The 55457-nt window shown below is 61.7% G+C and carries 52 protein-coding genes, 1 tRNA gene and 6 pseudogenes (1 of these 59 running past the window's edge); 32 read left to right on the forward strand and 27 right to left on the reverse strand.

Annotated elements, in window-relative coordinates; translation table 11 throughout:
• A protein-coding gene (gene parS, locus AC0L28_RS03540) for a type II RES/Xre toxin-antitoxin system antitoxin (RefSeq protein ID WP_473475834.1) crosses the window boundary here: on the forward strand, nt 1–437 show its 3' portion. Its footprint begins 34 nt before the window's first position; 437 of the gene's 471 nt are visible here — the last part of the coding sequence; the start codon falls outside the window, past its left edge; its stop codon occupies nt 435–437.
• A complete protein-coding gene (locus AC0L28_RS03545) occupies nt 434–943 on the forward strand; it encodes an RES family NAD+ phosphorylase (RefSeq protein ID WP_473475565.1) in 510 nt (169 codons plus the stop codon). The genes parS and AC0L28_RS03545 overlap by 4 nt, the downstream gene beginning before the upstream one ends.
• A 77-nt stretch (nt 944–1020) precedes the next feature.
• Here the strand turns inward: AC0L28_RS03545 and AC0L28_RS03550 are convergent.
• Nucleotides 1021–1577: pseudogene (locus AC0L28_RS03550) on the reverse strand (sugar O-acetyltransferase).
• 133 nt (nt 1578–1710) lie between these two features.
• Between AC0L28_RS03550 and AC0L28_RS03555 the strand changes: the two are divergent.
• From AC0L28_RS03555 to AC0L28_RS03575, 5 genes are all read left to right on the forward strand, one after another.
• Nucleotides 1711–2172 carry a DUF4126 domain-containing protein gene (locus AC0L28_RS03555; protein WP_473475567.1) on the forward strand — a complete coding sequence of 154 codons (462 nt, stop codon included), beginning with the start codon at nt 1711–1713 and terminating at the stop codon, nt 2170–2172.
• A complete protein-coding gene (locus AC0L28_RS03560; protein WP_473475569.1) occupies nt 2169–3545 on the forward strand; it encodes an FAD-containing oxidoreductase in 1377 nt (458 codons plus the stop codon). The genes AC0L28_RS03555 and AC0L28_RS03560 overlap by 4 nt, the downstream gene beginning before the upstream one ends.
• Before the next feature lie 122 nt (nt 3546–3667).
• Complete coding sequence (locus tag AC0L28_RS03565) at nt 3668–4723, forward strand: succinylglutamate desuccinylase/aspartoacylase family protein (protein WP_473475571.1); 1056 nt, start codon at nt 3668–3670, stop codon at nt 4721–4723.
• Between the two features lie 282 nt (nt 4724–5005).
• A complete protein-coding gene (locus AC0L28_RS03570) occupies nt 5006–7195 on the forward strand; it encodes an anthranilate synthase (RefSeq protein WP_287280470.1) in 2190 nt (729 codons plus the stop codon).
• A gap of 28 nt (nt 7196–7223) precedes the next feature.
• Nucleotides 7224–8153 carry a cation diffusion facilitator family transporter gene (locus AC0L28_RS03575; RefSeq protein WP_473475573.1) on the forward strand — a complete coding sequence of 310 codons (930 nt, stop codon included), beginning with the start codon at nt 7224–7226 and terminating at the stop codon, nt 8151–8153.
• 293 nt (nt 8154–8446) lie between these two features.
• Here AC0L28_RS03575 and AC0L28_RS03580 read toward each other — a convergent pair whose 3' ends face one another.
• On the reverse strand, nt 8447–9541 hold the full coding sequence (locus AC0L28_RS03580) for a hypothetical protein (RefSeq protein WP_473475575.1): 1095 nt from the start codon (nt 9539–9541) through the stop codon (nt 8447–8449).
• 111 nt (nt 9542–9652) lie between these two features.
• Between AC0L28_RS03580 and AC0L28_RS03585 the strand changes: the two genes are divergently transcribed.
• The 3 genes from AC0L28_RS03585 (at nt 9653) to AC0L28_RS03595 (ending at nt 11323) form a co-directional block, all read left to right on the forward strand.
• Nucleotides 9653–10090: a DsrE family protein gene (locus tag AC0L28_RS03585; protein WP_023797884.1), complete on the forward strand. Its 438-nt coding sequence runs from the start codon at nt 9653–9655 to the stop codon at nt 10088–10090.
• Between the two features lie 68 nt (nt 10091–10158).
• Complete coding sequence (locus AC0L28_RS03590) at nt 10159–10974, forward strand: SDR family NAD(P)-dependent oxidoreductase (protein WP_036269456.1); 816 nt, start codon at nt 10159–10161, stop codon at nt 10972–10974.
• Nucleotides 10975–11020: 46 nt separating this feature from the next.
• Entirely contained in the window at nt 11021–11323 is a 303-nt protein-coding gene (locus AC0L28_RS03595) for a putative quinol monooxygenase (protein WP_023797886.1), read from the forward strand.
• Nucleotides 11324–11363: 40 nt separating this feature from the next.
• On the opposite strand, the pseudogene AC0L28_RS03600 reads toward AC0L28_RS03595, so the two are convergent.
• The 3 genes and pseudogenes from AC0L28_RS03600 to AC0L28_RS03610 form a co-directional block, all read right to left on the reverse strand.
• Nucleotides 11364–11728, reverse strand: a pseudogene (locus AC0L28_RS03600) (endonuclease domain-containing protein).
• 135 nt (nt 11729–11863) lie between these two features.
• Complete coding sequence (locus tag AC0L28_RS03605; protein WP_473475836.1) at nt 11864–12991, reverse strand: IS4 family transposase; 1128 nt, start codon at nt 12989–12991, stop codon at nt 11864–11866.
• A gap of 308 nt (nt 12992–13299) precedes the next feature.
• Nucleotides 13300–13614: a YMGG-like glycine zipper-containing protein gene (locus tag AC0L28_RS03610; RefSeq protein WP_027154393.1), complete on the reverse strand. Its 315-nt coding sequence runs from the start codon at nt 13612–13614 to the stop codon at nt 13300–13302.
• 326 nt (nt 13615–13940) lie between these two features.
• Here AC0L28_RS03610 and AC0L28_RS03615 point away from each other — a divergent pair, with 326 nt between their 5' ends.
• Nucleotides 13941–14504, forward strand: coding sequence for a hypothetical protein (locus AC0L28_RS03615; RefSeq protein WP_287280480.1), 564 nt, complete (start codon nt 13941–13943; stop codon nt 14502–14504).
• A gap of 118 nt (nt 14505–14622) precedes the next feature.
• Nucleotides 14623–14862 (forward strand): hypothetical protein, encoded by a 240-nt coding sequence (locus AC0L28_RS03620; RefSeq protein WP_023797889.1) that lies wholly within the window; start codon nt 14623–14625, stop codon nt 14860–14862.
• Between the two features lie 179 nt (nt 14863–15041).
• On the opposite strand, the gene AC0L28_RS03625 is transcribed toward AC0L28_RS03620, so the two are convergent.
• Entirely contained in the window at nt 15042–15743 is a 702-nt protein-coding gene (locus tag AC0L28_RS03625) for a hypothetical protein (protein WP_287280483.1), read from the reverse strand.
• Here AC0L28_RS03625 and AC0L28_RS03630 point away from each other — a divergent pair.
• From AC0L28_RS03630 to AC0L28_RS03645, 4 genes and pseudogenes are all read left to right on the forward strand, one after another.
• Entirely contained in the window at nt 15742–17091 is a 1350-nt protein-coding gene (locus tag AC0L28_RS03630; RefSeq protein ID WP_473475580.1) for a hypothetical protein, read from the forward strand. The genes AC0L28_RS03625 and AC0L28_RS03630 overlap by 2 nt on opposite strands.
• Before the next feature lie 307 nt (nt 17092–17398).
• On the forward strand, nt 17399–17761 hold the full coding sequence (locus AC0L28_RS03635; RefSeq protein WP_023797892.1) for a VanZ family protein: 363 nt from the start codon (nt 17399–17401) through the stop codon (nt 17759–17761).
• 94 nt (nt 17762–17855) lie between these two features.
• A pseudogene (locus tag AC0L28_RS03640) lies at nt 17856–18118 on the forward strand (AbrB family transcriptional regulator); the annotation flags it as partial.
• Nucleotides 18119–18344: 226 nt separating this feature from the next.
• Nucleotides 18345–18500: a hypothetical protein gene (locus AC0L28_RS03645; protein WP_023797893.1), complete on the forward strand. Its 156-nt coding sequence runs from the start codon at nt 18345–18347 to the stop codon at nt 18498–18500.
• 187 nt (nt 18501–18687) lie between these two features.
• Here the strand turns inward: AC0L28_RS03645 and AC0L28_RS03650 are convergent, their stop codons facing one another.
• The 6 genes from AC0L28_RS03650 to AC0L28_RS03675 all read right to left on the reverse strand — a co-directional run bounded on the left by AC0L28_RS03650 (nt 18688) and on the right by AC0L28_RS03675 (nt 24460).
• Nucleotides 18688–18933, reverse strand: coding sequence for a hypothetical protein (locus AC0L28_RS03650; RefSeq protein ID WP_473475581.1), 246 nt, complete (start codon nt 18931–18933; stop codon nt 18688–18690).
• Between the two features lie 812 nt (nt 18934–19745).
• Entirely contained in the window at nt 19746–20594 is an 849-nt protein-coding gene (locus tag AC0L28_RS03655) for a phosphorylase family protein (RefSeq protein ID WP_473475583.1), read from the reverse strand.
• Between the two features lie 97 nt (nt 20595–20691).
• Nucleotides 20692–21483 carry an ABC transporter permease gene (locus AC0L28_RS03660; RefSeq protein WP_128248014.1) on the reverse strand — a complete coding sequence of 264 codons (792 nt, stop codon included), beginning with the start codon at nt 21481–21483 and terminating at the stop codon, nt 20692–20694.
• A complete protein-coding gene (locus AC0L28_RS03665) occupies nt 21476–22363 on the reverse strand; it encodes an ABC transporter permease (protein ID WP_473475585.1) in 888 nt (295 codons plus the stop codon). The genes AC0L28_RS03660 and AC0L28_RS03665 overlap by 8 nt, the downstream gene beginning before the upstream one ends.
• Complete coding sequence (locus tag AC0L28_RS03670) at nt 22360–23394, reverse strand: ABC transporter ATP-binding protein (protein ID WP_473475587.1); 1035 nt, start codon at nt 23392–23394, stop codon at nt 22360–22362. Before AC0L28_RS03670 ends, AC0L28_RS03665 begins: the two co-directional genes overlap by 4 nt.
• 25 nt (nt 23395–23419) lie before the next feature.
• Nucleotides 23420–24460 (reverse strand): ABC transporter substrate-binding protein, encoded by a 1041-nt coding sequence (locus AC0L28_RS03675; RefSeq protein ID WP_473475589.1) that lies wholly within the window; start codon nt 24458–24460, stop codon nt 23420–23422.
• A gap of 145 nt (nt 24461–24605) precedes the next feature.
• On the opposite strand from AC0L28_RS03675, the gene AC0L28_RS03680 reads away from it, so the two are divergent.
• Nucleotides 24606–25655 carry a LacI family DNA-binding transcriptional regulator gene (locus AC0L28_RS03680; RefSeq protein ID WP_473475591.1) on the forward strand — a complete coding sequence of 350 codons (1050 nt, stop codon included), beginning with the start codon at nt 24606–24608 and terminating at the stop codon, nt 25653–25655.
• Nucleotides 25656–25743: 88 nt separating this feature from the next.
• Here AC0L28_RS03680 and AC0L28_RS03685 read toward each other — a convergent pair whose 3' ends face one another.
• Both AC0L28_RS03685 and AC0L28_RS03690 read right to left on the reverse strand, forming a co-directional pair.
• Complete coding sequence (locus tag AC0L28_RS03685; RefSeq protein WP_473475593.1) at nt 25744–26529, reverse strand: DUF1499 domain-containing protein; 786 nt, start codon at nt 26527–26529, stop codon at nt 25744–25746.
• A 75-nt stretch (nt 26530–26604) separates the two neighbouring features.
• Nucleotides 26605–28233 (reverse strand): fatty-acid--CoA ligase, encoded by a 1629-nt coding sequence (locus AC0L28_RS03690; RefSeq protein WP_287171540.1) that lies wholly within the window; start codon nt 28231–28233, stop codon nt 26605–26607.
• A gap of 196 nt (nt 28234–28429) precedes the next feature.
• Here AC0L28_RS03690 and AC0L28_RS03695 point away from each other — a divergent pair, with 196 nt between their 5' ends.
• A complete protein-coding gene (locus AC0L28_RS03695; protein ID WP_023797902.1) occupies nt 28430–28786 on the forward strand; it encodes a hypothetical protein in 357 nt (118 codons plus the stop codon).
• A 164-nt stretch (nt 28787–28950) separates the two neighbouring features.
• Nucleotides 28951–29340, forward strand: coding sequence for a DUF427 domain-containing protein (locus AC0L28_RS03700; RefSeq protein WP_287171539.1), 390 nt, complete (start codon nt 28951–28953; stop codon nt 29338–29340).
• Nucleotides 29341–29437: 97 nt separating this feature from the next.
• Here AC0L28_RS03700 and ppdK read toward each other — a convergent pair whose 3' ends face one another.
• A complete protein-coding gene (gene ppdK, locus AC0L28_RS03705; protein ID WP_473475596.1) occupies nt 29438–32116 on the reverse strand; it encodes a pyruvate, phosphate dikinase in 2679 nt (892 codons plus the stop codon).
• 237 nt (nt 32117–32353) lie between these two features.
• Between ppdK and AC0L28_RS03710 the strand changes: the two are divergent.
• Nucleotides 32354–32453 (forward strand): annotated as a pseudogene (locus tag AC0L28_RS03710) (VOC family protein); the annotation flags it as partial.
• A 167-nt stretch (nt 32454–32620) separates the two neighbouring features.
• A tRNA-Gln gene (locus tag AC0L28_RS03715) sits at nt 32621–32695 on the forward strand.
• A gap of 62 nt (nt 32696–32757) precedes the next feature.
• On the opposite strand, the pseudogene AC0L28_RS03720 reads toward AC0L28_RS03715, so the two are convergent.
• A pseudogene (locus tag AC0L28_RS03720) lies at nt 32758–32907 on the reverse strand (SLC13 family permease); the annotation flags it as partial.
• Nucleotides 32908–32929: 22 nt separating this feature from the next.
• Here AC0L28_RS03720 and AC0L28_RS03725 point away from each other — a divergent pair.
• Together AC0L28_RS03725 and AC0L28_RS03730 are read left to right on the forward strand one after the other, a co-directional pair.
• A pseudogene (locus AC0L28_RS03725) lies at nt 32930–33169 on the forward strand (transposase); the annotation flags it as partial.
• Between the two features lie 269 nt (nt 33170–33438).
• Complete coding sequence (locus AC0L28_RS03730) at nt 33439–33756, forward strand: hypothetical protein (protein ID WP_473475598.1); 318 nt, start codon at nt 33439–33441, stop codon at nt 33754–33756.
• Nucleotides 33757–33826: 70 nt separating this feature from the next.
• Here the strand turns inward: AC0L28_RS03730 and AC0L28_RS03735 are convergent, their stop codons facing one another.
• The 6 genes from AC0L28_RS03735 to AC0L28_RS03760 form a co-directional block, all read right to left on the reverse strand.
• Nucleotides 33827–34390 carry a DUF995 domain-containing protein gene (locus AC0L28_RS03735; RefSeq protein ID WP_128169369.1) on the reverse strand — a complete coding sequence of 188 codons (564 nt, stop codon included), beginning with the start codon at nt 34388–34390 and terminating at the stop codon, nt 33827–33829.
• A 132-nt stretch (nt 34391–34522) separates the two neighbouring features.
• On the reverse strand, nt 34523–35467 hold the full coding sequence (locus AC0L28_RS03740; protein ID WP_128169368.1) for a glycoside hydrolase family 26 protein: 945 nt from the start codon (nt 35465–35467) through the stop codon (nt 34523–34525).
• A 15-nt stretch (nt 35468–35482) separates the two neighbouring features.
• Nucleotides 35483–35989 (reverse strand): DUF995 domain-containing protein, encoded by a 507-nt coding sequence (locus tag AC0L28_RS03745; protein ID WP_128186964.1) that lies wholly within the window; start codon nt 35987–35989, stop codon nt 35483–35485.
• A 201-nt stretch (nt 35990–36190) separates the two neighbouring features.
• Nucleotides 36191–38029, reverse strand: a complete 1839-nt coding sequence (locus AC0L28_RS03750; RefSeq protein WP_473475602.1) for a glycosyltransferase family 2 protein — start codon at nt 38027–38029, stop codon at nt 36191–36193.
• Nucleotides 38026–39012, reverse strand: a complete 987-nt coding sequence (gene galE, locus AC0L28_RS03755) for a UDP-glucose 4-epimerase GalE (protein WP_023797915.1) — start codon at nt 39010–39012, stop codon at nt 38026–38028. Before galE ends, AC0L28_RS03750 begins: the two co-directional genes overlap by 4 nt.
• Nucleotides 39012–40025 carry a UDP-glucuronic acid decarboxylase family protein gene (locus tag AC0L28_RS03760; RefSeq protein ID WP_473475604.1) on the reverse strand — a complete coding sequence of 338 codons (1014 nt, stop codon included), beginning with the start codon at nt 40023–40025 and terminating at the stop codon, nt 39012–39014. The genes galE and AC0L28_RS03760 overlap by 1 nt, the downstream gene beginning before the upstream one ends.
• Before the next feature lie 575 nt (nt 40026–40600).
• On the opposite strand from AC0L28_RS03760, the gene AC0L28_RS03765 reads away from it, so the two are divergent.
• Nucleotides 40601–41743, forward strand: coding sequence for a helix-turn-helix domain-containing protein (locus AC0L28_RS03765; protein ID WP_473475606.1), 1143 nt, complete (start codon nt 40601–40603; stop codon nt 41741–41743).
• 19 nt (nt 41744–41762) lie between these two features.
• Here AC0L28_RS03765 and AC0L28_RS03770 read toward each other — a convergent pair whose 3' ends face one another.
• Nucleotides 41763–43535, reverse strand: a complete 1773-nt coding sequence (locus tag AC0L28_RS03770) for an SLC13 family permease (protein WP_287280558.1) — start codon at nt 43533–43535, stop codon at nt 41763–41765.
• Between the two features lie 279 nt (nt 43536–43814).
• On the opposite strand from AC0L28_RS03770, the gene AC0L28_RS03775 reads away from it, so the two are divergent.
• Nucleotides 43815–44384, forward strand: a complete 570-nt coding sequence (locus tag AC0L28_RS03775; protein ID WP_473475609.1) for a peroxidase-related enzyme — start codon at nt 43815–43817, stop codon at nt 44382–44384.
• Nucleotides 44385–44386: 2 nt separating this feature from the next.
• A complete protein-coding gene (locus AC0L28_RS03780; protein ID WP_473475612.1) occupies nt 44387–44776 on the forward strand; it encodes a rhodanese-like domain-containing protein in 390 nt (129 codons plus the stop codon).
• A gap of 44 nt (nt 44777–44820) precedes the next feature.
• Here the strand turns inward: AC0L28_RS03780 and AC0L28_RS03785 are convergent, their stop codons facing one another.
• Together AC0L28_RS03785 and AC0L28_RS03790 are read right to left on the reverse strand one after the other, a co-directional pair.
• Nucleotides 44821–45057, reverse strand: a complete 237-nt coding sequence (locus AC0L28_RS03785; protein ID WP_023797920.1) for a hypothetical protein — start codon at nt 45055–45057, stop codon at nt 44821–44823.
• 111 nt (nt 45058–45168) lie between these two features.
• Entirely contained in the window at nt 45169–46290 is a 1122-nt protein-coding gene (locus AC0L28_RS03790; RefSeq protein WP_473475616.1) for a complex I NDUFA9 subunit family protein, read from the reverse strand.
• A 422-nt stretch (nt 46291–46712) separates the two neighbouring features.
• Between AC0L28_RS03790 and leuA the strand changes: the two genes are divergently transcribed.
• The 4 genes from leuA (at nt 46713) to AC0L28_RS03810 (ending at nt 52041) form a co-directional block, all read left to right on the forward strand.
• Nucleotides 46713–48449 carry a 2-isopropylmalate synthase gene (gene leuA / locus AC0L28_RS03795; protein WP_287171532.1) on the forward strand — a complete coding sequence of 579 codons (1737 nt, stop codon included), beginning with the start codon at nt 46713–46715 and terminating at the stop codon, nt 48447–48449.
• Between the two features lie 182 nt (nt 48450–48631).
• Complete coding sequence (locus AC0L28_RS03800) at nt 48632–50404, forward strand: tetratricopeptide repeat protein (RefSeq protein WP_287171531.1); 1773 nt, start codon at nt 48632–48634, stop codon at nt 50402–50404.
• Between the two features lie 88 nt (nt 50405–50492).
• Nucleotides 50493–51296, forward strand: coding sequence for an alpha/beta fold hydrolase (locus tag AC0L28_RS03805; protein ID WP_287311149.1), 804 nt, complete (start codon nt 50493–50495; stop codon nt 51294–51296).
• A 124-nt stretch (nt 51297–51420) separates the two neighbouring features.
• On the forward strand, nt 51421–52041 hold the full coding sequence (locus AC0L28_RS03810) for a hypothetical protein (protein WP_023797926.1): 621 nt from the start codon (nt 51421–51423) through the stop codon (nt 52039–52041).
• Here AC0L28_RS03810 and AC0L28_RS03815 read toward each other — a convergent pair.
• On the reverse strand, nt 52031–52945 hold the full coding sequence (locus AC0L28_RS03815) for a metallophosphoesterase family protein (protein WP_023797927.1): 915 nt from the start codon (nt 52943–52945) through the stop codon (nt 52031–52033). The genes AC0L28_RS03810 and AC0L28_RS03815 overlap by 11 nt on opposite strands.
• Before the next feature lie 53 nt (nt 52946–52998).
• Between AC0L28_RS03815 and AC0L28_RS03820 the strand changes: the two genes are divergently transcribed.
• Complete coding sequence (locus AC0L28_RS03820; protein WP_031254497.1) at nt 52999–53499, forward strand: NUDIX domain-containing protein; 501 nt, start codon at nt 52999–53001, stop codon at nt 53497–53499.
• 1 nt (nt 53500) lies between these two features.
• Here the strand turns inward: AC0L28_RS03820 and AC0L28_RS03825 are convergent, their stop codons facing one another.
• Complete coding sequence (locus AC0L28_RS03825; RefSeq protein WP_473475624.1) at nt 53501–54490, reverse strand: glutathione S-transferase family protein; 990 nt, start codon at nt 54488–54490, stop codon at nt 53501–53503.
• A gap of 311 nt (nt 54491–54801) precedes the next feature.
• On the opposite strand from AC0L28_RS03825, the gene AC0L28_RS03830 reads away from it, so the two are divergent.
• Nucleotides 54802–55338, forward strand: coding sequence for a GNAT family N-acetyltransferase (locus AC0L28_RS03830; RefSeq protein WP_128174312.1), 537 nt, complete (start codon nt 54802–54804; stop codon nt 55336–55338).
• Nucleotides 55339–55457 lie beyond the last annotated feature (119 nt).

Consider the following 55457-nt stretch of genomic DNA (forward strand, 5'->3'; position numbering starts at 1 on the left):
TGCAGAAGGTGGCCAGATTGCTCGGTGGCGCCCGCATCCTGTCGCGGCATCTCCGGAGCGCATTGGACGCCCATGAGTTGCTTGTTCACGGCCTGCCAGGTTCGGCGCTGGACCATCTCCTTGGGCAACTCGTCTTCATCCAGAAGACTGATTCGCTCGAAAAGGCCGTCGGCATGAGCTTGCGCACCTACCAGCGTCGGAAGGATGCTCCTTCCAAGCTACTGAGCCAGGACCAGAGCGGACGAACCTGGAAATTCGCCGAGATCCTGTCGAAAGCGACCGACGTGTTCGGTTCACAGGCGGAAGCCGAGCAATGGCTGGAGCGCCCGGCGATCGGGCTCGACCAGCGCCGTCCCATCGATCTTCTGGCAACCCCGGCCGGTGTCGAGCTTGTGCAAGACTATCTCGAGCGCCTTGAATACGGCGTTTATGCATGACGCCGCTGCCGGCGGTGCTTGGCGGCTCCGACCTGGTTGGCTGGCGTCTCGATCAGGCTGCGTTCGCGCCGACATGGGACAGTGGCAAGGGCGCATACAGGGTCGGCGGACGATGGAACAGCAGGGGCGTGCGCGCGGTCTACTGCTCAATCGATCCTTCGACGGCAATTCTCGAGGTCGCAGTCCACAAAGGTTTTAGGGCGCTCGACGCGATCGCGCATGTGATGACGGCGGCGATAGTCAGCGACGTCACGGATGTGCATATCGTCGACCCTGCCGCCGTTCCGAACCCTAATTGGCTGCGTCCGGGCATTCCGAGCTCTGGGCAGCAGGCATTCGGCGACGATCTTCTCAAACGGCACCGGTTCGTGGTGATTCCGAGCGCAGTATCCCAGAATAGCTGGAATCTGATCTTCGAGGCGAGCGTCGCGAAGGGCGCCTATGCCCTGAGGACCCAGGAAGCCTTTGCGCTCGATACGCGATTGCATCCGCCTCCTGCCAAGTGATCGTGCTTATCTCTCCCCAACAATCGCTCATGCCCGTCGAGCCACCGCTTCGCTGATCCAGCTGGAGCAAAGGATGCTCAGCCACGCCTGACCGGCCGCGCCGGGTTGCCGACAACCGTGGTGTTTGCCGGCACATCGCTCGTCACGACAGCACCCGCTCCAACAATGGCGCCGGCGCCGATGCTGATCCCGCCGAGGATGATGGCACTGCCGCCGATCCAGGCATTGTCGCCGATCTCGACAGGCTTCGCGATCTCCAGCCCGGCCTGTCGACCGGCAGCCTCCTTGTGGTGCTCGGCGCAGTAGATCTGCACGTTGGGACCGAGCAGCGTTGCCTTGCCGATGCGGACTGGCGCGGTATCGAGAATGGTGCAGCCGGCATTGAGAAAGACGCCATCGCCGAGAAAGAGATTGAAGCCGTAGGCGCAGTGAACGGCGCTTCGATCCGGGCACCCTCGCCCAAAACGCCGAGCAGCGACTTCAAGGCAGGTCCGATGTTCCCACGGCGCCGGGGCGGCAGCGAATTATGCTCGAACAGCGCATCGCGCGCCATGACCCGCAGAGCCTCCAACTCCGGATCGAGGCAAGTGTACCACTCGCCCGCCGCCATTTTTGTGCGTTCGCTTCGAGCCATGGCGGCCCTCCCGTCTAACCCTGCTGTTTCAATATGGTGAATGCCAGAGATCGCAGGCCTCTGGTCAAATGCCGATCCTATGCTAGCCTGCCCCGGCTGGGCTGTCCCAGGCCGTGTGATCGAGGGGTCAATCATGCTGTACATCCTTGCACTTCTCATCGGCGTCGTTGCCGGCCTTCGCGCCATGACCGCGCCCGCCGCCGTCGCCTGGGGCGCCTGGCTCGGCTGGCTGCCGGTCGCCGGAACCTGGGCCAGCTTCATGGGCCACTGGATCACCGTCGGCATCTTCACCATCCTGGCCATCGTCGAACTGGTCACCGACCAGCTGCCGTCGACGCCGAGCCGCAAGGTGCCGCAGCAGTTCGGCGCGCGCATCGCTGTCGGCGCCTTCACCGGCGCGGTGATCGGCGCGACCGGCGGCGCGACCGTCGGCGGCCTGATCGCCGGCGCCATCGGCGCGGTGATCGGCACGCTGGGCGGTGCCGAGCTGCGCAAACGCCTGGCCCGGGCTTTCGGCAAGGACCAGCCCGCCGCCTTCATCGAGGACGCGGTGGCGATCCTCAGTGGTCTGCTGATCGTGGCGGCGGTGGCATGACGGCAAAGTCATTCGACGCCATCATCATCGGCGCCGGACAGGCCGGCCCGCCGCTCGCCGGCCGGCTGACGGCGGCCGGCATGAGTGTGGCGCTGATCGAGCGAAAGCTGGTCGGCGGCACCTGCGTCAACACCGGCTGCATGCCGACCAAGGCCATGGTGGCCAGCGCCTATGCCGCGCATCTCGCCCGCCGCGCCGCCGACTACGGCGTGACGCTCTCCGGTCCGGTCGGCGTCGACTATCACGCGATCAAGGCACGCAAGGACAAGGTGTCGAACGACGCCCGCGGCAACCTCGAAAGCTGGATTGCCGGCATGGACGGATGCACGCTTTTTCGCGGCCATGCGCGCTTCGAGACCGCCAACACGGTGCGCGTCGGCGACGAGCTGCTGAGCGCCGGCAAAATATTCATCAACACCGGCGGCCGCGCCTCGGTGCCTGATCTGCCAGGCGTCGACGAGATTCCGTTCCTGACCAACTCGTCGATGATGGATCTCGACGTGCTGCCGCGCCACCTCGTCGTCGTCGGCGGCAGCTACGTCTCGCTCGAATTCGCGCAGATGTTCCGCCGTTTCGGTTCACAGGTCACGGTGATCGAAAAGAGCCCGCGGCTGATCGGCCGCGAGGACGAGGATGTCTCGGCCGCCATCCTGTCCATCCTCGAAAACGAAGGCATCACGGTTCATCTCGGCGCCGGCGACATCGGCTTCGCTAGGCAGGGCAGCGACATTGCCGTGACTTTCACCGCCGGCAAGGCGCCGGCTGTCGGCTCGCATGTGCTGCTGGCAGTAGGCCGGACCCCCAACACCGACGATCTCGGCCTCGACAAGGCCGGCGTCGAGGTCGACAAACGCGGCTTCATTGTCGTCGACGACCAGGTGCGCACCAGCGTGCCCGGCATCTGGGCGATGGGCGACTGCAACGGCAAGGGCGCCTTCACCCACACCTCCTACAATGACTACGAGATCGTCGCCGCCAATCTGCTCGACAACGATCCGCGCAGGGTGAGCGATCGCATCGAGGCCTATGCGCTCTATACCGACCCGCCGCTCGGCCGCTGCGGCATGACCGAGACAGCGGTTAGAAAGTCCGGCCGCCGCGCGCTGGTCGGCCAGCGGCCGATGACCCGCGTCGGCCGTGCCGTCGAGAAAGGCGAGACGCAAGGTTTCATGAAGATCCTGGCCGATGCCGACACCAACGAAATCCTCGGCTGCTCGGTGCTCGGCCCCGGCGGCGACGAGGCGATACACTGCGTGCTCGATCTGATGTACGCCAAGGCGCCGATCAGCACGCTGGCGCGCGCCATGCACATCCACCCCAACGTCTCGGAACTTCTGCCCACCATCGCCCAGGAGTTGAAGCCGCTGGCATAGGCCGGGCAGGACCAGTATGTCCACCGCGCCCGGCCGGGTAGGCCCTTGCGCCCATAGCGTGAAAAGCTGGACCAATCGACAGCGTATCGACAAAAGGGCATGTGTTTTCCTGGAGGAACATCATGCAGAAATCGATCGAGCGTATCGCCGGCGACAGCCAGGGCGTTTCCTACGAATTCCCAGTCTTCCGCTTCGAGGGAACGGATAAGGCGGCATCCTCGGCCTATCTGCAGGCGGCACTGCATGCCGGCGAACTGCCGGGCGTCGTCGCCATCGACGTCCTGATGCCGATGCTTGAAAAGGCCGAAGCCGAAGGCCGCATCAAGGGCGATATCACCATCGTGCCGCAAGCCAATCCGATCGGCCGCGCCCAGTATCATTTCGGCGAGCACCAGGGCCGTTTTCACCTGGGCACGCGCACCAACTTCAACCGCGGCTTTCCGCTGCTGGCCGCGCCTGACGTTGAATTGTTGCCCGACACCACGCTTGGCACGGCCGATCAGCGGCTGAAGACGCGGCTGCTGCAGCTGACCATCGGCCACGACATCGTGCTGGACCTGCACTGCGACGACGAGGGCCTCGCCTACCTCTATGTCCACACCAGCCTGTGGCCGGCCATGGCGGATTGTGCGGCGGCCATGGGCGTCGATGCGGTAATCCTGTGGGATGAAGATACCGACGGCACCTTCGAAGGCGCCTCGATCACGCCGTATCTGAACCTCCCCGCCGAGATGGCGCGGTTCGACCGGCGCGTCGCCACCACGGTCGAGTATCGCGGCATACTCGATGTCGACGGCGCTCTGGCCGGCGCCGATGCCGAAGGGCTGTATCGGCTGCTGGTGGCGCGCGGCGTGATCCTGGATCAGGCCCTGTCCACGCCCGGCAGCTTCACCGGTATCGTCGCGCCGCTCGAAAACATCGACATGATGCCGGCGCCTCGGGCCGGCGCGGTCCTCTATAACGTGAAGCCCGGCGACCGTGTGGCAAAAGGCGCGCCGCTCGCCACCATCGTTCATGCGCCGGGTGAAGCCGACGGCCGCACGCAGGTGTTCGCGCCGCAGGCGGGCATCATCCTGACACGGCGTTCCCGGCGCATCATCCGCGCCGGCGAAGATCTGCTGAAGCTGGTCGGCGACAGGAAGAGCGCCGATGCACGGTCGGGAACGCTGGAGGATTGAGGGCTCATGCCCTTCTCCATGCCCTCTCATTGAATCCAGTTGCGCGGCCGTGCAATCGCCGCTATTGGAATCGCCATGAACATGCGCTCAATCAAGACCGTTTGGTGGTGGGCTCGCTGACAGCGGCCTGTTCGAACGCGTGCGCGTGAAAAATGGAAGGTGGCCGCAACGGAATGTCCGGGCGGCCATTTGTTTTTTAAAAGCCATGCCCCGGGTCCGTTGCCCCCAAGACGCTGAAATATCCAAGACGCTGAAATAGCCAAGACGCTGATGGAGACGGCAATGACGACGAAAATTCTGGAGAACGGGGCGGAGCGCTTCGTCACGGCGGGTGGCGTGACGATTACCCGCGAGCGCCATGACCGGCCTTACCAAGGCGCGATCGACGCCTATGTCGACGGGCTGAATTCACGCCGCGGCGCCGTGTTTTCCTCGAATTACGAATATCCCGGCCGCTATACGCGTTGGGACACCGCCATCATCGACCCGCCGCTGGTGATCTCGGCGCGCGGCCGCGCCATGCGCATCGAGGCGCTGAACAGCCGTGGCGAGATGCTTCTGCCGGTGGTCGGCAAGGCGCTCGGCGGCCTTGACGAGGTGACGATCGCCGAGACGTCGAAGCGACTGATCCGCCTCGACGTCGCCAAGCCCGGCCGTGTCTTCACTGAAGAAGAACGCAGCCGCGTTCCCTCCGTCTTCACCGTGCTGCGCGCCATCACCGCTCTGTTCAAGACAGAGGAAGACGCCAATCTCGGCCTCTACGGCGCCTTCGGCTACGATCTCGCCTTCCAGTTCGATCCGGTCGACTACAAGCTCGAGCGCCAGCAAAGCCAGCGCGACCTCGTGCTGTTCCTGCCCGACGAGATTTTGGTCGTCGACCACTATTCGACCAAGGCCTGGACCGACCGCTACGACTATTCCAGCGACGGGTTTTCGACGCAGGGATTGCCGCGCGACGAAATCGTCGAGCCGTTCAAGACCGCCGACCGCATCCCGCCGCGCGGCGACCATGAGCCCGGCGAATATGCCAATCTGGTGCGCAAGGCGATGCAATCGTTCAAGCGCGGCGACCTGTTCGAGGTGGTGCCCGGCCAGATGTTCTACGAGCGCTGCGAGACACCGCCGTCCGACATCTCCCGCAAGCTGAAGGCCATCAACCCCTCGCCCTATTCCTTCTTCATCAATCTCGGCGAAGGCGAATATTTGGTCGGCGCCTCGCCCGAGATGTTCGTGCGCGTCAACGGCCGCCGTGTCGAGACCTGCCCGATCTCCGGCACGATCAAGCGCGGCGGCGACGCCATTTCCGATAGCGAGCAGATCCTGAAGCTGCTCAATTCGAAGAAGGACGAATCCGAGCTGACCATGTGCTCGGACGTCGACCGCAACGACAAGTCGAGGGTCTGCGACCCGGGCTCGGTGCGCGTCATCGGCCGCCGCCAGATCGAGATGTATTCGCGGCTGATCCACACCGTCGACCATATCGAGGGGCGGCTGCGCGAAGGCATGGACGCCTTCGACGCGTTCTTGTCGCATGCCTGGGCGGTCACCGTCACCGGCGCGCCGAAATTATGGGCGATGCGCTTCATCGAGCAGAACGAGAAGAGCCCGCGCGCCTGGTATGGCGGGGCGATCGGCATGGTCAATTTCAACGGTGACATGAACACCGGCATGACGCTTCGCACCATCCGCATCAAGGACGGCATCGCCGAGGTGCGCGCCGGCGCCACGCTGCTCTTCGACAGCATTCCCGAGGAAGAAGAAGCTGAAACCGAACTGAAGGCATCCGCCATGATCTCCGCCATCCGCGACGCCAAGACCGGCAATGCCGCCGACACCGAACGCGCCACCGCGCGCGTCGGCGACGGCGTCAACATCCTGCTGGTCGACCACGAGGACTCCTTCGTCCACACGCTGGCCAATTATTTCCGCCAGACCGGCGCCAATGTCTCGACCGTGCGCACGCCTGTGCCGGACGAGGTCTTCGACCGGCTGAAACCCAACCTGGTCGTGCTGTCGCCCGGTCCCGGCACGCCGAAGGATTTTGACTGCGCCGCCACCATCAAGCGGGCCCGCGCGCGCGACCTGCCGATCTTCGGCGTCTGCCTCGGCTTGCAGGCGCTGGCCGAGGCCTATGGCGGAGAGCTGCGGCAGCTGCACGTGCCGATGCATGGCAAACCGTCGCGTATCCGCGTGTCGAAGCCGGGCATCATCTTTTCCGGCCTGCCCAAGGAGGTGACGGTCGGCCGCTATCACTCGATTTTCGCCGATCCGGTCCGCCTGCCCGACGGCTTCGTCGTCACCGCCGAGACGGAAGAAGGCGTCATCATGGCCTTCGAGCACAGCAAGGAGCCGATCGCCGCGGTGCAGTTCCACCCGGAATCGATCATGACGCTCGGCCACAATGCCGGCATGCGCATCATCGAGAACATCGTTGCGCATCTGCCGCGCAAGGCCAAGGAAAAGGCGGCTTAGCTCCGGTTTCGGCGGCCGGAAGCAATCGATGACCGCTATTGATTCGAAAAACGCCGCCAAGCGCAAGGTCGCCAGCCTCGCGTTCTGGTCGATCATCATCGCCTTCGTCGTGCTCGGCCTGAAGCTGGCAGCCTGGTACGTCACCGGCTCCGTGGCGCTGTATTCGGACGCGCTGGAATCGATCGTCAACGTCATTGCCTCTGCCGCCGCCTATTGGGCGATCCAGGTCAGCCACAAGCCGGCCGACCAGGATCATCCGTTCGGCCACCACAAGGCCGAGTATTTCTCGGCTGTCCTGGAAGGCGTGCTGATCGTGCTGGCAGCCCTTCTGATCCTCAACGAAGTGTGGTGGTCCTTGCGGCATCCCGTCCCGCTCGAACAGCCCTGGACCGGCCTCGCCATCAACGGCCTCGCGACGGTGATCAACGCCTTCTGGGCCATGACGCTGATCCGTGCCGGCCGTGCCGAGAAGTCACCGGCACTGGTCGCCGACGGCAGGCACATCATGACCGACGTGGCGACCTCGGTCGGCGTTTTCATGGGTGTGGTCGGCGCCGTGCTGACCGGCTGGCAAGTCATCGATCCCGCTCTTGCCGTCATCGTTGCGCTGAACATCCTGTGGCAGGGCTGGCACGTCATCGGCTCGTCGATGAACGGTCTGATGGACCGCGCCGTCGACACGCAGGAGCACATGCGCATCCGCGACATCATCTCGGCCAATTGCAAAGGCGCGCTGGAAGTCCACGATCTGAAGACGCGGATTGCCGGCCGCGCCACCTTCATCGAGTTCCACCTGGTCGTCGACGCCGACATGTCGGTGGGCGCCAGCCACGTCATCTGCGACCGCATCGAGGATGCGCTGAAGGCAGAAATTCCCTCGGTGCGCGTCACCATCCATGTCGAGCCCGACGACGAGGCAAAACTGCCCAAGGGCACGACGGCCGTGCCGTTCGCGTGAGGCCTGAGAGACGCCGGCTTCCCTGCCATGACATCAAAAACGTCGAGCCGGTGCAGAACCTCTATGCCGGCGGGACAGCGCCCCCCTCTGTCCTGCCGGACATCTCCCCCACTTGGGGGGAGATCGGCCGTCTTCCCGGCTTTCGCCAATCTCTGATGGTGCAAGAGTGAGCGGGACGCTGAAGCCCCCAATCTCCCCCCTTGTGGGGGAGATGCCAAGTGGGGGCAAAGAGGGCAGGACAGAGGGGGGGCGCGAAGTATCGCTGCCGCCGCCATTCTGATCCGAGGATCCGATCAAGGCGCGCAGGCAGCCTGCGGCATCGGCTCCAGCCGATAGACCTTGTCGTCGGATGCGGTCTCGCCTTCTGCCGCCTTCGAGCAGAGGTCGACGATCGGCAGGCTGCTGTTGGGGTTGGCCAGCATCATCGTGCCGTTGGCGCCGCGGCGCAGAAAAATCTCCCTGGCCGCGATGTCGCAGGAAAAGTCGCTCGTCCTTGCGCTCGCCACACAGCGCCGCTGGTCCGCTTCGCCGTCACAACTGTAGCTCTGCGTGACCCTGGCGGCTTTGTGGCGCGTGGTAACGGAAACTTCTATGTCGGCGCCATCAGGCCAGTTTTCAGTATCGCCATTCTTGGCGAAGGCGGCCAGTTCGATCGGGCCCCGGAAAACCCGGATGGCGTGGGTAAGCTGATCGGGATGCGAGCCGAGATGCGCGGCATCGTAGTCGCGCCCGTAGCAGAACGGCTGGTCCGGTTTCAGCCGCTCGCGCAGCGGTGCTCCCAGCGCCGGATCGACCGGATCGATGCGCGCGAATTCGGCCTTGCAGGTCTGCGCCGGCATGCGGTCGAGCCGGAAGCCGTCGTCTTCCGTGCCGAGTGCCTGCCTGGCGAATTCCTTTTCGCCAAGTTCATCCTCGGCGCCGGCATCGAGATAAAGGCTGCGATGCACGCCGGAGACGATCAGCCGGCCTTTTTCGTCGACGTTCAGCAAGGCCATGGTGCGGTCGCATTCCATGCCGCAATGGATCTCGCCCGATTGCGGATCATCCTTGCCGCACCAGCCGCCGACCCATTCAGGCTTGTTGGCGCCGCGCACCGTCGTCGCCAAAAAACCGTTGTAGCCGGATGGACCACTGCTCGGCTCCTCGTTCGGAGGGCTGACTGGATCCCCGCCAAAATAGAAGAAAATCCGTCCCACCTTCTGGTTCGGGTGCACCTTGAGATGCGCGGCATCGTAGATACGCCCGAAACAGGCATCCTTGCCGTCCGGGCTGAGTTCGGTGAGCTCAGGCGTATCGTCGGCAAGGGCCGTGCCGGCGACAGCGGCCAGCAAGGCGACAGCAAGTCCGGCGCCCACAATGGTCTTCCCCACAATGGTCTTCGATATCATGTGCCCCTCCTCGCCCGACCCCTCTTCGCTCGACCACGACGTAACGTCAATTTATGCTAGGATCGAGGCCGAAGCCACGCAATTTGCGCGGACATGCTGGAGAACGACATGATGCGACGCCGCGATATTTTCCGTGTCGGCCTTGCCGGGGCCGCTGGCCTCTTCGGGCTGCGCCAGGTCAAGGCGGCGGCCGTGGCAGAGGAAAGGCAGAAGGTCGCCTATCACCTCAGCGACCTCGACAAGGTCGGCTTCGTTCTGGGCAATATCAAGAACCATTATGAGGGCACCGGCGGCAACGTCGACATCGTGCTGGTCGTGCACGGACCGGCACTCGCCGCCTTCAAGTCGAAGAGCGCGTCGGCTGCCATTTCCAGCCGTTTTTCCGGTCTGGTTCGCGACGGGCTGGCCCCGCATGCTTGCGCCAACACCATGCAGGGCATGGACGTTGCGCTCACCGATCTGCTCGACGGCTTCCATGCCGCCGAGACCGGCGGCGTCGTCAAGCTCGCCGAATTGCAGCGCCAGGGCTACGCCTATTTGCGGCCCTGAACCTCTACGGACTTGAACATGAGGGCGGCGAGGCCCTACGAAGAACAGGAGAACCCAGAGGAATAGCCGTGCCAGCCACCACAACCACCCCTGTCACTTCCGCCCTTGTCACCCCCACTTTGGTCATCCCCGACCTCGCCGGCAAGGCGGTGCTGGTCACCGGCGCTTCGACCGGCATCGGGGCGGCACTTGCACTGGCCTACGCCGCGCAGAAATGCCGCGTCGCGCTGCATTATAATTCAAGTCGGGCGGCTGCCGAAAACCTGGCCAAAACCATCCGCAACGGCGGTGGCGAGGTATTCCCGGTCCAGGGCGATTTCTCGATCGCTGCCGATGTCGAGCGCGTCGTCGAGGACAGCGCGCAACACTTCGGCCGGCTCGATGGCCTGGTCAACAATGCCGGCGGCATGCTCGGCCGCGTGCCTTATGCCGAACTGACCGAGGCGCATTACGACGCGGTGATGGACCTCAACGCCCGCTCCGTGCTGACCGCATCACGCAAGGCGATGCCATGGCTGAAGCGCCAGGGCGGCTTCATCGTCAACACCTCGTCGATCGCCGCACGCAATGGCGCCGGCGGCGGCGCCGGCCTTTATGGTTCGGCCAAGGCCTTCGTCTCCAATGTGACCCGCGGCATGGCCAAGGAACTGATCGGATTCAACATCCGCGTCAACGCGGTGGCGCCGGGCACCATCGCGACCCCTTTCCATGAGCGCTATTCGACCGAGGAGCATATGCAGGCCATGGTTGCCACCATTCCGCAGGGCCGCGCCGGCACGCCCGAGGATTGCGTCGGCGCCTATCTGTTCCTCTCGTCCGCCCTGTTGAGCGGTTACATCACCGGCCAGATGATCGAGGTGAACGGTGGCCAGTTGATGCCGTGAGCGGCGGCCTGCATACTTGTCGCAGCAAGCAACGGAGAAACCGGCAATGTATGGTCTGATCGGCAAGATGCGGGCGACGCGCGGCCAGCGCGACGCAATGATGGACGTCCTGCTTGCCAGCACCGGCGCCTTGCCTGGCTGCCTGAGCTACATCATCGCCACCGATCCGGCCGATGCCGACGCGATCTGGGTGACCGAGGTATGGACCGACCAGGCCAGCCACAAGGCTTCGCTGCAATTGCCGGAAGTCCAGGCGGCGATTGCCAGGGCGCGGCCGATCATCGCCGGGTTTGAGTTCCAGGTCGAAACGCATCCTGTTGGTGGGTTTGGGTTGGCCAAGGCGGGATAGGCCGGCGTGACAGCGGCCTGGGCGCTGTCCCGCCGGCGTATCAAGTCGTACCGGCGAGCCCTGCCTCGATCACAATATGCTGGCAGACATTGTCGATGTCGCGAATGACGTCGTCATTCAAGAAGCGCAGGAGGGTCCAGCCGTCCTGTTCAAGACGCTTTGTTCTTGCCTCATCGCCTGTATTGGCGTCGGCATGCTGCGAACCATTGACTTCGAGGACGAGCTTCTTGTCCGGGCAAGCGAAGTCGACAATGTAACCGGCGATCGGAAATTGTCGGCGGAAGCCAAGCCCCATCAGGCGATGCGCGCGAAGCTCGTTCCAAAGCTCAGTTCGGCGTCGGTCATGGCTTTGCGCATCGACTTGGCATTTGCGCGATTTCGCGGAGGCAATGGCGTGTGAGGCATTGGTCAATGCTCGGTCGCAATTGAGGTTGGCGCTCTACGGCGCCCCCCCTCTGTCCTGCCGGACATCTCCCCCACTTGGGCAGGGCTGTCCGCGGAAAGTTATTCATATATGAAGACCATCTGATTGGGAGAGGCTCAGTCTCTCGGTCGGCTTGGATTGACCGGTGGCGGCTTGGTGATGGTGTGCATTTTCCGCCGCCCGAACAAGTACTGAGCGACCAGTTCTGTGAACCTCAAGATAGAAATAGGGACGCGGCGGGTGCGCGCGACAATGCGCAGCAGCGTAAATGCGATCATTGCGGCAAAGAGTTGCAGGCGGATTGCATTGCCGTTGTTGCCGAGGAACTTGCGGATCTTGAGGTGCTGCTTGATCCATCGGAACAGAAGCTCGATTTGCCAGCGGCCTTTGTAGAGCCGTCCAATCTCGACGGCGGAGCGCTCCAGATCGTTGGTCAAAAGCGTGATGGTGTCGCCCGCTTGGCGCTGAACGCGCAGGCGACGCAGGCGCATCGGCAGCTTGCAAGGACCTTTGCTGACCAGGCTTACCTCACTGTCTTCCACAACCAGGAAGCCGTCGCCCTGCGGCTCGGCTATAGGGCGATCGCGCACCAGCGCCAGCCCCATGTTGGATTTGGGCCGCGTCGCGAAGATCGATCCGGCTTCGGCGATCGCTGTCCACCAGCCATAATGGCAGTAGCCCTTGTCGAACACGTAGGTCGCTCCAGCTTCGATCGTGATCTGGCGACCGACTTGAGCGTCGTTGACGTTGGCGTCGGTGATGTCGAGGATGCGCGGACAGTCGGTCTTCGGGTCATAGACGACATGCACCTTCATGCCGCGGATGCGCCCGTTCGACTTGGCCCAATCGCACAGTTTGCCGAGCGGAATGGGGGTCGAGTCGATCAGCCGCAGCATGGCTTCGCCCTCGCGCCGCGTTTGCCTGTCGAGCAGGTTCGCCACCAGACCGAACGCCTCGGCAAAGACGGCGACCGGGCGCCGTCTGTTGGCATCCGACAAGGTCGAACGCATCAAGGAACCGCTGCCCAGGTGACAATGATGCTGGCTGTTAGCGTTCCAGCCGGCTTCCAGGCCACGCAAGCCGCTGCTGCCGCAGAACTGGGCATAGATCAGCGCCACCAGATGGTCCCAGCTTCTGAACGATTTGTCGTAAGCATCCCCGTCGTGGCGATCCACAATTGCTTGGAATTGACGCCGATCGATGGGTTCAAGAAGCTGCCCGAAGATGCTAGGTGCAAAGCGCATGCCCCGTTCCTTTTCTGGGTCTCGACAACCAGAGAGAAGACGGACAAATCCCGTTTTACGGGGCATGCACATGTGGCATTTCGATTCACTCAAAACTTTCCCCGGACAGCCCTGCCACTTGGGGGGAGATTGGCCGTCGCCGCTGACTTCGCCAATTGCCAACGCGAGAAAGGGGCAGGCGTTGGTGTTCCCTGGAACACCCCTCATCCGGCCGCGGAGCCTGTCTTCGGGCTTGCCGGAGGCAAGACCCGTGGGCGGCCACCTTCTCCCACAAGGGGAGAAGGGAAGACCAGCGCCGGGGCTACGTCTCAATAATCGCCGCGGTAGTAGCGGTCGTCGCAACGGGCGGTGTAGATGCGGCCGTAGCGGTCCTGATAGCGGCAAAGCTGTTCGCCGCGCCGCTGTGGCGTCGTTGCGCTGCCGACGACCGCCCCCAGCAGGGCGCCGCTGGCTGCGCCGATAACCGTGCTCTTGGTGTCGCGGCCCAGGGCCTGACCGACGAGAGCGCCGCCAGCGCCGCCGACCAGGGCCCCCGTGGTGGCTCTTTGCTGCCCTTCGGTCTGTGCACATCCTGCCAGCGCGGCAGTCACAAGCAGGGCGGCAATGGCTTTGTACATGGTCATCGTCTGATACTCCGTTGAAGCCTATGAACTAATACACTGGCTGGTTTTGCCAAGTGTTCGCCAAGTGCGGTTGCATTGCGGCGGAACCGCGGCAACCGCTTGTCACGAAATGCGACATGGTTTCTTTCGTCTTGACGGTGCGTGCCTCCGACTCTGAAAGATCGTACTCGAACAAGACGATAGGGCCAGGTCCTGTCGAAAAGAATCAGGCTGCGGCCGCAACGATTCCGCCGGGTCCAGCCGATCCCTCAACAATCCAATAACACGCCCGGCTGAACTGGCCAGTGCTCGTTTCCATTTGCAAACAACAAGAGGGAATCTTTCTCATGACAGATCTGGCAGACGCCGGGTCCGTGGTGGCGTCGCCACCGGCGGGCAACCTTGCAGGGCCACCGGCCGCCGGGGACAACGGGTCCGCCCCGCCGGCCGGCAAGAGCTGGTTTGACGGTCTTTCCGAAGGCAACCGCAAGCTCGCTGAAACCAAGGGCTGGACCAAGCCTGAAAGCCTCGACCGGGTTCTCACATCCTATGCCGAGCTGGAACGGCAGCAGGGCGAAAGCCTGCGCATTCCGCCAGCGGACGCAGCTGCGGAAGACTGGGACAGGTTCCATGCCCGGCTGCCTGAGGCGATGCGCCCGCTGACATCGCCCGACAAGGTCGAGTACAGGCGCCCCGACGGGCTCCCCGAAAACTTCGCCTATTCGGACGAACTCGCCAACGCGTCCAAGGCGTGGGCGGTCGAGGCCGGCGCCACGCCGAAGGTGGCGCAGGCCTATCACGACCGCTTCGTCGGCTACATGGCCGAACAGGCCAAGGCGCAGCAGATCGCCGCTGCCCGTGGGGCGTCAGAGTCCCGCCCTTCTGGACGCCAGGTCGGCCGATGTGGCTAATCCCAATTCACGCGCCGTGCTGCCCCAGAATTGTTGTTGTTGCACATTGATCAATCGCCGCCACCAAACGGTTACACAAGCGGGCGATGCTGCCATGTCTTTGCAAGGGAGGGTAAGCATGAATATGACCTACAAGGCAGTTCAGGATGTGCTTCGAAAAGCCGGCATTGTTATAAGCAAAAAGGGCGAACTTCACCGCATCAACTTCTTCAGCGGCCTGGAAAACACCGCCTACTACACGACGAGCCTCGAGAATGCGCTTGAGCGCGGTTTGGCAATGGCGAGAGCTGCCGAAAGGTTGCCAGCAAGCGCCTTTGCCAAGTCGCGCGGGCGGCCGACGAGCGCACACTTCGGCTGACGCCGCAGGATGTCATCGCCGCGTTGCGCGGCGATGTTGTGCAACTGCATATCATCAGGTGGCGCACGCCACAGGTCCTGGCGCTGCATTCCCTCGCGGTCAGAGGATGCCGGCGCTTCACGCGAGACGACCCCCTCTGTCCTGCCGGACATCTCCCCCTCAAGGGGGGAGATTGGATGTCACCGTCGCTTTCGCCAACCACCAAACGTTGCAGGAATAGCCGCCACGCCTGAACTGCCAATCTCCCCCCTTGAGGGGGAGATGTCCGGCAGGACAGAGGGGGATGGGCCACGGAACGCGACCTTTCCCCACCTGCAATCCCCGCCCGCAAACTGGAACTGGAAAAGGCCAAGGGTCGTGCGATGTTCGGCCGTGGCGACCTGGCGGCGGCGCGCATTGCGCTCTCCGAGGCCAACGCCGTCGTTGCGCTGCTGGAAAAAACCCGTGAGGCGGCGAACGAGCGCCGTGCCGCCGCGCAAAGCGACTGCGTCGACATCGCAGCACTTGCCGACGAGATCAGGGCAAACGCCGCTTCCCTCGACGAGCGCTGGCGTATGGCCCACTGGCTGGTCGAGCAGCTGCGCCAGCATTTGTTCGACGCCGATGCCTTGCGCGGTGCCGTCGCCACCGTCAACAGCCAGCTCGACGCCGCCGGCGTCGCCAACCTGAAAATCAACCCGACCGCCGTCCGGCGCGCCGCCGTGACCGGGCGGCGAGCGACAGCTCCGGCTCGTCTCAGCGCGGCAGCGATCCAGGCCGACAGACTGCTTTTGTCGCTGCTCAGCCCCGGCGGCGCGCTCGACCCGCGACGCCGCTTGGCGCGCCGGTCGGAGGCATCGCGGGTCGATATTCGCTGCGTGGCCGAGGCCGCGGCTGACCATGTGCACACTTGCCCTTATCGGCACGGCTCTCTCGGTCGGCGGCGCGCTGATCGAAGGCCAGCAGTCGCGGCAGATGGCCGACTACCAGGCCAGAGCCTACGAGCAGCAGGCGCGGGCCGACGCGCAAGCCGCGGCCTTCGAGCAGGGCCAGGAACGCCACAAGCAGGATCTGTCGCTGTCGCAGGCGCGCGCCCGGGCCGGCGCCTCGGGCGTCGCCCTGTCAGGCTCACTGAGCGAGGTGCTCGCCGCCAATGCAAGGCAGGGTCAGCTCGACATCAAGGCGATCCAGTACGGCTCGCAGCTGCGCCAGAACAATTTGACCACGCAGGCCGCCATCTCGCGCTTTTCCGGCAGGCAGGCGGCGGCTGCCTCGATCTTCAGGGCCGGCGGCAATCTCGTGTCCGGCCTTTTTCGGGCTGTACGACCCGAGCAGAGCGGTGACGTGCGGCAACCGCGCCTTTCCGCCGGCGCCGGTCGGAGGGCTTTACTGATGGCGACCATCCCCCTCCAGCTCGCCCAGCGCCGGCTCGACAGCGGCAGCGTGGTTTCCTATCCCGACAGCTCGCCGGTCGGCGCCGCGATGCAGGGCTTTGGCGACGAGCTCGCGGCCGTCGCCGAGCGTTTCCGGCAGCAGAAGCAGCAGCAGGACGCGTTCGACGCCGAGGTCATCGGCCGCGAGCTGAACGGACAGATCGCCCAGGCCGAGAAAGAAGCGATCCAGAATGCGCCGGCCGACGGCCGCGGCCTGCACGACGCCATGTATGGCCAGGCACGCAACGGTGTCGTCAAGCCCGGCCTGTTCGACAAGATCTTCGACAGCACCGTGCCAAAAATGCCGGAAAGTGAACGCGCCAGCTTCATCAGGCAAAAAGAGGCGATGAGATTGGCCGGGTCGGCGCGCATGGCCGCACAGCAATATGCGCGCCGCCAGGACTATGAGCAGGCCGAATGGTCCAAGGCGCAGGCTGCGGAGCTCAATGCTATCGCGCAGAGCGACCCGGACGACACCGCGACGTTCGAGGCGATCAGGCAGAGCGGGTTCGACTTCATCGCCAAGATGGGCAACCCGGTGGCCCGGCAGCTGGCCGAAACCGGCTGGCGCAGCAGCACGGCAAAGGCGCTCGCCCAGGCGATGCTCGCCAAGGACCCGAGGCGCGCTGCCGAAATGCTAGGCGCTGCGTCGGCCGCGCAGGCCGGTGACAGTGAAACCACAGGCGCAGAAGGCACTGATCTGTCGGCGAAAAACCCGAATTGGCTGGCTTCGGGCGACGACCGCCTTGCTGATCTGACGCCCGACGACAGGGTTGCGCTCGCCCGGCTGGCCGGCGTTTCGGTGACGCAAAACTGATGTCCGCACCGGCGACCTGGCCAGGTTCTTCTCGTTACCTGGCCTGTTGCGTTGCCGTCAGCCCACCGGCATCTTTAATGGCTTCTTCATGTTAGTGGGCTTTTTTATGGGAAAACCCAAAGCCCCTCGCAGGCATGGGGTCGTTTTCAGCGATAAGAGCGACGGCGGCCTTTCTTACAACACAGACTTGTGGTTCTGGATTTGAAATTCCCATGCGCTGATGCGATCATTGGCAAATCCACCTCGCCCATGCAGGCTTCTCAGATGAAGGACTGACCCTACCTTGTTGCGCCTAGATTCTTTTCCGATGCTGGCAAGGATCGTTTTTCCGATCACGTTGGCCGGCGTTCTCCTGCTCACGCTTCTGCCGGCGCGGTTCTTGCCGGAACTCGGCACGGCCGTCACGCTTTACGACGACAAGCTGCAGCACGCCATCGCCTTCGCGGTGCTGGCGGCCCTGGGAAGCCTCGGCTGGCCGGAACACAGGACAAGGCTGATTGTCCTCCTCGCCTTTACCGGCGCGGCGATCGAGGTGCTTCAGGGCGCGCAACTCATCGGGCGCGACCTGGATGGGTTCGACTGGGTTGCCGACTGCGCCGGCATGGCGTTGGGGCTGACAATCGCCGGGACAAGCAGGCGCGTTGGCAAGCGCGTCGGCGGATTGCCGTAGGTCGTCATCCCAAGGCGAAGCAAGGAGCGAAGCGAAGCGGCGCAGACCTTGGGATAATGTCCGGCAGGACAGAGGGGGGCGCGAAGGATCGCTGGCGACGCGTGCGCTGCCGCAGATCGTCGGCTCGATCATCATCCTCATCGCCTTCTGCGGCGGCCTCGGCATCACGATCAGCCATGTGCTCGATCCGCTGACCGCCTATCTGGCGACCAGCCCCGGCGGCATGGACTCGCCATCGTCGCCGCCGCCGCACAGCATGTCGCCTTCGTTATGGTGCTGCAATCGGCCCGCTTCCTCGTCGTGCTGCTGGTCGGACCGCGCGTGGCGCGGCTGGTAGCGCGGAGTCCGAGGGAATAGAGCTGCGGCTGCAGAAAGACCTGCGGCGCTGTCACATAAATGGGCCGCAACGCGGCCGCTGGAGGTCCAGCCCGGTCGCTCAGGAATGCGTCGGGTAGCATAGGAAACGCCCCCGGCCCACGTGCAGGGCTTCGAATCGAGGTTCACGGCGTAGGTCGCCGCGACGGTATCGGGCTGGGTCGGCGGGCAGGACGCGACGGTTACCGGCAAGCTCACGCCGGTCGACATGAACGGCAATGTCACGTTGACGCATTCGGCGGCACCGGCTGCAGGTGCCGGGTTTTTCAATCTCAGGGCGGGGGCGAACCTCGCGATGACCGCAATGATTCCTGTGACGTTCACCATGATCGACGGCAATTATTATCAGGACGCGGTAACGTAAGCCATGCGCGTCTTGCTGCCGTAAGCGATCAGCCTCGACGCTCTCTGCGCTGGCTTCTCGGCCAGATGCCATAGTGCATATGCTGCAGCGAAAGACGCCACCAGGCCAACGATGATCGCCAGCAACGGTGTGCCGGGGAGCAATCGATCGGACAGCTTCACGAATCTGACCCCGACCGGGATGTGGATCAGGTAGAGCGAATAGCGGCCGGGATCTTCGAAACGGCGATAACCGTTGCGCCAAGCAAGCAGGTGACAGCAACCGGCGCGCCCAAGGTCCACCAGATCACCGCGCATAGGCTGACAGTCTCGATGCAAAACTCATTAAGGTCCACCCGTTTCGTCACGAACATGAAAGTCAGGATGCCGGCTCCGAACACACTGAGATGCACCGGCAGGAATTGGGTGTAGCCGGAGCCGATAATCGAGATCACAGCTATTTTCAGTTTCTATCAAAATGGTGATCGACAGTTTCGTAGAGAACTCCAACCCTGTTTTTCACAGCAAAAACATTCCCACCCTCGATTGGCCGACCAAAAAAAGAGCAATGCGACGATTTCTCGCCAGGTGCCATTCGCACTTGGGCTAATGCAGCCTCCCCGGCTCTCTGCGCACAGTTCATAACTGCGACGGCCGGTTTCTTAAGCGTTCTCGTTCTTCCAGAGCCTCCAGGCGCTTGACCTTGACGATTGCTCCCGCTTTCACCGCTCTTATGAATCCGCCGACGGGGATTGCCTTCAGTCCAGTGGAATCATCTTCAAATCGGAAGTGCGCGCGTTGCCGAAGGTATTAGACGCCAGTCTTCTTATGCTGCCAAGGTCCGGGCATTCTTAAGCTCATGTGTACCACCTCTGTGCACCAGACAGGGCGGCAAAAAGACCGAGAAAACCAGATATTGTTCCCAATCAACGGGATAGTCTGGTGCTGCGAGAGAGGTTTGAAACTCTCGTTTTCCGATAGAATTTCGGTTTTGCGGGAAACCCGGCGGGTTTCGCCGAATTAATTGCTTGTTGCAATTCCCTGCTATGAAAAACCGGCATCGGAAACTCTAACTAACTGAATTTTATAGTCAAACTGACCTTTTTCGCCCCTTCGTCGTACTCAAAAACACGTAGATTCGCTGTAAATTCCGTGTAAACGGCGGAGACTCGTTCACTTAGCCCTTCGACCGCGACCCGGCGATCGACGGCATTTTCAGCCTGCCTGGCTAAGATCCCGCCGGAACCCGCACTCCGCTCCTGAAAGCTCAGAACCGGCTGGAACGCTCTTCCGGTTGAGGCGACTTCAGACCCTGGCAAGAGCATTGCGGATTGGCCGGAAGTCGCGCGGCGGTCTCCAGCGCGACAAGCGAGGCTGTCATGGACAGATTGGGCAGCACGTCCTCCTGCAGCAATTTCTGGCGGGTGCGGTCCATATAGTCGTTAAAGCCCGCCGTGACGAACGCACAGGGCACGAAGCAGGCGCCGATCTCGCGCGCCAGGGTGGCCTCGGGGGCGATGGAATGATTGAGCACGTCCGCCCCCATGCCGCGATAGGCCAAGGCTTCGGCCGGGGTTGTCAGCCGCGGCCCATAACAATGGGCAGCCACCAGCTGCTGTTCAATGCCATGGACGCGGGATGGCCAATAGCGACGGGCCGTCTCGACCAGAACCGCCGCACATCTTGGACATACGATCTGCTTGCCCGAACAGTCAAAACTCTGGCGGTCCGGAAGCAGTGAAAACGGGGTCTGCGTCAGTTCGATGATATCGGCGGGCACCACCATGTCGCCGGGCTGGATCGCCTTGTTGACGGCGCCAACGGTCGAGCAGGCGAGGACTTGCCGCACCCCCGCTTGCATCAACACCCAGAACGCGCGGCGATGGCAGGAATGGTCGATATGGTCGCGGGGATTGCCGTGCGAATACATGCACAACGCCCGCTTTGCTCTGCCTTCGGCCGTAATCGAGGCATCGAACTCGAGCAGCTTCCAGTTGTCGGTACGACCGAAAGGCGTTTCAAAACTCATGTCGCGCCGCAGCGTGCGCACGCCCTCGACTCCGACATCTTCCGGGAAGGCAAGCCCCCAGTTTGCCGACCCGGTGATGATGGCCAAGCCTACCTGAGGGATGTCAGTCGATCGGTCCGCCGGAGCACCGGCCGCGTGATGATTTTGGGGCATGCTTCCAACTCGGTGAGGATTTTTGGCTCGGTCAGGATTTTTGGCGAAGGGCGACGATCACGACGACGACCACAACAATAGCGGTCCACAATGTCGAGATCGCCGCAATGGTCGGATCGATCTGATCGCGCAGCGAGATGAACATGAGCTTCGGCATCGTGCTGTTGCGACCACTTGCGACGAAGATCGAAATCACCGACTCGTCGAGCGACGTCAGGAACGCCATCAGTGTCGCCGACAACAGGCTGAGCCGAAGTTGCGGAACGATTATTCCGCCAATTGCCCTGGCCCAGTCCGCGCCGAGGCTGCGCGCCGCCTGAACCTGGTTCCAGTCGAAGCGAGCCAGCGCGGGCAGCAACACGATGCACGCCACCGGAACGGCCAGCACCACATGTCCGACCAGCACACCGAACAGCGTTCCGACCAGGCGTTGCGCCGCCAGCACAAAGAAGAGGCCGATCGCCAGCAGGATTCCCGGGGTGACCGAGGGGGTGAGCAGGACGCCCTGGATGGAAGCTGCGGTCTTCCCGCCCAGCCGATTCATCGAGATGCAGGCGAGCAGCGCAAAAGGCACCGCGATCAGCGCCGTCAATGTCCCGAGGATCAGGCTCGTTCTGAGTGCAGCCATCCACGTCGCCGAGCCGAAAAAATTCTCGTACCAGCGCAACGAGTAGGCGTGCGGCGGAAACTCGAGGAGGTTAGACGCCGAAAACGAAAGCGGCACCACCACGAGCGTCGGCAACATCAGAAATGCCATGACCAGAGCAGCAAAGCTCCAGAGGACAATGCGGGCGAGCCGGTTTTGCGGATAGGCTTCAAGCATGGGAGGCTGCCATCGAGTTCAGGGCCAGCAGGCGGCGTGCCGCCAGCAGCATCACACCGATCAGCGCCATCAGAACGAGGAGCAGAATGCCCAGGACGCTCGCCGATCCCCAATCCTGAAAGGTCGATAGCGCACGCTCGATCCGGGTAGAGAGAGGATTTACCTTGCCGCCGCCAAGCACCGCCGGCGTGATGAAGAAACCGATGGAATAGATGAGCACGATGACCGAGCCCGAGAAGATGCCGCCGGCCGAAAGCGGCATTATGACGGTGCGGATGACCTGCCCGAGCGTGGCTCCCATGCTCGCTGCCGCGCGAACGAGGTTTGGGTCGATATCGCGCATCGCGGCATAAACCGGCAGCAGGAAGATCGGCAGCATGTAGTGAACCATGCCGATCAGCGTTCCGGTGAAGTTATAGACCAGCGGCAAAGGCTCCGCCGTCAGGCCAGAACCAGTCAAAGCCGCGTTGATCAGGCCATCACGCCGCAACAGCACGAGCCAGCCATAGGTGCGCACCAGGATGGCGGTCCACAGCGGCAGCATGACGAAGGCCATCAGCACGTTGGCCACCCTTGGCCTGGCGCTGGCCAAGGCGAGCGCCAGCGGGGTGCCCAGAAGAATGCAGATCGCCAGCGTGCCGAGGGACAGTTCGAGGGTGGTGACGAGCGCCGACCATGTCAGTCCGCTCGAAAGCACTTTCGCGTAGTTGCCGACAGTGTACTCACCGCCTGTGGTCAAAAAAGATTGCCGGATGATCCAAAGGATGGGCAGTATCGCCGCCAATCCAACGATGATCAGCGCCGGCAGCGAAAGCGAAAGGAAAAACCGCCGCTCGCGGCGCGCATCCGCCAAGAGCGCTGGATCCGCGGTGACGGTCACGCCAGCGCTCCCGGTATCGCGTGAATCTTCGCTGCTGGTGCATAGGCGGTCATCCGCTGACCGGCGGCAAGCTCGGCGCAACCGCCGGCCAGCGCTGCCGGAATGCAGACAAGGACCTCCTGGCCACCGTCGAGCGCCAGCGTCAAAAGCCAGTTCTCGCCGCGGAACGCCTTGGCGCGCAGTATGCCTTCGAGAGCCACTGCGTCTGCCCCGGCGAGCTTCGCGTCAAGATGGAAGCTTTCGGCGCGTATCATCAGGGTTTCGCGTGACGCTTCGGCACCGTCGATCCTGCGCACCGAGCCCGGCGTCACAATGTTTGCCTCGCCCATGAACTCGGCGACGAAGCGGGTCGACGGACGATCATAGATCCGCTGCGGGGTATCGATCTGCTGGATGCGGCCGGAGTTCATCACCGCAATCCGGTCGGACATGATCAGCGCTTCGCGCTGGTCGTGTGTCACGTAGATTGTGGTGATGCCCAGGTCATCGTGCAGACGCCGGATCTCGTACTGCATGGTTTCGCGCAGATTCTTGTCGAGCGCCGACAGCGGCTCGTCCATCAGCATCACGCGCGGTTCGAAGACGATTGCCCGCGCCAATGCCACCCGTTGACGCTGGCCGCCGGACAGTGCGGCAACATTGCGCTCCGCCAGGCCATCCAGCTTCACGCGGGCCAGGGTGGCAAGCGCCCGCTGGCGCGCCTCCGCTCTCGGCGTCTTGCGCAGCGCCAGCGGATACGCGACATTCGCCAGGACATTCATGTGGGGAAACAAGGCGTAATTCTGGAATACGATGCCGATGTCGCGTTTGTTCGGCGCCAGGCGGGTGATGTCGCGATCGCCCAACAACAGCTTGCCGGAATCCGGCCGGACAAAACCGGCCAGAGCCATGAGCAGCGTGGTCTTGCCCGATCCCGATGGCCCCAGCAGCGTGAGGAACTCGCCAGCTTGAATGTCGAGCGAGACATCATCCAGCGCGACGTAGGACCCGTAAGCCTTGCTGACGCTGTCGATGGTGATCGGGAGCGACATCTGCTCCAGCCTTGTCAGCCGAGACTCAGCGGGCCATCATCTCGTCGAAGGCCTGTTGGGCAGCCTCGCCGTTCTTGACCCACCATTCTGAATTCGAAAACACCGAAGTGCCGGCATTTTCAGGCGCAGTCGCAAGCGTCTTCAGACGGTCCTCGGGAATCAGGCCACCCTCATAGGCCGCAGGATTGACCGGTCCATAGGCGATAAAATCGGTCAGCTTCGCAACGCGCGCGGGCTGCGTCATCGCTGCGATGAGCTTCATCGCGGCTTCCTTGTTCGGCGCGCCCTTCGGCACCCCGAGGCAGTCCGTGCCGATGATCGAACCCTTGAACGTGTAGTCAGCCGCGCCGCCATCCTTTTTCACGGTCTCTGCCCGGCCGTTCCAGGTAACGACCAGATCCGCCTCACCATCCTTCAGCAGCTGCGCGGACTGGGCTCCCGAGGTCCACCACACGGCGACATCCGGTTTGATCGCTTCAAGCCGCTTGATGGCGCGCTCCAGCCCTTCCGGCGTGCTGAGCACGGCATAGACGTCCGCCGGCGCCACGCCATCGGAGAGAAGCGCGATCTCGATCGAGTCCTGCGCATTGGCGCGCAATGCGCGGCGGCCCGGGAATTTGGCAACGTCCCAGAACTCCGCCCAGGACTTCGGCGGGTTCTCGCCATAAGTCTTGGTGTTCCACGACAGGACGGTGCCATAGGAATCGAACGGATAGCAGTAGTCGGACGCGGCACCCTCCGGCACGGATTTGGGATCGATGATCTTGTTGTCGAGCGGCTCCAGCAGCGATTGTGCGGCGGCCTGCGCGCCTTCCGGCGAGCCGAGGTGGATAATGTCGGTCGCAATTGCCCCCGAGGTGACCTGCATCTTCAAGGCGGCCAGGCCGTCGCTCAGGGTCTCCTCGCGGACATCATAGCCAAGCTCTTTTGCAGCAGGGCCCCACATGGCCTCTTTCATGGCGTTGCCATAATCGCCGCCTGCGGTCGTGATGGTGAGTGTTTGCGCGTGGACGGGCACGGCAGCCGAGATCGCGAATGCTGTTAAGGAAATGCGCAGCCAGGACATAGGTTCTCCTCCCCAACTTGATCAAATATTGCCTGAAATGGCCATTTATTTGTAATCGTAACGTTACGATTGCATCTGAATACGCAGGAGTCAAGCTGCTTGCGACGGGCGTTCGGATTGACCGGGATGTCGAATCCGGTACGTTATGGCGGTCAGCAAGTCAGCCGGCGCTTTCGCAAATGAAGTCGGGCGAACAATGGCCAATCTAAAGCAGATCGCGGCGGAACTTTCCCTCTCGGTGACCACGGTATCCCGCGCTCTGAAGGATGGGCCGGAAGTGCAGCCGTCGACCATAGCCCGCGTCAAGGAGGCGGCCAAGCGGGTCGGCTATCTGCCAAACCATCATGGTCGTGCGCTCAAGACCGGTCGAACGCTGACGCTGACGGCAGTGCTGCCGATGGAGACCCGAGACCATCTGTCCGATCTGTTAAAGCTGCCTTTGATCGAAGGCATGACGCTGGCGGCGCGAAAAGCCGGTTATAGTCTGTCCATCTATTCCACCACGCCCGACGACGATCCCGTCGAGAGCGTGCAGCGGCAGCTTCAGGCGCGCAGCACGGACGGACTGATCATCACGCGCCTGGTGTCGGGTGATCCGCGCGTCAAGCTGCTGCTGGATCAACGCATGCCATTCGTCGCGTTTGGAAGAACCGACCTGGATACCGCGTATCCGTATGTCGATGTTGACAATGAACAGATTGCCTACGAGGCAACCCGACGGCTCATGGACAAGGGCTGCCGACGCATTGCACTGCAACTTCTGGTTCCGGAGGATCAGGCAAGTGCCATGCGTCTTTCCGGCTATGCAAGGGCAATGGCCGAGGCCGGCATTCCGATCGACCAAGCGCTGATCGGTCATGGCATGTTCACCATGGAATCGAGCGCAGCCTGGTTCGATCGCTTGCTGGCTTGCTCAGATCCGCCGACAGGCTTGGCATGCGCCAACGAACTCGGCCTGCTGGGGGCGCTGCACGCTCTTGGCAAAAGAGGTCTTGCGCCGGGGAGCGACGTCCACATCGTCACGCGTGACAGCACGCGGCTGGCACGCTTCCTGCCGGCGAAGATCGAAGTTCATTCCGTCGATATGGCGGCTGTCGGACGCAAGCTTGTCGAAGTCCTGGAGAACCGGATCATCAATCCGCTTGGGCCGGTGGAGACAATTTTGCTCAAGGGTGAATTCGACCCCGGCGAATAGCCTGCCCGCATACTCAACCCCTGATTGTATCAGCCGCATTTCTGTGGCGACGAAGCGACTCCGCTTGGCTGCAAAAATGCTCCGGACATCACTCAGCCGGGGCCGTGCCGACCTGGCCTGCGACTTTCTGATCCAGCTCGGCCAGGAAATCCACGATGCGGGCCGCATTGTCGCCAAGGTCGTAGCGGCCGTAACGCGAGGCCGAACGCATGTCGACGAGGACCGCATCGCCATCGTCGGTCACACGGATGGCGACGTCGGCGGGAAGGCTGAGGATGAAGCTCCTGGCCAAGGCGTTGATCGTCACATCGCTTTGCCCGATCGCACGGGGAAACGGCGCCGCAAGCTGCCAGTCCCGACGACCGAGCACGGTTGCGACAGCTTCCAGGACCCGATCGAAAGGCAGATTGTAGCTGCGTCCGGTGACCAGCGGATAGGTCTCGGTCTGCAGGCGCCGCTCGCCCGGGGTCGGCGGCGAAAGCGCGTTCATATCCCCGGTCCGGGTGCTGGTGTCGAGCACCGGCGGATCGTCGAAATCCGTCGAGATGTCCCTGAGCGGCGGAGAAGTCGCTGCCCAATAGGCGGCAATGCCAAAAGGAACAAGCACCAGCAGTGCCAGCACCGTGCCGACGGTGAGATCGCGACCGCCACGGTCGCCGAAATTCCACAGTCTCGAAAACGCAAATCCGGCGAACAACAGCGCAAAGGCGGCAAGCAGCGCGACAATGCCGAGCACCCAAAGGAAAGCCGGCGTTTCAACAAGCTGATAGCGGTGGCCGACGAGAACGGTCAGCAGAAGGACCGCCGAAAAAGCGCCTGTCCGCCGCGACCAGCCGGCCGCCCTCGACGTCTGTCGCTCGGGAGTTTTCATCATTTTCAGCACTGCTTCACCCCGGACCGGCGCTTAAGCCGTTCAGCGGCGGTTTGAAGGCGAAAGACGTCATGTCAGTCAGTCCGTCGGCAGGCGATAGTCCCTGAACTGCCGGCGCAAGGTTGTCTTCTGGATCTTGCCGGTGGCGGTGTGGGGAATTTCGCCGACGAAGGCGACGTCATCCGGCATCCACCACTTCGCCACCTTGCCGTCCATGAAAGCCAGGATATCCGTCTTGGTCGGCTCCCGGCCCGGCTTGCGGACGACGACAAGCAACGGCCGTTCGCCCCATTTCGAATGTTGGATGCCGATGGCGGCCGCCTCCGCCACATCCGGATGACCGATCGCCAGATTCTCGAGCTCGATGGTCGAGATCCATTCGCCGCCCGACTTGATGACGTCCTTGGCGCGATCGGTGATCTGCATGTAGCCGCCTGGGTCGATATGGGCGACATCACCGGTATCGAACCAGCCTTCTTCATCGAACACGTCGGATCCGATGCCGCCATAATAGGCACGCGCGACGGCCGGTCCGCGGACCTTCAAGCGTCCGAATGTCTCGCCGTCCCATGGCAGTTCCTTGTCGTCGTCGTCGGTGACCTTCATCTCGACCCCGAAAGGTGGAAAACCCTGCTTGCTCTGGACGTCGAGCCGGGCTTCGCCCTCAAGCCCGGCATAGCCCGGCTTCAAGGTACACAGCGTGCCGAGCGGCGACATTTCGGTCATGCCCCATGCATGGATGACCTCAACATCGTAATTGCCCTGGAACTTTGCCGTGATCGCACGCGGGCAGGATGAGCCGCCGATAACGACCTTGTTCAGATAGGGAAGTTTCTTGCCGGTCTCCTCCAGGTACTGCAGCAGCATCAACCACACTGTCGGCACGGCGGCGCTGAACGTCACCTTTTCGGTGTCGAGCAACTCGTAGATCGAGGCGCCGTCCATCTTGCAGCCAGGCATGACCAGCTTGGCGCCGATCATCGGGCCGCTCTGGCCAAGGCCCCAGGCGTTGGCGTGGAACATCGGCACAACCGGCAGTATGGTGTCGCGCGAGGAGAGGCCCATCGCATCGGGCATCGCCGCAATCATGGCGTGCAGCACGTTCGAGCGATGGCTGTAGAGCACGCCTTTCGGATCGCCTGTCGTGCCCGAGGTGTAGCACATGCCGGCGGCGGTGTTTTCATCGAACGTCTTCCAGGTGAAGGCGCCGTCGGCTTCGTCAAGCCATTCCTCATAGGCAACAGCATTCGGCAGCGCCGTCTGCGGCATGTGTGCCTTGTCGGTCAGCACGATCACCTTTCTGAGCGATTTGACCGCGCCGGCGATCTTTTCAAGCAGCGGCATGAATGTCAGATCGACGAAGATCGCCTTGTCCTCGGCATTGTTCATGATCCAGGCGATCTGCTCGGGAAACAGGCGCGGATTAAGCGTGTGATAGATCGCGCCGACACCCATGATGCCGTACCAGGCTTCGATGTGGCGCGCCGTATTCCAGGCCAATGTGGCGATGCGGTCGCCAAGCCCAAAGCCATCACGCTCGAGCCGCTCAGCGACCCGCAAGGCACGGCGATGAATTTCGACGTAAGTGGTCCGGACGATCGGGCCCTCGATCGAGCGCGACACAATCTCGCGTTCGCCGTGCTGCCTGGCTGCGTTGTCGATGAGCTTGTGGCAAAGCAGCGGCCATTCCTGCATCAGTCCGAGCATACTTCTCCTCCCATTGGTTTTCGTTCCCCCACTGGTTTTCGCTCCATTGTGGGACGAACAAGCGGATTGTCCAGCCATGACCGGGCAGAAGCAGCGCATTGTTCGAAAAGGCAGAGAAAACCGCCACAATCCGGCCATTGTCGACATTAACTTTGATTAATGGTAGGGGTGTGATTGGCGAATGAAAGAGGTTCGCATGGACGCGCAGCTCGACGACAAAGCTCTCGAAGATTCGCTTGCCGAAAGCCTGGCCGATTTGGTGCCGGACGCCAAAACCGTTTCCGAGGACGAATTCGTCGAAGTCGTCGGCGGAGCCCTTGAGGCGGTCGGCGGCACGCTGCTGTTCAAGATGTGCGTTCAGAACGAAGGCGAAAGCCAGCACGTCGCCGCGGCTTGCGTCGGCGATGGCGGCAACCGCCAGTTCCTGCTTCTTACCCTGCCGACCGGCGGTGGTGCGCTCAAGGTCGAAACCGCGTCGCGAAGCACCAATCCTGTCGCCGGTATCGCCGCCGCCTATGCCGGGCTGATGGACGCGTTTCAGGCTGCCGCCTGATCGGTCATCAGCCCTGATCGGTCATCGGCCCTGATCGGTCATAGCCAAGCTCGATTTGACGAGAGATCCGGCAACGCCAAAAGGCGATGGAGCCCCCGCATTCGACAGCGCCCTTGCGTAGCGCGCACACCCTACACACCTTAGGTCGTGCAAGGAGAACCGTCATGGACCAGACCGCCAATAAGTCACCCGGCTTTCAGCGCAACCCGGATAAAGTGATTACTATCGAGCCCTTCAGCGGAACTGTGACCGTACGCGCCGGCGACGCGGTCATTGCCTCGTCCAGGAGGGCCAAGGTGTTGACCGAATCCCCCTACCCCGGGATCCTCTACATTCCATTCGAAGACATCGATTTCGACCAGCTTCGCAAGACGGACTCGTCGACTCATTGCCCGTTCAAGGGCGATGCGAGCTATTGGAGCGTGCTGCCTGCCGCGGAAGCAGGCAAGGATGCGATGTGGGCCTATGAGCAGCCTTTCGACGAGATGATCGAAATCCGCGATCACGGCGCGTTCTATCCCAACAAGGTGACGGTCGAAGCCAAACCAGCCTGAGCCGGGCCAGCCTGAGCAGGGCCAGCCTGAGCAGGGACGGCTCGTGGCCCGTCCTGCCGATCATTCGGGCGGCACGGCCATGGCCGACGTCGACCCCTTACCCGCGACCGTTCTTCGCAGCCTGCACCGCCGCCTGCGCGGCAGCCAGCCTGGCGATCGGCACGCGGTAGGGCGAGCACGACACGTAGTCGAGGCCGATCTCCTCGCAGAAATGGATCGACGCCGGATCGCCGCCATGTTCGCCGCAAATGCCGAGCTTGATCTCCGGCCGCGTTGCCCTGCCTTTTTCGGCCGCCATCCGCACCAGTTCGCCGACGCCCTCGATGTCGAGCGACACGAACGGATCCTGCTCGATGATGCCCTTCTGGCGATAGGTCTCCAGGAACGAGGCCGCATCGTCGCGTGAGATGCCAAAAGTGGTCTGGGTCAGATCGTTGGTGCCGAAAGAGAAGAATTCGGCCGCCTCGGCGATGGCCTGGGCGCGGATCGCGGCGCGCGGCAGTTCGATCATCGTTCCGGTAAGATAGGTGAACTTGACGCCGGTTTCCTCCATCACGCTCCTGGCGACGGCATCGATCCGCAGCTTGACGTAGTCGAGCTCCTTCACCAGACCGACCAGCGGCACCATGATTTCCGGGACCACCAGCGCGCCGGCTTTCCTGCCGGCTTCGACGGCGGCCTCGAAAATGGCGCGCGCCTGCATCTCGGCGATTTCGGGATAGGAAACCGCAAGCCGGCAGCCGCGATGGCCAAGCATCGGGTTGAATTCGTGCAGGGCTTCGGTGCGCTGCCTGAGCTTGTCGGGCGACAGGTTCATGGCGGCGGCGACTTCGGCCACCTCTTCCTCGGTCTTGGGCAGGAATTCGTGCAGCGGCGGATCGAGCAAGCGGATCGTCACCGGCAGGCCGGCCATGATCTCGAACAATTCGAGGAAATCCGAGCGCTGCATGGGCAAGAGTTTTGCGAGCGCCGTTCGCCGGCCCTTTTCCGTGTCGGCCAGGATCATCTCGCGCATGGCAACGATGCGGTCGCCCTCGAAGAACATGTGCTCGGTGCGGCAAAGCCCGATGCCTTCGGCGCCGAAGGAACGCGCCATGCGCGCGTCGAGCGGCGTTTCGGCGTTGGTGCGCACCTTCATGCGGCGCACGGCATCGGCCCATTCCATGATGGCGGCGAAATCGCCCGAGAGCTCCGGCTGCAGCATCGGTACGGCGCCTTTCAGCACCTGGCCGTTGCCGCCGTCGATGGTGATGATATCGCCCTTGCGGAACGTCGACCCCATCGCCATCAGCGTGCCGGCCCTGTAGTCGACGCGCAGCGAGCCGGCGCCCGACACACAAGGCTTGCCCATGCCGCGCGCCACCACCGCAGCGTGGCTGGTCATGCCGCCACGCGTGGTCAGGATGCCTTCCGCCGCATGCATGCCGTGGATGTCCTCGGGACTGGTCTCGATGCGCACTAGGATCGCCTTGCGGCCTTGCGTCTTGAGCTCCTCGGCATCGTTGGAGGAAAACACGATCTCGCCGGTGGCTGCCCCCGGAGATGCGGGCAGGCCGATGCCGATGACATCGCGTTCCGCCTTCGGATCGATGGTCGGATGCAGCAGCTGGTCGAGCGAAGCCGGATCGATGCGGGCGACGGCCTCCTCCTTTGAAATGAGCTTGTCGCGCGCCATTTCGACGGCGATTTTGAGCGCCGCCTTGGCGGTGCGCTTGCCGGACCTCGTCTGCAGCATCCACAATTTGCCGCGCTCGATGGTGAATTCGAGATCCTGCATGTCGCGGTAGTGCTTTTCCAGGCGGTCGGAGATGGTGACGAAAGACTGGAAGGCTTCCGGCATCAGCTTCTGCAGCGACGGCTTGTCGGAGCCGGCGGCAATGCGCGCCGCCTCGGTGATGTTTTGCGGCGTGCGGATGCCGGCGACGACATCCTCGCCCTGCGCATTCACCAGGAACTCGCCATAGAGCATCTTTTCCCCGGTCGACGGATTGCGGGTGAAGGCGACGCCGGTGGCCGAGGTCTCGCCCATATTGCCGAAGACCATGGCCTGGACGTTGACCGCGGTGCCCCAGCTTTCGGGAATGTCGTGCAGGCGCCGGTAGGTGATGGCGCGGTTGTTCATCCAGCTCGAAAACACGGCGCCGATCGCACCCCAGAGCTGCTCGTTCGGATCTTGCGGAAACGGTTTGCCGAGTTCCTCCTCGACCTTGGCCTTGTAGAGCGCGATCACGCCCTGCCATTCGATGGCGCTCAGTTCGGTATCGAGTTCATGGCCGAGGCCGCCCTTCTGGTCTTCGAGGATTTCCTCGAACACCTCATGGTCGAGGCCCATGACGACATCGGAATACATCTGGATGAAACGCCGGTAGCTGTCATAGGCAAAGCGGGCGTCGCCTGAATCGGCGGCCAGTGCCTCGACCGTCTCGTCGTTCAGGCCGAGATTGAGCACGGTGTCCATCATGCCGGGCATCGAAGCGCGCGCACCGGAACGCACCGACACCAAAAGCAGTTTTGAGGGATCGCCGAAGCGGCGCCCGGTCAGCCGGCCGACGTGATCCAGTGCGACCGCGACATCTGCTTCCAGCGAGGCCGGGTAGGTGCGGCCGTTGGCGTAATAGGCGTTGCAGACCTCGGTGGTGATGGTGAACCCCGGCGGCACCGGCAGGCCCAGGCTGCACATTTCGGCCAGATTGGCGCCCTTGCCGCCCAGCAGGTTCCTGTCGCCGGCACGGCCTTCGGCAGCGCCGTCGCCAAAGGTGTAGACCCATTTGGTCATGCTTGCTCTCCGGTTGCAGGAGATTGAAAAGATTGACGAGGCCGAAGTTCCGCCGTGTCGCTACACGAGCGATATGATGCTGCAGTGCGAAAGGCAAGCCGTCGGCAAGCCAGCCGGCTTCTACAATCGATTAAGAAAAAGCGATGACAAAAAGACTTGCGGCTCGGCGGCCAGTTGAAGAGGACAAAACAGGAACAATTGGTAACGCCATGACTGACCGGAGAACTCGAAACGCTGGCCGTCGAAAATGCCGGCGGCACGACCCCAAGCCGATCTTCTCATTCCCGGCGGCAGGCGGTTCCATTTCTTCGATCCGGCCGGCAATGAAATGGCAGTTGGGGTGAATAGATGCCATCGCCCGACAGCAGACGATGATACGCGACGCCAATCTGCGGGAACCGGTGGATCAGTTCCGCGCACTTTCCGTTCTCGACACTTGCTCGCCATTGAGCTTTCCGTCGGCTCGTCCTATAAGGCCGCGCGCAGCGGGCATGTTCCGACTGCTGGGGCGTAGCCAAGTGGTAAGGCATCGGTTTTTGGTACCGACAATCCCAGGTTCGAATCCTGGCGCCCCAGCCAATCCGGCATTTTCCGAACTGTGGACCCGCGAAGGCCGCCAGGATTGATCCGTCCGCCGCATATCAGCTCATTGGCCAAACGATCATGAGCATCGGCACGGCAACAATGACGACGAGGAACGATAGCAGCAGTCCCAAATGTGGATAATCGCTGAAACGGTAGCCGCCCGATCCCATGGCGAGCGTGTTGCAATGGTGGCCGATCGGTGGCAGCCCTTTTCTCGAATCCAGTGGGGCGCGGCGGGATGAGGCGCTGAGTGCCTCGAAGGCGAGTGGACGCTGGAGCGGCTCGGCTACCGCTCGAGTTTATTACGGCCGCACCCTTGTCACCCGCGTCGGCAAGCTTGAGCTGCGGATTCCGTAGGACCGGGTTGGCCGCTTCTCCACCGGGCTGTTCGAGCGTTGCCAGCGTTCGGAGCGGGCCTTGGTGGCCACGCTTGCGGGGTTGTATGTGCAAGGCGTGTCGACCAGCAAGCAGCTGGTCCAGCAGTTTCTCGATAGCCAAGCGATGATTCTTTCCTTTCCATCATCATGGCCTCGCGCACAGAATTCCTGCAGGCCCGCGCGATGACTGCCTGCAGGAGCTGTCGATGCCGGCACGCTCTCGCCGAAGCCAAGTCCAAGGCCGATCTCTCTGCATGAGGAATGCAACATTTTGTCTAAATTTATCAAGATAGTTCAAACCAGAACCTAAAGTCCTGTGGGTACAACGCACTCCAGAACAAAAACATTGGAGGCTAGCACATGACGTTTTCTACTGCGCATCGGAACCGTTTTAGAAGAGTGGCGATTGCAGCGATCGGGCTTGCTTTTTCCGTGGCTCTCGGCGCAAACGCGCGAGCAGGCGAATTGCGTAAGCCAGAGAGAGAGACACGGTCCGTCTACCTTGTCAAATATCGGGTTAACAACGATGTTCGCTACAACAAGAAACCCGTCGGCAAGGTCGTTAAAGTATCAGCATCCCGGTACTTGAACAGCAACAGCTATGTCTGCACTCCGAGCGGCTTTGGTCAGAAAGCGCGTTGCTACACTCGAAGGGGCTCGAATCAGCCGGGCGTTTAATGTTGGACCTGGTTTTGACAGAAGCCGCCGCGCCTGAGCCTGAAGCCGCGGCGGCTCCGTTTTTGCGCGGTTATCGAGAATTCGCCTTAAGATGCGAAACTTCTTTGCTTACCCGATTACCTTTGACCAGTTTGCGCGCCTCATCGTCCCGGCGAGCGGGATTGTGACGAAAGACATACCATTTCCCACCGGTGGAAGGCTTCTGATAAACGACGCCATGTTTTTCACGGTGCAGGAAACATGTGATTGCACCGTTTCTGGCCAGACTCCCTTTCGCTACTTTGCTGGTCCAGATAGCGCGCATACAGAGCTTGCCCCCATTGGTCGCATACCAGTTTCCCTCCGCATAGGACCATGCTGCCCGTTTGCGCGACCAAGCGGCGAACGGCTTCCTATTTGCAGAGAACAGCCCGCGAGCAGTTGTCTCCGCAGAATAGAACCCACCGCCGTTTTGCCATTTCCAGGTGCGGCCGGCATAGAGCTTTTCAACCGCTGAGGCCTTCATCGGCGTCGCGGCAGCGGCGCGTTTTTCTATAGCGTCGCCCGCCGGTTGTTTGGGAGCGGCGTAGGCATTTCCTGCAAGCAAGAACACAAACAGCACCGCACTTGAGATAATCGAACGGATCGAAAACATTTTACTTCCTCTCCACCAAGGCAATTCCAGTAAGACTGCGTAAGAGTCCTGCGTTGGAACCGCATAGAAATAAAGGGATGGAGCGGTTCGGCCATCTGGTGAAAGCCGAACCACTCTGTCGAACGACTTGGATCAGTCCAGCGGATGGTTGGCCACGCGCCAATCGGGCCGGCCAACCTTTCTCGGCCATGGATAGACTTCAAGATCGTTGAAGTAGACAACGGCTGTCATGTCCGGGAACTCGGCATGCGGCTTGTTTGCTTCCGCGGCCCAGTCACGAGCATATTCGTCGTTACCTTCGTAGCCAAGCTCCGCAATGGCGATTGGTTTGCCGAAGCCCGTCACACGGTCATAACCCGGCTTTGTGCGCTCCACAAAAGTCGTATCACGACCGACCTCCAGCTTGTCATAGGGCTGATAGCCAAAGACGGACAGACCGATAATGTCGACATACTTGTCGCCAGGATAGAAAGCTTCCAGTCCTTCTTCTCCTTTCGGTGACCACATGTATTGGGCCGACGGAAGGTGCTTGCGGCATATGTCGATGGCATGCCTGTAGGCGTTCACATAACCTTCAGGCTTCCAGAAAGCCCAGGTGAATTGCCCGTCATTATCTTCCATTTCCTGCGCCCAGCGGATAGTGACGGGGCTTTTCAGCTGCGCCGCCGCAGAGCAGACCGCTGACATATTGGCATCGTAGCGCCCGCCCAAAATCCCGGCGAGCAAATCCTCAGGACCTACACGCCAGTCCCGCGCCCAGGACCACGGCTCGACTGTGATCAACAGGGAACGTCCACGCTCACGCGCATAGGCATCTGCGGCGCTGAGCGTTGCCAGATCCACATCTTCCCAGGGAAGAAAAAGGTGTTCGATTTTTGAGTTGGAATCGTTGGTATAATCCGCATGCGGATCGTAGGCGCCGGGGGTTACAGAGTCAGCCGTGATGATGGGACGCTTATCCCGAAACTGATTGCGGCTGTCGACACTCGCTCCCGACACGCCGCTGGCTGCATAAACACCACCGGAAATGCATAAGCCGCAAAGCAAGGCTGCTGATAGTTTAAAGAGACTTTTCAAGGACCCCTCCCTTTCTTACTGTTCAGATTGCTGTGCCGCACCAAGCGCGGCTTTGATGGCATCGAGTTGACGGGAAACCAGATCGGTGGACACTAGCTTGCTGGCCTCGTCGCCTTGGTGGACCTCGGCGTTACGGAACGCATACCACTCACCACCGGGCTCGCGCTTCTGATAGATCGTTCCATTATCGATGCGATGCGAAAAGCAGGTCTTGGCGGGAAATACACCCTGTTCGGAATGCCATGTCGCGTTGAGACACATCCAACCTGTCTCGGTGATGATCCAGCGGCCTTCCGCCCAGGATTTGCCCGTCTCACCGTCGGTCCATGCGGAAAATTGCCGGTCCGCGCCCACCATTCGTCCGGCTCCGCTGTCCCACTGCCAGCTCTTGTCTCTATAGAGATCGTAGATTTCGCCTGCTGTCATGCGACGTGCCCCTTCCGGCAGAACGGAAACCTGTGAGGAAGAGGCAAAGGCCGGTGCAGCAATGCAGGACACTGCCCAAGCGACTGCTGTCAGCATCCGGAAACCTGACAGCAATAGAGCCCTTTCAGATTTAGAAACTGCCACCGGAACCTCCTGCCATCTCGAGATGAGCGGTGCCCGCCGTTTGTCCTCGATGGGCGTGTTCGGTCGCATGAGGCAGTGCGGCCGGGCATGTGCCGCTGACCAAACCGACATAGCCTGTTCCAATGATTGCGATCTTCATGTGTTGATTGCCTTCTATCGCTGATTTGAATTGCTGGGAGTGCGCCAACGTGGATTGAAGATGGTCTTGTGAACAGCGCGACCACCGACGCCTGCCCCTGCAATTGAGAATCTGTCGTCGAACAGGGAAAAGCTTTTGGTTCCCCAGGCGAGCGCCTCAATGCCGTCGCGTCCACGCTCGACCGTGGCGAAGCTGGTAACCATCAAAAGGGCCATGAAACTGCTTGCCAGCGCGGGGCGATAGGCGCGGCTTTTCATCCGCACGTTATTCTCCCTGCCATGCTGCAGCAAGATCATGAAAATCAGCAGCAAGTAAAAGCAAGCATTGATGATGGCGAAGACGAAAAAGCCGCGCGTTTGATACGCATCCTGCACGAACACGACCGGCAGAATGGAGATCAGGACCACGAAGGCATACGGCGCCAGCACGCGAAACGGCAGTGGATCGACTTCGGACGTGCCTTTTGGCGTGACGCGAAAATCAACAAAGGATCCGGTCATCCAGTCACGGAACGCGGCAAAGGTTCCAGCCAGAACCCACGGCCAGCGTGCCAGCAAAAACAACATCGCTTCCCAACTAAAAATCTTGCCGTCGATAGGCCGAAATGTGCGACTCGACCGCCACCAGAATGCCAAAAGCAGGATCATAAGCGACTGCGGCATGAAATGGAGCAGAAACTCTGGGTAAGTGACGTTGACGAAATTATCGCCCTTGACCAGCACAATCACGGGCAACAGGAATGTCAGAGCAAGAAAGAAGGCGTAAAGCGGGTACCAGAACTGCGAAAATAGGAATTGAACCTTCAAACGCAGCGGCAAGTGTCCGATCAGTTTTGGTGAGTATTGCAACAGGATCGTCACCAGGCTCCGCGACCACTGGAACTCCTGCGTTACAAGATCGGCAAACGTCCGTGGGCCGTCGCCATGGGCGATGGCATCAAGCGCGTGAGCCCCTCGCCAGCCATAGGCATTCATGAAGAGCGTTGTGGAATGATCCTCGGCGAGTTCTGGCCCCAGCCCGCCGATTTCCTTCAGTGCCGCAGTGCGCACCGCATAGTGCGATCCGATGCATACGGGCGCGAAGCCATTGTTGTATCCGGCTTGCAGTGACCCATGCATGCTCGCTTCGATGTAGAGGCGGCCACGCGCGGACCAGCTTTCATGTGCATTGCGATCGCAAATGCTGGGCGCGGAAACATAACCGATTGTCGGGTCGGCAAAAGGCCGCAACATGTTATATAGGTAGTCCGGTTCGGGAACATGATCGGCATCGAGCTGCGACACAAAATCATATTGGTCGTAGCCATAATGATCGTAGAAGAAAGCCAGGTTGCCTTCCTTGCAGCGTGTGCGGCGGGGCCAGGACTGGCGATGGTAATCGGCGCGATTTTTGCGGGTGGAAACGAATACGCCATGTTCGCGACACCATGCGAGCGTTGCGGGCGATGGATCCTCATCGGCCAGCCACGTGTCGTGAGGCACGTTCTGGGCTAACATGGCCCGCAAGGTTTCGGCCACCACCTCAAAAGGTTCTGATGGAGCCTTGGTGACCACCATGGCAACGCGACTTCCTGCGGAAATACGCAGTCGTCCGTGCGGCCGGCGTGCATTGAAGAAAATGGTGATGAAGTAGACTGGCAAAAGCGTTACCCACGCCAGAAGCGCCGTCACCAGAATTGAGCCGACCATGTTGGTGTGGGTGGCTCCGAAAACCCACCATTGCCAGAAGAATGCGACGGCCATCGCCCACAAAACCGCGCCCATAATGTACTCGACGCGCTTTCGGCCGGTGAAGACCGGCACCATCAGGGGTTCTTCCCTATCAACGGACAGCGCGATGCGCGGCGTGCTCATGAGCGCACCTCGAGCCCGAAGAAGGGAGCCGCTGTGCGAATGATCGTATCGAGATCGGAATAGAGCGCCTGAAAGCCAAGTTTTTCGGCAGCGAGCGCCGGATCGGCATAAAGCACCGGAGGATCGCCCGCACGACGAGCGCGCATCTCGACCGGCACGTTACGACCTGTCAGCCGGCTGATCGCTTCGAGAATTTCCTTGATGGATGTACCACGCCCGCTGCCAAGATTGACGGCCAGATTGCCACCGCCGTTGATCAGATGTTCGAGCGCCAGCACATGCGCGCGCGCGAGATCCGCGACATGAATATAGTCGCGAATGCAGGTGCCGTCGGGCGTATCGTAATCCTGGCCATAGACTTCGAGAAAATCGATCCTGCCTGCAGCGGCCATCATGGCTCGCGGAATGAGATGTGTTTCTGGATCGTGGGTTTCGCCGATTTCCCCGTCGATATCCGCGCCGGACGCATTGAAATAACGCAGCGCCACGTAGCGCAGCGCATAGGCAGCCGAATAATCGGCAAGCATTTGCTCCGCGATGAGCTTCGTGCGTCCATAAGGATTGATCGGGCGCTGGCTCTCGCCTTCGCGGATCGGCAAGCGATCCGGAATGCCGTAGGTGGCGCAGCTTGACGAGAAGATGATATTGCGCGTTCCGCTTCTCTGGCAGGCGTCCAGCAGCGATTGGGTCCCGTTGACGTTGTTCTGATAATATTTTGCCGGTTTCTCTACGGATTCGCCGACATAGGCCGATGCAGCAAAATGGATCACCCCGATAGGGCGATACTCATCCATGACGTGGGTCAACCGCTCCGAATCAAGGATGTTGCCTTCAACGAAGGCGCCCCATCGGACGGCTGACCGGTGACCCGTGGATAGATTGTCGTAGACAATCGGATCATAACTCTGCCTGGCCAAAAGCTTGGCTGTATGGCTGCCGATAAAGCCGGCCCCACCAACGACAAGTACGTTCTTGCCGGACATCAGGCGGCCTCCGCCAGCTTTCCGGAGGGCTTCCTCAACTGCCGTTCGAAATAAGCGATCGTTGACTTCAGCCCATCGGCCAACGCCACGGTCGGCTCCCATCCAAGTTCTCTCTGGGCCACTGTGATGTCGGGCCGACGCTGGCGCGGATCGTCCACGGGCAACGGGTGATAGACGACTTTGGAGCTCGAGCCGGTCATTCCCACGATCTGCTCGGCCAACTCACGGACTGTAAATTCGCCGGGATTGCCGATGTTGACAGGCGTATGGATCGCCTGAGGGCTGTACATGAGCCGGTAGAAGCCTTCGATCAGATCGTCCACGTAACAGAAGGAACGGGTCTGCGACCCGTCGCCGTAAACGGTGATGTCTTCGCCCTTGAGCGCCTGCACGATGAAGTTGGAAACGACCCGGCCGTCATCCGGGCGCATGCGCGGACCATAGGTGTTGAAGATGCGCACGATACGGATGTCGACGCCGTATTGCTGATGAAAATCGTAGAACAGAGTCTCGGCAGAGCGCTTTCCTTCGTCATAACAAGAGCGCGGACCGAAGGAATTGACATTGCCCCAATAGCTTTCGGGCTGCGGATGCACATGGGGATCGCCGTAGACTTCCGAGGTGGAAGCCTGGAAAATCCGCGCCTGGTAATGTGCTGCCAGTTCCAGAAGATTGAGCGACCCGATCACGTTCGTCTTCAACGTATGGACCGGGTCGGCCTGATAGTGCGGCGGTGAAGCCGGGCAGGCGAGATTGTAGATCTCGTTGACCGGCAGATCGAGCCGTTCCACGATATCGTGGCGCACAAAGCTGAACGTGTCGTAGTTCAGGAGGTGGCGCAAATTCTCAAGCCGCCCCGTGGAAAAATTGTCTACGCAGATAACAGAATGGCCGTCTTGCAAAAGACGTTCGCACAGATGTGATCCGAGAAAGCCGGCCCCGCCCGCGACAAGTACCCTCCGTTGCGATGAAAGAGCAGAGTTCAAATTTGTAGGATGAAATGCTATACTCACTGGAACACCTCATTCGTTAACCATCAGCGCTAAAATGAAGACATGTAGGTGTCTAGAATGCACTGAGACTTCAGGTTTTCTTTCTCAAGTGAATTTGATGATGTCCAATACCTCCCCGGTTCCTACGTTGCGATATCAGGGAATCCGGAAACTTTTCACATCGTCCATTTTTGCAGCTGACCGCCGCAGACATTTGTTTTTTGATGGAGACGGTGGGCTTCAGGCGATTCTATTGCCTGTGCCGAGATCGGTGCTGCCAAAGGCCTTTATCTCGAAGCGAGCCAAGAAACCCATTCATGGTCGGTTCAGGATCGATCCGCTAACGGCTAAGCTTTGTTGACTTGGTGCGCGATATAATTAACTACTTTACAACCAGGGATCCTTAAATATAGCCAATGATTTTGTTTCTTATAAACGATACACTTCGAAGATGACGACGCATGTCGTTCTTCCATACAAGTTGGCAGGGTCGGAATGTTGTCTATGCGGTCGGTCAGTTCCTCCCCATGGCGATGACGTGGCATATCTCCTGAAGCAGCGCGACGTCGCGGACTTCCGGGTCGTGGCTGGAGGCAATGATGTCGGATAAGACGGTCCCACCTAACGACAGGGAGCCGACATCTGTCGAACGTCGCCGCTGGCCGCGCATGTCGCAGGATCCACTCGGTGAGGATGAGGTGGAGAAGGCCGTCCTGACGTCGTTACGCTTTGAGACGGAAATCCTTCCACCAGTCCAGCAGTTTGCTGCCTGGCGGGAGCATATGGCGATATTGATGGATTCGCGTCTGCCGAACAATGTGAATCCCGAGGATGGATTTGTCGTCCAGCAGGCGGTGTGGAATCTGGGCGGCATGCTTTTGTTGCAACAAACGGTTCCGGCCTTCAGTTACGAACGCTCGCCAGACGCGGTGCGGTTCAGTCCAATTGACCATTGGCAGATCACCGTTCTCCGCGCCGGTCGCACCTGGACCGGAGTTGACGGACGTGTCGCGCAAAATGAACCGGGCATGATTGAAATCCGGTCGCTCGGGCATCCGTTTAGCGGGCGGGCGCTGGCAACGGAGTCGATCAGCCTGATCGTTCCCGTCGATCTGTTTGCCGATGGAGGTAGCTTGCCGGCGGCGAGCAACAACGTCGTTTTGGGTGGACACCGGGCCAAACTGCTGATCGATCTTATGTCAAGCGTTGAAGCCAATCTCGATCGCTTCACGCAAGACGACCTTCCTAGAATCAAGGACCGCTTGCGGCAAATGGTATTCGACGCGGTTACACCTTTGGTGGATCGCGATGACGGCAACGATCAGATCTCACAAATCGGATTGATGACGCGGGCGAGACGCTTCATTTCGAGCAATCTTGCCTCGCCCGACCTGACACCGGATGCTCTCGCCCGGCAACTGGCGACCTCGAGGACACGGCTCTATGAGCTTTTCGAAACGTCCGGCGGCGTTGCGAATTACATTCGTCGACGACGTCTATCCGCAGCTCATGCAATGTTAGCGGATCCTTCCGACACCCGAAAGGTCGCCGAAGTTGGTCTAGCAGTCGGCTTTGATTCAGCGGCGAATTTCAGTCGAGCTTTCACGCAGCAGTTCGGCTATAGCCCGAGCAACATACGCAAGCAGTCGTCCGAAGACTATACGTACCCGGATAGGCAAACCGATAAGAAACCCAAGGTCACATTCGAAAGCCTGCTGCAAACACTCGGCCTCTTTTGAGGATGGCGAGGAGCATATATTAGCTCATCGGCCAAACGATCATGAGCATCGGCACGGCAACAATGACGACGAGGAACGATAGCGGCAGTCCCAGGCGCGGATAGTCGCTGAAACGGTAGCCGCCCGGCCCCATGACCAGCGTATTGCACTGGTGGCCTATCGGGGTGAGGAAATCGCAGCCGGCGCCAATGGCGACTGCCATCAGAAATGCTTCCGGCCGGTAGCCGAGATCGCCGGCAAACGCGGCGGCGATGGGCGCCATGACCAGAACGGTTGCGGCATTGTTGAGGAATGGCGTAACGGCCATGGCGGCGACAAGGATGAGCATCAAGGCGCCGGGCGCCGGAAGAATGGTTCCCAGTTTGGCAAGCTCGCCGGCAATGATGCCTGTCGCCCCCGTACTGCGCAGCGAATCGCTCACTGGAATGAGAACGGCGAGCATGACGAGGATTGGCCCATCCAGCGATTGGTAGACGTCCCGGACCGGGATGACCTTGAAAAGCACCATCCCGACCGCGGCCGTAAAGAAAGCGACGGAGACCGGGAGCAGCCCGAGCGCAGTCGCCACCATGGCGAGAGCAAGGATCGTTACCGGCACAACACCTTTGCGGACGCTGCCAAGCAGGATAGCCCTTTCTGCCAGCGGCAGGCAGCCGAGTTCACGCAGTATCTCGGGTATCGTCGCTGCATTGCCCTGCAGCACGATGACGTCGCCCAGCCTTAGCTGGATTTCGGCCAGCCTGCGGTCGGGGCGCTCGCCGTGACGGCTGACAGCCAGGAGGTTGACATTGAAGCGGTGATAGAGGGCAAGGCGCTGGGCCGTCCAGCCGATCAACGGGGAGTTTTCACCGATGACGGCTTCGATAGCGACCAGCTCGCCGGTCGTGTCATCCCCGCTGGCCCTGCTGCCCGTAACGCTGAGTTTGCCCTGGGAGACGAGGCGATCCAGCGCCCCTGGGTCGCCCTCGAGCAGCAGAATGTCGTTCATCTTGAGGACAACGTCGGGCAGTGGCGTCATCCGCATGGTCCGGTTGCGCAGGATCGATGTCACGATAGCATCGCCGCCGGAAAGCTTCATGAGGTCTGCGACGGTTTTGCCGAGCACAGTGGAATCGCGGACAATCCGGGCCTCTGTCAGGTAATTCTTGATATCGATGGCTTCATTCACCGACCCGCCGAGCTTTTCGCGCACCGGCAACAGCCAATAGAAAGACACCAGGAAGATCGTTCCGGCGGCGGCCAGCGCGGCTCCAACAGGTGTAAAATCGAACATTGTGAAGGCGGTGCCGGTCAGTTCCTCCCGCACCCGCGACACAACGACATTGGGAGATGTCCCCACCTGCGTCATAAGTCCGCCGAGCAGCGACCCGAACGCCATAGGCATCAGGAATATCGACGGTGAAACGCTCGACCGGCGCGCGAACTGGAAAGCTATCGGGATCATGATCGCGAGCGCACCGATGTTCTTTACGAAGGCAGACAGGATCGTGACCACGATGACCAGCAGCGCCAGTTGCGAGCGAACGCCCGACAGGTTCGGAGCGAACCGCCTGATGGCGACTTCCATGATGCCCGAGCGTGCGATGCCTGCGCTCACCAGCAGGGCACTGCCGACAATGATCACGATATCGTCGCTGAACCCGCTGAAGGCCTCGTCAAAAGGCACGATGCCAACCGCGAGTGCGGACAACAGTGCCGCGGCTGCAACCAGATCATATCGATACCGACCCCATACGAGCGCCGCCATCATTATGAAGATAACGGCGAACGACAGGATTTGCGGCGTAGTCATGTCTTCGGATACCCCGCCGCTTGTGCGGCTGATCAGAACGGCCAAACCGCCCTTTTGTTGCTTTCGCTGGTCACGGTTTTGCTACCACGGTTCCGTGCCTGCCAATAAGCCCGTGTCGAGCAATGTTCCTGACTTTCGCAGCCATGGTCCTGGGGCGGCACCTTTCAACCTGGCCGGCGCGCGGCCGTTCCGACTTCAGCCCTTCCATGAGGCTCGCAGAAAAGCCTTCGACGGCCTAAAGCTGGTCGCATTGACGGCCGTGCAAGGGAGAGAACACAGATGACCGCGCCAGCCATAAGCCGCTTCCCCGTTCCCGAGATCGTCGGCCTTCCCGACGACATCCGCGAACGGATACTCGCCGTGCAGGAGAAGTCGGGATTCGTGCCCAACGTCTTCCTCGTGCTTGCGCATCGGCCGGACGAGTTCCGCGCCTTCTTCGCCTATCATGACGCGCTGATGGACAAACCCGGCCCGATCACCAAGGCCGAGCGGGAGATGATCGTCGTGGCCACGAGCAATGCCAATCAGTGCCAGTACTGCGTGGTGGCCCATGGCGCGATCCTGCGCATTCGCGCAAAGAACCCGCTGATCGCCGATCAGGTGGCCACCAACTACCGCAAGGCCGACATCACCCCGCGCCAGTTGGCGATGCTCGATTTCGCCATGAAGGTTTCCGCGCGCGCCTACGAGGTCGGCGACGCGGACATCGCGGACCTCAAGATGCATGGCTTGACCGACGAGGACGCCTGGGACATCGCGGCCATCGCCGCCTTCTTCGCCATGTCAAACCGGCTGGCCAACGTCACCAGCATGAGGCCGAACGACGAGTTCTACGCGATGGGGCGCTGACCATGCCGAAGGGATACAAGGACCTTCTGGCCGACGCCGATGCGGTCGTCCGCTCGGTCGAGGCAGCGGAGATGGCGACTATTCCCGACGGCGTTGTCATGGTCGACATCCGGGATCCGCGGGAACTGGAGCGCGAGGGCATGATCCCCGGCGCGTTCCATGCGCCGCGCGGCATGCTCGAATTCTGGATCGACCCGGAAAGCCCCTACCACAAGCCGATATTCGCCGAGCCCAGGACCTTTGTGTTTTACTGCGCGTCCGGCTGGCGCTCGCTGCTCGCCGCCAAGGTCGCGCAGGAGATGGGACTTGACGCGCGCAGCCTGCGCGGCGGCTTCTCGGAGTGGAAGAAGCGCGGCAATATCGTCGCCGAGAAACCGAGGAAGGACAGCTAGGCTCGACGACCGGCACCGTCGCTTGCCACTGGGAATGCGGGCGATCAAGGCGCGCGATCGGTCAGCGCGCTTGCACCTTCCTCCGCGGCGCAATGTGCGCAGCAGTAGATGATGTCATCTTGTTCGACACCATGTCCGATGATCCGGCACCCGCAATGCGGGCAGAGCGGCGCAAGTTTCTGGATCGCGCATTCGAAGCTGTCGAACGTATAGCTTTCCTCAGCCAGCGTCACTTCGAAAGCCTTGTCATAGTCATTTCCGCATTGATCGCATCTGGCCATGGTTCTTTTCCTTCTTCTTCATTGGTTCAAACTCGACCAACCCGCCGCATGGCGATAGGTTCCCGGCAGGATCGTAGAGTCCTGCCAAGCAGGAGACGAGCCCGAGCAGCCTCACGCGCGCCGTTCGATCAAGCGGATCACCTCCTCGATATCGCGCGGCGCGATGTCGAGTTCCTTCAGGCCCGGCGCGCCGATTGCGGCCACATTGTCGTGCCACATAAGATCGACCTGGTTGCGCGTTATCGGCGCTCCCGGAAGGAGTTCCGCGACGCCGGCCAAGGCGTCCCACGCCGCAAACGGCACCGGCATCAGCCTGATGTGGGTATCGAGCTGTCGGGCGATCTCCCGCAGCAGTTCCTTATAGGTGTAGATGCGCGGGCCGCCGAATTCGAATATCGATGAGCCCTTGTGGTTTCGCCCGCCGATCAGCCGGCTGACTGCGTCTGCGACGTCTTCCACATAGACCGGCTGAAGCCGTGTGCCACCATCGCCGAACAGCGGATAAACCGGCAAGAGACGTATCAGCCTGACAATCGTCGTGAGGAAAACGTCGTCAGGTCCCGTCATGACGGCGGGACGCACAATGATGGCGCCGGGAAATGCGCTCGCCACCGCCTCTTCTCCGCGCCCACGTGCCCTGATGTAGTTCGAATCCGATTGAGGATCGGAGCCGATCCCCGAAATATGGACGAACCGGTCGACCTCGCCAGCGCGCGACGCGGCGGCAAGTTCAGCTGCGGCTTCCACATGCACGCGCTCAAACGTCTGGGCGCCCTGCTCGACGTAGAGACTGACGGCGTTCACGATCGCTTGTGATCCGGCAATGGCCGTCCCGATCGAGGACGCATCCAATATGTCCGCCTCGACGGCTTCGGGCGGCCTTGCCGTCGAGGAAAAAACCTGGCCCACACGAGCCGGGTGGCGGGATGCGGCGCGGACCGTGAAACCCCTTTCCAGGAGCCGCTTCACGATCCGGCGCCCGAGAAAACCTGTCCCGCCGAACACAGTGACGATCCGTTCTGTGTTGAGATCGTCAGGATCCATTTGCCTCGCCAACCCTTGGCTTTGCGTGCCCGCCGAGCGCCTGCCGCCGGCGTATAAACCAGCCCCTTCGAACATCGGGGACGGTTCGAGAACAACGCAGGAAAGCTTTTTGTTCCAGTCGGCGCCGGGTTCGATCGAGAGACGGCCGATGTCGCTATGGACGGCGAGTGTTCGACGCTGGGTTGGCATGCTGTCCGTTTCATCCCCAGCCTCCATGCGCTGGCAACAAAACCGGACAACTCACGTGCTACCTAATCCGGACAACTCATCTGCTTACGACACTGTCGTTCGGCCCCACTTGCCTCGCTTTGGCTGCTCCTGTATGAAAACCGCCATGACCAACCGCGCCACCTCCGTCGCTTCCCGTCAGACCGGCTTTGCTGGCGAGACCGTGCGCGCGCTTGCTTCCGCTCTGCTGCTGCTCGGCCTTATCGGCGATCGCCGGGTTCGCTGAAGGAGCGCCCGGCGGTCGAACCGCCGCTCACGCGCATGCTCCTTGGCCTGTCTCAAAATTGGCAAGTCACATCTAGCGAATGAACATCTGGTAAAGGCGCCGCTCGGCACCAAATCCGCCTGAAGGCGGATCCCGCGAGCCGCCGGGAGAGACGACAATGAACGCACGAGAAGAGATCCGCTCAGACAGCGGGGAGATGGGCAAGGATGCCCGGGGCATGCCGGAGGCAGCCCGCAAATACCAACCTTATCCGACCGTCGGTCTCACCGACCGCGTGTGGCCTTCGAAAGTCATCGACAAGGCCCCGATCTGGTGCTCGGTTGACCTGCGCGACGGCAACCAGGCGCTGATCGATCCGATGGGCCACGAGCGCAAGGCGCGCATGTTCGCCCTGCTCCTCGACATGGGCTTCAAGGAGATCGAGATCGGTTTCCCGTCGGCCTCGCAGACCGACTTCGATTTCGCCCGCTGGTGCATCGAAGAGGGCAATGTATCAGACGATGTCTCGCTGCAGGTGCTGGTGCAGTGCCGGCCGGAACTGATCACCCGCACTTTCGAGGCGCTGCAGGGCGCCACCAACCCGATCGTGCATTTCTACAATTCGACCAGCGAACTGCAGCGCCGCGTCGTCTTCGAGAAGGACGTCGCCGGCATCAGGCGGATCGCCACCGATGCGGCCAAGATGATCACCGACATGGCAGCGAAGGCCGGCGGCTTCTATCGTTTCGAATATTCGCCGGAGAGCTTTACCGGCACCGAGCTCGAAGTGGCGCTGGAAATCTGCAACGCCGTCACCGAAATCATGAAGCCGACGCCGGAAAACAGGCTGATCATCAACCTGCCGTCCACGGTCGAGATGTCGACACCCAACATCTATGCCGATCGCATCGAATGGATGTGCCGCAATCTGGACAACCGCGAGAACCTGCTCATCTCGCTGCATCCGCACAACGACCGCGGCACCGGGATCGCCACCACCGAACTCGGCCTGATGGCGGGCGCGGACCGCGTCGAAGGCACGCTGTTCGGCAATGGCGAGCGCACCGGCAATGTCGACATCGTCACGCTGGCGCTCAATATGTACACGCAAGGCGTCGATCCCGAGCTCGATTGCTCCGACATCAACCGGATGAAGGACGTCTACGAATATTCGAACCAGTTGAAGATCCCCGAGCGCCATCCCTATGTCGGCGAACTCGTCTACACTGCCTTTTCCGGCTCGCACCAGGACGCCATCAACAAGGGCATGAAGGCGTTGCGCAAGGCCAACACGCCGTACTGGGAAGTGCCCTATCTGCCGATCGACCCGGCCGATGTCGGGCGCAACTACGAGGCGATCATCCGCATCAACTCGCAGTCCGGCAAGGGCGGCATCGCCTATGTGCTGCAGGCGGACTACGGCCTCAATCTGCCGCGCAACCTTCAGATCGAGTTCAGTCAGGCGATCCAGGCGATCACCGACGCCGAAGGCAAGGAGGTGCCGGCCAAGCGCATCTACGAGCGCTTTCTCGAGACCTACGTCGATCAGCCCGGCGCGCGGCTGAAATTCCTCGACCACCACACTTATCCCGACATCGAGATCAAGGGGCGGCGCGCGGTGGAGGCGATCATCCTCGACAGCGGCAAGGAGGTGACGATATCAGGCTCCGGAACCGGCCCGATCGACGGCTTTGTCGAGGCGCTGTCGCGCCATGTCGGCGTGCCGATGTCGGTGCTCGACTATTCGGAGCACTCCATGCAGCGCGGCTCGAATGCCTCGGCCATCTCCTATGTCGAGATGGAGCATCCCGGCGGCAAGCTGTTCGGCGCCGGCATCAACACCAATATCGTCGCCGCTTCGCTGGAAGCCGTGGTTTCCGCCGCCAATCGCATCGTCGGCGGAAAGGCCGACTAGAGGAGCTGAGCTGGAGCAAGATGACCCCGGATGGTATCATCCTGCTCCAGTCTTTCGCGCCATTAACCACCGGAATATTATCCGGTGGGGTACGCGATCGCATAATGGATGCATGCTTGTATGGCAGTGCAGGCGCTATATGATTGCGTCTTAACCTGTGCCGACTTCGAGAGGATCGACACTTGCAGCATGCCACGCCTGCCGCCCCCGCAGTGCGCGAGACGCTGGAGCGATTGCTAGCCAGCGAAACGTTCGGGAGATCCGAACGAGCGCGTAAGCTGCTTCGCTATCTGGTCGAGCGCGAGCAGGCAGGCGAAGCCGACAAGCTCAAGGGCTTTTCCATCGCGATGGATGTTTTCGGCAAGGACGGCGATTTCGATCCGTCGACCGACGCCGTGGTGCGGGTGCAGGCGGGCAGGCTGCGCGAGCTTCTGCAGCATTACTTTGCCAATGAGGGTGTTGCCGAGCCGATCCGCATTGCCATTCCGCGTGGCGGCTATGTTCCATCCTATGAACTCAACGCGATCCGCCTGCCGGTCGAGCCGGCGTCGGCGGAACACGTCGAAGCGGCGGCCACCTTGCCGGAATCGCCCGAAGAACCCGTCATGGCCGCACCTGCCGCATCGTCCCCCGTCGTTCGCCAGCCGGCACCCTCGCTGCTGCGTCATCTCCAGTTCTTCTGGCTGGCGATCGCTCTGGTCATCGCCATGCTGGGGGTGCTGATCCTTCGTCAGGGAAGCAGCGCATTGCTGGCGGGAAGCGATGCCGCGCCGACGATTGAAAATGCGGTGGCAACCGGCAGCATTGCGCCATGGGCTCCGGCTGAAAGCCTTCCGCTCGTCTACATTGCGGTGAAAACCAACAGTGCCGAGGCTGCCCGCGTCGCCGCATCGCTGCGCGCCGGCCTCAGCCGCTTCGACACGGTCACCTTCATCGGTCGCGATGCTGACGGCCCGCCCGATCCTGTCGCCGATGCGATCAGCTTCGTGTTCGATGTCTTGCCGGGACCAACGGCAGGCGATGTCACTCTGGAGCTTCAAAGCGTGGCGACCGGCCGGGTCCTGCTGTCACGCAACTTGACTGCCGCCGACAGCACACCCTCCACCGTCGAGGACAGTGTCGCCGGCATTTTGAGTTCGGCCGTTCCGGCTCCGGGCGCGATCTACAACTATATCGAACAGAGCGGCCTTCAGACCGGCCTGACCGAATGTCTGCTGCTCAACGACAAATACTATCTCGACCAGGGCGCCAAAACCCATGAGGCTGCCTATCGCTGCCTCGAAATCCTGGTCGATCGGGATGCGAAATCGTCGCTCGTCTTTTCGGAGCTGGCGACCCTGCATCTCGAGGCGGGCACAGATCACTACGCCTATCCAGCCGGCGCAACGATCGAACAGGCGATGTCGCTGGCCCGTCGCGCCGTGCAGATGGGGCCGACCAGCCCCTATGCCCACCGTGCCTATGGCTATCTCAATTCCCGCCTCGGCAATTCGGAGGAATCGATCCGCTGGATGCGCAAGGCCTACGAACTCAACCCTTACGACCTCAGCATGGCGGCAGCTTATGCCTACGGGCTGATTTTCGCCGGCAGGTACAGGGAGGGAACACCGATCCTTGCTCACGCCGCCGAAACCTCCAGCGCCCATCCGACCTGGTGGGATTACGGGCTTTTCGTCGGCCAGTTCATGGCTGGCGATATGAACAAGGCCGCGCTTGCCAGCGATGCGCTGCAAGCGACGCCGACGAAATCGCACTATCTGGCTGCGCGGCTGATCACTGCCAAGGCCGCCGGTCGCGATCATCTGGCGCACGAACTTTTGGACGAGTTGACGGTCAAGTTCCCGAAATTCGCTGCCGATCCGCGCGCGGCTTTTGTCGAGCGGAAATACCCCGCCGATCTGACCGAGCGGCTGGTCGAGGCTTTGCGTGCCGCCGGGCTCGGCAATGCCAGCTAGTCCTTCCGACCAGCACGGCCGATCGCGAAAAACTTGGTACAAGACACAATCCAGCCACATCCGAATTCGCATAAAACCATAGTATTTCATGATTTCATCGCTTTACGTTGCCGAACGGGGCGCCGGCCCGAAGACGGTTGTCTTTCTGCATGGCTTCGGCGGTTGCCACGGCGACTGGCACGAGGTGATTTCGACACTGGCACCTGGTTCGCGGACGCTGGCCTATGATCTTCCGGGCCATGGGCTGTCCCTCGATTTCCCGGGTGGCGGCCCGGCCAGGACAGCCGCCCGGGCTGTTCTTGCAGACCTCGCCGCTCGCAGAATCAGGAGGGTGCATCTCGTCGGCCATTCGATGGGCGGGGCGGCGGCTGTGCTGATGGCACTGGCCGAACCCGCAAGGATAGCCTCGCTGACGCTTCTGGCGCCGGGCGGGTTTGGCACTGAGATCAATGGCCCGCTGTTGCGCCGTTACGCAGCGGCAGCCGGCAAAAGTGAAATTCGCGCCTGCCTCGCCGCCATGTCCGGACCGCAAAGCCCGCCCTCGGAGCGCATCGTGGATGTGCTTGGCGCAATGCGCGCGCGTCCCGGCCAGTTGCACAAACTTGTCGAGATCGCAGCCGCCATGACCAGGGACGATCGGCAGGGCGTCATCCCGCACGAACGGCTCGAAACACTGGATATGCCGGTGATTGTGGTCTGGGGGACCGATGACGCGGTGCTGCCCTTCAGCCAGGCCGATGGTCTGCCGGCGCATTTCCACCTGCACCACGTGTCGGAGGCCGGCCATATGCTGGTCGAGGAAGCGCCCGGCCTGATCGCCGAGATCGTCCGCCGCAACATGAAACGCCGCAGCAGGCCGCTTCGTCCAAACTCCGCTCCCGCAGCGGGCTGATCCCTGTCAAAGCGCGGCTTCGGGCCGGATTTTGCAAGCCGCCTATCGATCTCGCAAGCGCATTTTGCTGCATTTTGCCAACGACTATGTTAATTCGGTGTTAACCAAACGCGAGGCAACGCCGATGAAGGATGCAGCCGAGACCATAAGCCAGGCCGATGAGTCGCGAAAATTGTCGGACGCCATCCGCGACGTGAAAAACGCTTTCGCCGACCGCGACGACGTCGTGGTCGACATGCGCGAAGCGCATCGCATGCGGCTCGAATTGCTTGCCGCCGAACTCGCGCCGGTCTTCGCCGACGTGCCCGCCGACATGGACAATTTCGACTTCGCCGTCTCGTCCGGGCTGCAGCCGCGCCTCTGGATCGACGCCGTCAGCCATGTCGCCATGGGGCGCGACCGCCGCACCTATCGCTTCCTCAAGGACACGCGCATCGGCCGCGTGGTGCTCGCCGAATCGACCGAGATGAAACCGGTTGCCGATCAGGTGACGCGCTACGTCGCGGAGCGCGTCATCGAACGCCAGAGAATGCTGGAAGGCGGGGTCGAGCAGGCTGCCGGCCTGAAACGTGCCTTGGTCCCGGAAGCCGAGCCGCCGCTGCGATCCGTCAAGCGCCGCAAGCGTTGGTCAGCCTTTCTCTCCGGTCTCGGCCTGATCGCTGCCGGCGCCCTGGTCGGGCTGGCGGTATCGATCGTGTTGTTCTGGGACCGCCTCGTTGCGATGGGACTGAGTTTCACGCCATAGCGTCCGCGCCAAGCTCCACAACCTCCAGATCGGCAGGCGGGATGGCCGGCCCGGTCAGGCCACGTCGCGTCAGCCTGAGCCGCCAGTTGCCTATTTCACCATCGATCTCCAGCAGATTATATTGCGCCGCTGGACGCCTGCCGCCTGGCGCCTGCCCTGCGGCAGCGACGCCGACCACTGGAATTTTGGCGCCGCGCCCATTGATCGAGAACAGCGTCGGCTCGTGCGAATGGCCGTGCAGCACAAGCTCGGCCCCGTGCCGCTGAACGACCTTTTGGAAGCGGGCAATGCCGAACAGCCGCTTGGGCTGCGAAACGGCGCCGCGCACCGGCGGATGGTGGATCATGATCACCCGGAACAGCCCGCGTTTGGCCGTGGCATCGAGCACGTCCCGCAGCCTTTCCGCCTGGTCTTCCAGAAAAAAGCCGTTGGCCATGAACGGAGCCGTCGCCCGCGCCGTCGTGACACCGATCAGCGCGACGTTGCCACGCACGCGCAGATAGGGAAAGGCTTCGCGGTCGACCGGCGTATTGACGCCGTCGCCGGTCATCCACGCCGTCCACGACCGGCAGGACTTGTCGAAAGCACCGGGCACATAGGCGTCGTGGTTTCCCGGAACGACCGACACATCGTCGGGGGAGCCCAGCGTCTCCAGCCAGTGCTTGCCCATCTCGATCTCGCCATCGAGCGCCAGATTGACCAGATCGCCGGTGACGGCAAGGTGATCGGGTGCGCTCGCCTTGATATCGGCGACGATGGTGTCGATGACGGCGTCGCGCATGTGGCGGCGGCGATTGCGCTGCCAGTTGACGTAACCGACCACCCGCTTGGAGGCGAGATCGCGATAGGTTACACCGGGAAGCGGTCCCAAGTGGATATCGGAAATATGCGCGAGCCTGAACATCCCTCCTTCATAAGCGACGCACGCGCTGCTTTCCACCCACGGTTTCGTGGGTGATGATGCGGCCCGATCCGGAGCAAGCTTTCCGCCAGACCGGCTGGCCGGGTCTCAGGGCAAGGCTGTTTCATCTGTACTTCGTGCTGCGGCGGCCGATGACGCTTGGGGTGCGTGGCTTGATCCACGATCGCACGTCCAGTTCCGTCTTCCTCATTCGCCATACCTATGTACCGGGCTGGCAGCTTCCCGGCGGGGGCGTCGAGCTGGGCGAGACGATGATCGAGGCGTTGGCGCGCGAGCTCTCCGAGGAGGGCAATATTGCATTGACCGCGCCGCCGGTGCTGAAATCGATGCATTTCAACCGTCGGGCCAGCCGCCGCGACCATGTCGGCCTCTATTTGGTCGAGCAGTTCAATCAGACGGCGCCGAAGCTGCCGGACCGCGAGATCGCCGCAGCCGGCTTCTTTCCGCTCGACCGCCTGCCGGAAGCAACGACGCCGGCCACGTTGCGGCGGATTGCCGAGATTTTCAGCGGCGCGGCGGCATCGCCCTTCTGGTAGATCACGCTGCCTTCCTGAACCGCGCCCGATCATGCGGCGCCGCGTAGTCCAGTTCCGGCCCGACCGGCACGATGTGCGTCGGGTTGATCGTTGCGTGGCTGCCGTAATAGTGCGCCTTGATGTGGTGCAGGCTCACCGTGCCGGCGACGCCCGGGACCTGGTAGAGGTCGCGCAGATAGTTCGACAGGTTCGGATAGTCGGCGATGCGGCGCAGGTTGCACTTGAAATGGCCGACATAGACCGGGTCGAAGCGGACCAGCGTGGTGAACAGCCGCCAATCGGCCTCGGTGATGCGGTCACCGACGAGATAACGCTGGCGAGATAGGCGATCCTCGAGCTGGTCGAGCGCCGCGAACAGTTCGCCGAACGCTTTCTCATAGGCCGCTTGCGTGGTGGCGAAGCCGGCGCGATAGACACCGTTGTTGACTGATGGATAGACCAGAGCGTTGACCGCGTCGATTTCGCCGCGCAGTGCTTTCGGATAAAAATCGAGGCTGGCATCGCCCCATTTGTCGAAGGCTGAATTGAGCATCCGAATGATCTCGGAGGAATCGTTGCAGACGATTGTCTGTTCTCGCCTGTCCCACAGAACCGGCACCGTCACGCGGCCGGAATAGGCGGGATCGGTCTTGGTGTAGATCTGATGCAGGAAGTCGAGGCCGTAGAGCGTATCGCCGGTGGCGCCGTCCTCGGCCACGAAGGTCCAGCCGTTGGCGCCCATGAAATGATGGACGACCGAGACGGAAATCACGTCCTCGAGCTTTTTCAGTGCCCGAAAGATCAGCGTCCGGTGCGCCCAGGGACAGGCAAGCGAGACATAGAGATGGTAGCGGCCCGGCTCGGCCTTGAAGCCGCGCGTGCGGCCTTCGGCGGGCCTGCCGTCAACCGTGACCCAGTCGCGCCATCGCGACTGCGCCCGCACGAATTCGCCGTCGCTCGCCTTGGTGTCGTACCCGCTGTCCTGCCATTTGCCGTCGACCAGCAATCCCATGTGATGTCCTTTCCTCTTCGTAGGGATGTAGGCACAAACCGACGATGCGGAAATCGCCAGGCGTTGAACAGTTCGTCAATCGCCCGGTGCGGCAGACGAATGACCGCAAACGAAGGCGGCAAACGAATGGCGGCAGCAAACGGCCGATTGCAGTGGCTGAAGATTGGTGCTAGCGGAAAATCCCGATGCTTGACTTTGCCTTGATCCGGTTCGACCGACGACGAAAGGGCGCCCGCGCTTGATGAAGCGCTGACTGGCGAACGCTGCCGTTTGCAGCAAACCTTTCCCCGTCTACCCGGAACGCAAAGACCATGAGCCTTGCCGACGTGAAATACCTGCCGGAAACTCCGGCGCATGACCCCGAAATCGAAACCATCAACGACGAAGCCTTCGGGCCGGGCCGTTTCGTGCTGGGCGCCTACAAGATCCGTGAGGGCGGCCCGCATGAACGCGCTCTGTCCTTCGTGGCCGTCGATGGCGATATCGTCGTCGCCTCTGTGCGCATGACGCGCATCGCGGCCGGCGCCGGCCGCGCGCTGATGCTCGGACCGCTTGCCGTGCGGCCGGCCTACAAGAATCTCGGCATTGGCCGCCGGCTGGTGGCGATCGCGCTGGAGGCCGCCGCCAAGGCCGGCATGCCGGCGGTGATGCTTGTCGGCGACGAGCCCTATTACGGCCCGCTCGGCTTCAAGAGAATCCCGCGTGGGCAAATCTCCATGCCGCGCCCGGTCGATCCTGACCGGCTGTTGTCGCATGAGATCGTGCCGGGCGCGATGGCACGGCTGGTGGGGGAGGTTTGCCACGCCGATCAGGCAAGGATTGCCGCGCAAATCGCCGCGATGGCGTGACCATCCGGATGCTGTTGCGCCATACTGTCAGGCTTCGTAGCATGTTGCCGATGGTGCATGTCGCCCAAAAGTGCGCAGCGGTTTTGGGTAACAAGATGCAATAAAAACAGAGATTTCAA

The organism is Mesorhizobium sp. WSM4847, assembly GCF_055811335.1.

Coding starts and splice junctions, on each gene's coding strand:
- AC0L28_RS03545 (WP_473475565.1), top strand. CDS start 434: ATGACGCCGCTGCCGGCGGTGCTTGGCGGCTCCGACCTGGTTGGCTGG.
- AC0L28_RS03555 (WP_473475567.1), top strand. CDS start 1,711: ATGCTGTACATCCTTGCACTTCTCATCGGCGTCGTTGCCGGCCTTCGC.
- AC0L28_RS03560 (WP_473475569.1), top strand. CDS start 2,169: ATGACGGCAAAGTCATTCGACGCCATCATCATCGGCGCCGGACAGGCC.
- AC0L28_RS03565 (WP_473475571.1), top strand. CDS start 3,668: ATGCAGAAATCGATCGAGCGTATCGCCGGCGACAGCCAGGGCGTTTCC.
- AC0L28_RS03570 (WP_287280470.1), top strand. CDS start 5,006: ATGACGACGAAAATTCTGGAGAACGGGGCGGAGCGCTTCGTCACGGCG.
- AC0L28_RS03575 (WP_473475573.1), top strand. CDS start 7,224: ATGACCGCTATTGATTCGAAAAACGCCGCCAAGCGCAAGGTCGCCAGC.
- AC0L28_RS03580 (WP_473475575.1), bottom strand. CDS start 9,541: ATGATATCGAAGACCATTGTGGGGAAGACCATTGTGGGCGCCGGACTT.
- AC0L28_RS03585 (WP_023797884.1), top strand. CDS start 9,653: ATGCGACGCCGCGATATTTTCCGTGTCGGCCTTGCCGGGGCCGCTGGC.
- AC0L28_RS03595 (WP_023797886.1), top strand. CDS start 11,021: ATGTATGGTCTGATCGGCAAGATGCGGGCGACGCGCGGCCAGCGCGAC.
- AC0L28_RS03605 (WP_473475836.1), bottom strand. CDS start 12,991: ATGCGCTTTGCACCTAGCATCTTCGGGCAGCTTCTTGAACCCATCGAT.
- AC0L28_RS03610 (WP_027154393.1), bottom strand. CDS start 13,614: ATGACCATGTACAAAGCCATTGCCGCCCTGCTTGTGACTGCCGCGCTG.
- AC0L28_RS03615 (WP_287280480.1), top strand. CDS start 13,941: ATGACAGATCTGGCAGACGCCGGGTCCGTGGTGGCGTCGCCACCGGCG.
- AC0L28_RS03620 (WP_023797889.1), top strand. CDS start 14,623: ATGAATATGACCTACAAGGCAGTTCAGGATGTGCTTCGAAAAGCCGGC.
- AC0L28_RS03630 (WP_473475580.1), top strand. CDS start 15,742: ATGTGCACACTTGCCCTTATCGGCACGGCTCTCTCGGTCGGCGGCGCG.
- AC0L28_RS03625 (WP_287280483.1), bottom strand. CDS start 15,743: ATGGTCAGCCGCGGCCTCGGCCACGCAGCGAATATCGACCCGCGATGC.
- AC0L28_RS03635 (WP_023797892.1), top strand. CDS start 17,399: ATGCTGGCAAGGATCGTTTTTCCGATCACGTTGGCCGGCGTTCTCCTG.
- AC0L28_RS03645 (WP_023797893.1), top strand. CDS start 18,345: ATGAACGGCAATGTCACGTTGACGCATTCGGCGGCACCGGCTGCAGGT.
- AC0L28_RS03660 (WP_128248014.1), bottom strand. CDS start 21,483: ATGCTTGAAGCCTATCCGCAAAACCGGCTCGCCCGCATTGTCCTCTGG.
- AC0L28_RS03670 (WP_473475587.1), bottom strand. CDS start 23,394: ATGTCGCTCCCGATCACCATCGACAGCGTCAGCAAGGCTTACGGGTCC.
- AC0L28_RS03675 (WP_473475589.1), bottom strand. CDS start 24,460: ATGTCCTGGCTGCGCATTTCCTTAACAGCATTCGCGATCTCGGCTGCC.
- AC0L28_RS03680 (WP_473475591.1), top strand. CDS start 24,606: ATGGCGGTCAGCAAGTCAGCCGGCGCTTTCGCAAATGAAGTCGGGCGA.
- AC0L28_RS03685 (WP_473475593.1), bottom strand. CDS start 26,529: ATGATGAAAACTCCCGAGCGACAGACGTCGAGGGCGGCCGGCTGGTCG.
- AC0L28_RS03690 (WP_287171540.1), bottom strand. CDS start 28,233: ATGCTCGGACTGATGCAGGAATGGCCGCTGCTTTGCCACAAGCTCATC.
- AC0L28_RS03695 (WP_023797902.1), top strand. CDS start 28,430: ATGGACGCGCAGCTCGACGACAAAGCTCTCGAAGATTCGCTTGCCGAA.
- AC0L28_RS03700 (WP_287171539.1), top strand. CDS start 28,951: ATGGACCAGACCGCCAATAAGTCACCCGGCTTTCAGCGCAACCCGGAT.
- ppdK (WP_473475596.1), bottom strand. CDS start 32,116: ATGACCAAATGGGTCTACACCTTTGGCGACGGCGCTGCCGAAGGCCGT.
- AC0L28_RS03730 (WP_473475598.1), top strand. CDS start 33,439: ATGACGTTTTCTACTGCGCATCGGAACCGTTTTAGAAGAGTGGCGATT.
- AC0L28_RS03735 (WP_128169369.1), bottom strand. CDS start 34,390: ATGTTTTCGATCCGTTCGATTATCTCAAGTGCGGTGCTGTTTGTGTTC.
- AC0L28_RS03745 (WP_128186964.1), bottom strand. CDS start 35,989: ATGCTGACAGCAGTCGCTTGGGCAGTGTCCTGCATTGCTGCACCGGCC.
- AC0L28_RS03750 (WP_473475602.1), bottom strand. CDS start 38,029: ATGAGCACGCCGCGCATCGCGCTGTCCGTTGATAGGGAAGAACCCCTG.
- galE (WP_023797915.1), bottom strand. CDS start 39,012: ATGTCCGGCAAGAACGTACTTGTCGTTGGTGGGGCCGGCTTTATCGGC.
- AC0L28_RS03765 (WP_473475606.1), top strand. CDS start 40,601: ATGATGTCGGATAAGACGGTCCCACCTAACGACAGGGAGCCGACATCT.
- AC0L28_RS03770 (WP_287280558.1), bottom strand. CDS start 43,535: ATGACTACGCCGCAAATCCTGTCGTTCGCCGTTATCTTCATAATGATG.
- AC0L28_RS03775 (WP_473475609.1), top strand. CDS start 43,815: ATGACCGCGCCAGCCATAAGCCGCTTCCCCGTTCCCGAGATCGTCGGC.
- AC0L28_RS03780 (WP_473475612.1), top strand. CDS start 44,387: ATGCCGAAGGGATACAAGGACCTTCTGGCCGACGCCGATGCGGTCGTC.
- AC0L28_RS03785 (WP_023797920.1), bottom strand. CDS start 45,057: ATGGCCAGATGCGATCAATGCGGAAATGACTATGACAAGGCTTTCGAA.
- AC0L28_RS03790 (WP_473475616.1), bottom strand. CDS start 46,290: ATGCCAACCCAGCGTCGAACACTCGCCGTCCATAGCGACATCGGCCGT.
- leuA (WP_287171532.1), top strand. CDS start 46,713: ATGAACGCACGAGAAGAGATCCGCTCAGACAGCGGGGAGATGGGCAAG.
- AC0L28_RS03805 (WP_287311149.1), top strand. CDS start 50,493: ATGATTTCATCGCTTTACGTTGCCGAACGGGGCGCCGGCCCGAAGACG.
- AC0L28_RS03810 (WP_023797926.1), top strand. CDS start 51,421: ATGAAGGATGCAGCCGAGACCATAAGCCAGGCCGATGAGTCGCGAAAA.
- AC0L28_RS03815 (WP_023797927.1), bottom strand. CDS start 52,945: ATGTTCAGGCTCGCGCATATTTCCGATATCCACTTGGGACCGCTTCCC.
- AC0L28_RS03820 (WP_031254497.1), top strand. CDS start 52,999: ATGATGCGGCCCGATCCGGAGCAAGCTTTCCGCCAGACCGGCTGGCCG.
- AC0L28_RS03825 (WP_473475624.1), bottom strand. CDS start 54,490: ATGGGATTGCTGGTCGACGGCAAATGGCAGGACAGCGGGTACGACACC.
- AC0L28_RS03830 (WP_128174312.1), top strand. CDS start 54,802: ATGAGCCTTGCCGACGTGAAATACCTGCCGGAAACTCCGGCGCATGAC.